The sequence below is a fragment of the Dictyobacter arantiisoli genome, assembly GCF_008326305.1.
Lineage (GTDB): Bacteria > Chloroflexota > Ktedonobacteria > Ktedonobacterales > Ktedonobacteraceae > Dictyobacter > Dictyobacter arantiisoli.
Window position 1 is genome coordinate 1 of record NZ_BIXY01000019.1, and the last position, 57,671, is coordinate 57,671.

Annotated in this window: 43 protein-coding genes, 2 tRNA genes, 1 pseudogene and 1 other annotated feature; of the genes and pseudogenes, 27 read left to right on the forward strand and 19 right to left on the reverse strand. The window is 48.7% G+C overall.

Annotated elements, in window-relative coordinates; genetic code table 11:
• Positions 1–633: 633 nt before the first annotated feature.
• Positions 634–3,093, forward strand: coding sequence for an AAA family ATPase (locus tag F1593_RS08460; protein ID WP_149401123.1), 2,460 nt, complete (start codon positions 634–636; stop codon positions 3,091–3,093).
• 270 nt (positions 3,094–3,363) lie between these two features.
• On the opposite strand, the gene F1593_RS08465 is transcribed toward F1593_RS08460, so the two are convergent.
• Complete coding sequence (locus F1593_RS08465; protein WP_149401124.1) at positions 3,364–4,203, reverse strand: helix-turn-helix transcriptional regulator; 840 nt, start codon at positions 4,201–4,203, stop codon at positions 3,364–3,366.
• A gap of 115 nt (positions 4,204–4,318) precedes the next feature.
• On the opposite strand from F1593_RS08465, the gene F1593_RS08470 reads away from it, so the two are divergent.
• Positions 4,319–5,389 (forward strand): zinc-binding dehydrogenase, encoded by a 1,071-nt coding sequence (locus tag F1593_RS08470; RefSeq protein ID WP_149401125.1) that lies wholly within the window; start codon positions 4,319–4,321, stop codon positions 5,387–5,389.
• A 142-nt stretch (positions 5,390–5,531) separates the two neighbouring features.
• Here the strand turns inward: F1593_RS08470 and murA are convergent, their stop codons facing one another.
• From murA to F1593_RS08490, 4 genes are all read right to left on the reverse strand, one after another.
• A complete protein-coding gene (gene murA, locus F1593_RS08475; RefSeq protein ID WP_149401126.1) occupies positions 5,532–6,872 on the reverse strand; it encodes a UDP-N-acetylglucosamine 1-carboxyvinyltransferase in 1,341 nt (446 codons plus the stop codon).
• Positions 6,873–6,891: 19 nt separating this feature from the next.
• Positions 6,892–8,421 carry a phytoene desaturase family protein gene (locus F1593_RS08480; RefSeq protein WP_149401127.1) on the reverse strand — a complete coding sequence of 510 codons (1,530 nt, stop codon included), beginning with the start codon at positions 8,419–8,421 and terminating at the stop codon, positions 6,892–6,894.
• A 259-nt stretch (positions 8,422–8,680) separates the two neighbouring features.
• On the reverse strand, positions 8,681–10,057 hold the full coding sequence (locus F1593_RS08485) for an FHA domain-containing protein (protein WP_149401128.1): 1,377 nt from the start codon (positions 10,055–10,057) through the stop codon (positions 8,681–8,683).
• Between the two features lie 243 nt (positions 10,058–10,300).
• A complete protein-coding gene (locus F1593_RS08490) occupies positions 10,301–11,113 on the reverse strand; it encodes a hypothetical protein (protein ID WP_149401129.1) in 813 nt (270 codons plus the stop codon).
• Between the two features lie 576 nt (positions 11,114–11,689).
• Between F1593_RS08490 and dnaA the strand changes: the two genes are divergently transcribed.
• The 5 genes from dnaA to F1593_RS08515 all read left to right on the forward strand — a co-directional run bounded on the left by dnaA (position 11,690) and on the right by F1593_RS08515 (position 16,520).
• Positions 11,690–13,387, forward strand: coding sequence for a chromosomal replication initiator protein DnaA (gene dnaA, locus F1593_RS08495; RefSeq protein WP_172631967.1), 1,698 nt, complete (start codon positions 11,690–11,692; stop codon positions 13,385–13,387).
• Positions 13,388–13,797: 410 nt separating this feature from the next.
• Entirely contained in the window at positions 13,798–14,385 is a 588-nt protein-coding gene (locus F1593_RS08500) for a hypothetical protein (RefSeq protein ID WP_149401131.1), read from the forward strand.
• Positions 14,386–14,573: 188 nt separating this feature from the next.
• Positions 14,574–14,858 carry an ATP-dependent Clp protease adaptor ClpS gene (locus F1593_RS08505; protein ID WP_149401132.1) on the forward strand — a complete coding sequence of 95 codons (285 nt, stop codon included), beginning with the start codon at positions 14,574–14,576 and terminating at the stop codon, positions 14,856–14,858.
• Between the two features lie 338 nt (positions 14,859–15,196).
• Entirely contained in the window at positions 15,197–15,703 is a 507-nt protein-coding gene (locus F1593_RS08510) for a universal stress protein (RefSeq protein WP_149401133.1), read from the forward strand.
• 220 nt (positions 15,704–15,923) lie between these two features.
• A complete protein-coding gene (locus tag F1593_RS08515; protein ID WP_149401134.1) occupies positions 15,924–16,520 on the forward strand; it encodes a GAF domain-containing protein in 597 nt (198 codons plus the stop codon).
• A gap of 100 nt (positions 16,521–16,620) precedes the next feature.
• On the opposite strand, the gene F1593_RS08520 is transcribed toward F1593_RS08515, so the two are convergent.
• Entirely contained in the window at positions 16,621–17,805 is a 1,185-nt protein-coding gene (locus F1593_RS08520) for a DUF711 family protein (protein ID WP_149401135.1), read from the reverse strand.
• Positions 17,806–18,036: 231 nt separating this feature from the next.
• Here F1593_RS08520 and F1593_RS08525 point away from each other — a divergent pair, with 231 nt between their 5' ends.
• Entirely contained in the window at positions 18,037–21,303 is a 3,267-nt protein-coding gene (locus tag F1593_RS08525) for an AAA domain-containing protein (protein WP_149401136.1), read from the forward strand.
• On the opposite strand, the gene F1593_RS29720 is transcribed toward F1593_RS08525, so the two are convergent.
• Complete coding sequence (locus tag F1593_RS29720; protein WP_308482779.1) at positions 21,300–22,217, reverse strand: LuxR C-terminal-related transcriptional regulator; 918 nt, start codon at positions 22,215–22,217, stop codon at positions 21,300–21,302. The two genes, F1593_RS08525 and F1593_RS29720, sit on opposite strands and share 4 nt — an antisense overlap.
• A gap of 304 nt (positions 22,218–22,521) precedes the next feature.
• Between F1593_RS29720 and F1593_RS08535 the strand changes: the two genes are divergently transcribed.
• The 6 genes and pseudogenes from F1593_RS08535 to F1593_RS08555 all read left to right on the forward strand — a co-directional run bounded on the left by F1593_RS08535 (position 22,522) and on the right by F1593_RS08555 (position 27,637).
• On the forward strand, positions 22,522–22,833 hold the full coding sequence (locus tag F1593_RS08535) for an iron-sulfur cluster assembly protein (RefSeq protein WP_149401137.1): 312 nt from the start codon (positions 22,522–22,524) through the stop codon (positions 22,831–22,833).
• Positions 22,834–23,086: 253 nt separating this feature from the next.
• Complete coding sequence (locus F1593_RS08540; RefSeq protein ID WP_149401138.1) at positions 23,087–24,220, forward strand: hypothetical protein; 1,134 nt, start codon at positions 23,087–23,089, stop codon at positions 24,218–24,220.
• Positions 24,221–24,384: 164 nt separating this feature from the next.
• Complete coding sequence (locus tag F1593_RS08545) at positions 24,385–25,512, forward strand: zinc ribbon domain-containing protein (RefSeq protein WP_149401139.1); 1,128 nt, start codon at positions 24,385–24,387, stop codon at positions 25,510–25,512.
• A gap of 155 nt (positions 25,513–25,667) precedes the next feature.
• Positions 25,668–26,711 (forward strand): hypothetical protein, encoded by a 1,044-nt coding sequence (locus tag F1593_RS08550; protein ID WP_149401140.1) that lies wholly within the window; start codon positions 25,668–25,670, stop codon positions 26,709–26,711.
• 201 nt (positions 26,712–26,912) lie between these two features.
• Positions 26,913–27,107, forward strand: a pseudogene (locus F1593_RS30115) (transposase); the annotation flags it as partial.
• Between the two features lie 218 nt (positions 27,108–27,325).
• Positions 27,326–27,637, forward strand: a complete 312-nt coding sequence (locus tag F1593_RS08555) for a hypothetical protein (RefSeq protein WP_149401141.1) — start codon at positions 27,326–27,328, stop codon at positions 27,635–27,637.
• Positions 27,638–27,834: 197 nt separating this feature from the next.
• Here F1593_RS08555 and F1593_RS08560 read toward each other — a convergent pair whose 3' ends face one another.
• Positions 27,835–29,148 carry an ArnT family glycosyltransferase gene (locus F1593_RS08560; protein ID WP_149401142.1) on the reverse strand — a complete coding sequence of 438 codons (1,314 nt, stop codon included), beginning with the start codon at positions 29,146–29,148 and terminating at the stop codon, positions 27,835–27,837.
• Positions 29,149–29,282: 134 nt separating this feature from the next.
• Positions 29,283–29,505, forward strand: a binding site (T-box leader).
• Between the two features lie 91 nt (positions 29,506–29,596).
• Here F1593_RS08560 and serS point away from each other — a divergent pair.
• Entirely contained in the window at positions 29,597–30,877 is a 1,281-nt protein-coding gene (gene serS / locus F1593_RS08565; RefSeq protein ID WP_149401143.1) for a serine--tRNA ligase, read from the forward strand.
• Positions 30,878–31,152: 275 nt separating this feature from the next.
• Here the strand turns inward: serS and F1593_RS08570 are convergent, their stop codons facing one another.
• A complete protein-coding gene (locus F1593_RS08570) occupies positions 31,153–31,650 on the reverse strand; it encodes a metallophosphoesterase family protein (RefSeq protein WP_149401144.1) in 498 nt (165 codons plus the stop codon).
• A gap of 175 nt (positions 31,651–31,825) precedes the next feature.
• Here F1593_RS08570 and F1593_RS08575 point away from each other — a divergent pair, with 175 nt between their 5' ends.
• Positions 31,826–32,536 (forward strand): metallophosphoesterase family protein, encoded by a 711-nt coding sequence (locus F1593_RS08575; RefSeq protein ID WP_149401145.1) that lies wholly within the window; start codon positions 31,826–31,828, stop codon positions 32,534–32,536.
• 227 nt (positions 32,537–32,763) lie between these two features.
• Here F1593_RS08575 and F1593_RS08580 read toward each other — a convergent pair whose 3' ends face one another.
• Positions 32,764–32,946: a hypothetical protein gene (locus tag F1593_RS08580; protein WP_149401146.1), complete on the reverse strand. Its 183-nt coding sequence runs from the start codon at positions 32,944–32,946 to the stop codon at positions 32,764–32,766.
• A 708-nt stretch (positions 32,947–33,654) separates the two neighbouring features.
• Between F1593_RS08580 and lpdA the strand changes: the two genes are divergently transcribed.
• The gene (gene lpdA, locus F1593_RS08585) at positions 33,655–35,082 is read left to right on the forward strand and encodes a dihydrolipoyl dehydrogenase (RefSeq protein WP_149401147.1); all 1,428 of its coding nucleotides are present in this window, start codon (positions 33,655–33,657) and stop codon (positions 35,080–35,082) included.
• Between the two features lie 583 nt (positions 35,083–35,665).
• Here the strand turns inward: lpdA and F1593_RS08590 are convergent.
• The gene (locus F1593_RS08590) at positions 35,666–36,127 is read right to left on the reverse strand and encodes a hypothetical protein (protein WP_149401148.1); all 462 of its coding nucleotides are present in this window, start codon (positions 36,125–36,127) and stop codon (positions 35,666–35,668) included.
• A 259-nt stretch (positions 36,128–36,386) separates the two neighbouring features.
• Here F1593_RS08590 and F1593_RS08595 point away from each other — a divergent pair.
• From F1593_RS08595 to F1593_RS08610, 4 genes are all read left to right on the forward strand, one after another.
• Positions 36,387–36,459: transfer RNA gene (locus tag F1593_RS08595), tRNA-Ala, on the forward strand.
• A 292-nt stretch (positions 36,460–36,751) separates the two neighbouring features.
• Positions 36,752–36,827: transfer RNA gene (locus tag F1593_RS08600), tRNA-Ala, on the forward strand.
• 114 nt (positions 36,828–36,941) lie between these two features.
• On the forward strand, positions 36,942–39,416 hold the full coding sequence (leuS, locus tag F1593_RS08605) for a leucine--tRNA ligase (protein WP_149401149.1): 2,475 nt from the start codon (positions 36,942–36,944) through the stop codon (positions 39,414–39,416).
• A gap of 620 nt (positions 39,417–40,036) precedes the next feature.
• Complete coding sequence (locus tag F1593_RS08610) at positions 40,037–40,249, forward strand: hypothetical protein (RefSeq protein ID WP_149401150.1); 213 nt, start codon at positions 40,037–40,039, stop codon at positions 40,247–40,249.
• 84 nt (positions 40,250–40,333) lie between these two features.
• On the opposite strand, the gene F1593_RS08615 is transcribed toward F1593_RS08610, so the two are convergent.
• The gene (locus F1593_RS08615) at positions 40,334–41,299 is read right to left on the reverse strand and encodes a phytoene/squalene synthase family protein (RefSeq protein WP_172631968.1); all 966 of its coding nucleotides are present in this window, start codon (positions 41,297–41,299) and stop codon (positions 40,334–40,336) included.
• Between the two features lie 391 nt (positions 41,300–41,690).
• Between F1593_RS08615 and F1593_RS08620 the strand changes: the two genes are divergently transcribed.
• Positions 41,691–42,878 carry an ArsA family ATPase gene (locus tag F1593_RS08620; protein ID WP_149401152.1) on the forward strand — a complete coding sequence of 396 codons (1,188 nt, stop codon included), beginning with the start codon at positions 41,691–41,693 and terminating at the stop codon, positions 42,876–42,878.
• A 106-nt stretch (positions 42,879–42,984) separates the two neighbouring features.
• On the opposite strand, the gene F1593_RS08625 is transcribed toward F1593_RS08620, so the two are convergent.
• Positions 42,985–43,998: a FliH/SctL family protein gene (locus F1593_RS08625; RefSeq protein WP_149401153.1), complete on the reverse strand. Its 1,014-nt coding sequence runs from the start codon at positions 43,996–43,998 to the stop codon at positions 42,985–42,987.
• A gap of 255 nt (positions 43,999–44,253) precedes the next feature.
• Between F1593_RS08625 and recG the strand changes: the two genes are divergently transcribed.
• The 3 genes from recG (at position 44,254) to F1593_RS08640 (ending at position 49,341) form a co-directional block, all read left to right on the forward strand.
• A complete protein-coding gene (gene recG, locus F1593_RS08630; RefSeq protein WP_149401154.1) occupies positions 44,254–46,962 on the forward strand; it encodes an ATP-dependent DNA helicase RecG in 2,709 nt (902 codons plus the stop codon).
• A 146-nt stretch (positions 46,963–47,108) separates the two neighbouring features.
• Positions 47,109–48,317 carry an acetate/propionate family kinase gene (locus F1593_RS08635; RefSeq protein ID WP_149401155.1) on the forward strand — a complete coding sequence of 403 codons (1,209 nt, stop codon included), beginning with the start codon at positions 47,109–47,111 and terminating at the stop codon, positions 48,315–48,317.
• Positions 48,318–48,507: 190 nt separating this feature from the next.
• Positions 48,508–49,341, forward strand: a complete 834-nt coding sequence (locus F1593_RS08640) for a hypothetical protein (RefSeq protein WP_149401156.1) — start codon at positions 48,508–48,510, stop codon at positions 49,339–49,341.
• A gap of 177 nt (positions 49,342–49,518) precedes the next feature.
• Here the strand turns inward: F1593_RS08640 and F1593_RS08645 are convergent, their stop codons facing one another.
• The 4 genes from F1593_RS08645 to F1593_RS08660 all read right to left on the reverse strand — a co-directional run bounded on the left by F1593_RS08645 (position 49,519) and on the right by F1593_RS08660 (position 53,339).
• Entirely contained in the window at positions 49,519–50,196 is a 678-nt protein-coding gene (locus F1593_RS08645; protein ID WP_149401157.1) for an HAD family hydrolase, read from the reverse strand.
• Positions 50,197–50,473: 277 nt separating this feature from the next.
• On the reverse strand, positions 50,474–51,097 hold the full coding sequence (locus tag F1593_RS08650; protein ID WP_235932525.1) for an RNA polymerase sigma factor: 624 nt from the start codon (positions 51,095–51,097) through the stop codon (positions 50,474–50,476).
• 283 nt (positions 51,098–51,380) lie between these two features.
• Positions 51,381–52,316, reverse strand: coding sequence for a Rieske 2Fe-2S domain-containing protein (locus F1593_RS08655; protein ID WP_149401158.1), 936 nt, complete (start codon positions 52,314–52,316; stop codon positions 51,381–51,383).
• Between the two features lie 45 nt (positions 52,317–52,361).
• A complete protein-coding gene (locus F1593_RS08660) occupies positions 52,362–53,339 on the reverse strand; it encodes a class I SAM-dependent methyltransferase (RefSeq protein WP_149401159.1) in 978 nt (325 codons plus the stop codon).
• A gap of 385 nt (positions 53,340–53,724) precedes the next feature.
• On the opposite strand from F1593_RS08660, the gene F1593_RS08665 reads away from it, so the two are divergent.
• Both F1593_RS08665 and F1593_RS08670 read left to right on the forward strand, forming a co-directional pair.
• A complete protein-coding gene (locus F1593_RS08665) occupies positions 53,725–54,735 on the forward strand; it encodes a diacylglycerol/lipid kinase family protein (RefSeq protein ID WP_149401160.1) in 1,011 nt (336 codons plus the stop codon).
• Positions 54,728–55,669 (forward strand): phosphatase PAP2 family protein, encoded by a 942-nt coding sequence (locus F1593_RS08670; RefSeq protein ID WP_172631969.1) that lies wholly within the window; start codon positions 54,728–54,730, stop codon positions 55,667–55,669. The genes F1593_RS08665 and F1593_RS08670 overlap by 8 nt, the downstream gene beginning before the upstream one ends.
• A gap of 302 nt (positions 55,670–55,971) precedes the next feature.
• Here F1593_RS08670 and F1593_RS08675 read toward each other — a convergent pair whose 3' ends face one another.
• Both F1593_RS08675 and F1593_RS08680 read right to left on the reverse strand, forming a co-directional pair.
• Positions 55,972–56,256, reverse strand: a complete 285-nt coding sequence (locus F1593_RS08675) for a DUF427 domain-containing protein (protein ID WP_149401162.1) — start codon at positions 56,254–56,256, stop codon at positions 55,972–55,974.
• Positions 56,257–56,441: 185 nt separating this feature from the next.
• Positions 56,442–57,635, reverse strand: a complete 1,194-nt coding sequence (locus tag F1593_RS08680; RefSeq protein ID WP_172631970.1) for a serine/threonine protein kinase — start codon at positions 57,633–57,635, stop codon at positions 56,442–56,444.
• Positions 57,636–57,671: the final 36 nt, after the last annotated feature.

Here is a 57,671-nt window from a genome sequence, read left to right on the forward strand (position 1 = left end):
AATTGGTCACTGACTTCCCACGGTTTGGTTCGGGCCATCTTGGTTTCTCCTTTGCTTGGGGGATTCGTGTTCCTTTCCTTGTTCTTGATTCTATCATCTCCTTCCACGTTTTCGGATAAGTTCATAGGGGTCCTGAACCCCAAAATCTGTCAGTAGCGCAACTGCAGGATGTGTGGCAGCATCCAAATTAACCACAGTACTATAGTCCTCTCGTAAACGTCAAAAAAACTGTTTATAGCATATACTCAAACATACAGAATGATCTAACAGAGCCGAGGATGCGTCAATAGTCACGTATCCCGCCCGATAATTAGGACATTACAAAAGATGTATGCTATACTAGCCCCGAATACAGACACGGCGCTGGACGCGGCACAGCAAGACCAGGGCAGCAAGGTACACAGAACTAATATCACCACAGAGACATTAGGACGTCAACTTCTTCCACCAGAATGTCTGGTGAATAACCAATGTACTTTCTCCTCGCACGTGTGTTTCCGACTGTGCCTGTAGGGAAGGGGTATACGCACAGGAGGCTTTGATGGACAAAGGCGTAAGGTCAAACAAGCACGTAATCACATTTACCCCTGTAAACTCGGTTATCAAGCGAGACACAACTGGAGTCATACAGGTATGAATATAAGTACAGGTGGACCACATATTCTTCTCTTTGAACGCGATCAGCAGTTTGCTACGCTGCTAGCCAGTGAATTGCAGTTAGCTGGCTACACAAACCATACAGCCCGTACCGCTGTTGAGGTGTTTGATGCAATCGCACGTAATCCTATCCGACTGGTCCTGGTAAATCTCGCGCAGGCAGCCGCCGCACGCCGCGAGTTTTGGGTTGCCTTAGATGCACAGCGCCGAGACCGAAAAGTTCAGGCGTTGACATTTCTGTGCAGTAATCTCGCTGGCTATGGTCCCCGCGATGTCGAAGACCATTCCCCAAACACCAATGTCGATATGGAAATTGATGGCATGCTCGGCTTGATGAGTCTGGTGGATGCGGTGCGTGCCCGCGTGCCCAATGGCGCAATTGAGGCTGCCGCCCATACCTTGCCACGTTTGCCACGCTTTAACTCATCATCGTCCTCTTCTCTGTCATCACAGCCTTTTTTTACTAGCAGTACCAACCATACCTCCGGCAATAACACACACAATACCGGAAATACCAATGGATTGGTCTTCAATGCCTCCCCTGCCCGAGAGGATAGTTCGTCAACGCATACACCCGGCCCCGACATGTTGCCCCATACCCCATCGAGCGATACCTTTGCATCACAACAGGCTGCCATGCCATCCATGAACAATCAAAATCCTATGCCTTCACCGGCCACTGGATTACCTGGCTCCAATCAACCTTCATACAGCGAGAAGATCCGTGCTGTCCTCTATCCAAATCAACGTACATGGAGCGCACAGGATTCAGGCAATCAGCTTCAGACGTCAGATTTTAAAGAGAGAACCGAAGCAACACTGGCACAGCCAACACAACAACCCGAACAAACCTTCACGGCGAATAATGACTCCACTGTCTTACAACGTCTTGCCAGCGGACAATTAAGTTATGATGGTCCCAACGAATCGGGTCTGGCCCAACTATCACGCATGGCTCAGGGCTTCCACTCAACCATAAACAACGAATACATAAACACACCTGCACAACAGCCTGCCACCCAATGGACCACGCTCGGCTCAACTGCCTATACCAATCAACAAGCCGCCTATACACCTCAATCCACAAACTATACCAATCAACAAACTGCGTCTACCTCTCAATCCACAAACTATACCAATCAACAAACTGCGTCTACCTCTCAACAAACAAACTCTATCAATCAACAATCGACTTATACGAACCAACAAGCAACGTATACTCCCCAGTCATCGGCTTATACAACCCAATCCGTAGAAAGCAAAGAGCAACTTGCAGGACAAGCGCATCCGCGCCAGTCAGCCTACACACCAGATACGCCCTCCTATACAACCAATACAGCATCCCAGGCGCGTGCAAATACAGGCAATAGCAATATCTATTCGCCGCTGGAAGCGGCCCGTGAACAACACACAAGCAGTGAAGAGCCAGCTCTGAGTCAGACTCATCAGATTCCTACCTACACGCCCTATCATGCCTCATTGCCTCATCTCACACCTGCGGATGAGAAAATCGCGGCCCAACCATTACGCGCATCTCCTATCCAGGATATCCTGCTGGAACGCACGATCAGTGGACCGGCCATTGGTGAGACAGCACCCAAACGTCCAGATGTCCTTTCACGCGCAAATTATGGACAGGTGACCGGCGCATTGTCATCTTCAACTACACAGCAGCAAGGGGCAACGTCACATCTGGCATCTATCGCAACTCCCATGCCGCCCGTGTCACGCAATACCAATAAGAGTGCTACAGTCACACCACCTGCCACTCCAGAGCCAGCCTCTGAAGAAGCTAAGCAAGCAGAGCCGCAACAAGAAACCCATACCCAGAATAAAAGCGCAGATCTGGCAGCAGAACTGGGCAGGATCGCAAGGGCCCGGGAGAAAGTTACCCACCTTCCAAAGATGCCAGAGACGATGACACAGGGCGAAGAACAGACAGCAGGAGTTGGACAGTCTTCAGATGATCTCGCAGAAAGTATGAACACCAACAATGCCGTCCTGCTTGATATTGTCCAAAGCTTGCCACCCATGCCAGCGCTTAATCAACAGCAGCAACAATCATCAGTACAAGCACAGGTCTTAAATGGTCGAGCCACGCGCTCACTCAATAAAGTCTTATTGGATGGACATCTTGTTCCGCAAGATCGTTTAGATGTGGCCCAGAATATTCAGCGCATGTTGCGTGGAGTAGATTTAAATTATCAGCTTGGGGAAATATTATTAATGTTTAAATTGCTGACGCCTGATCAACTTTTAGCGGCAAGTCTCGTCAGCTATGGTCTGATTACGACCACACAGATCAGTTCTCTGGGTCGCATTCGCCAGGAATTATATTCGATTGGTCTGGAATATGATCTGGAGAATTTATTGATCCTCTTCAGAATACTCACGCCCGAACAGTTGCGCGAAGCCCGCTCAAGCCTGCAAAGCTAACAAAGTGTCAGCCTCCCAGTATCATTGGGATCTTGCTGCTCACTGGCTGGCAAGCGCTTGCGTGCCAGCTCCCTTTTTAGTATGTCATGAGTCATCTCGAAATTTTGAAGCAAAAGTTCGATAACATGGGAATGCAGAGGGCGAAGCCTTCTGCCGGAGTGTGGGATGTCCCCACCTCCATCTTTTCCCCTTTTTGCATGCCGCCTGAGACGGCGCGAGGAAAAAGAAATCAGCCTTCCCAGGGAAAATTTCAATGCTACACGTGATTCCTCATATAGCACATGAGGACAGAGAAAGTTGTTCGAGCTTTCTGGCTGTCTCCTCGCATGCGGGCAGATAGACCACCATTTTCAGTCCTGGTGAGCCGTCGATCTGAAAGGTGCTGTGTTCGAAAACGAGCGAGCCTACTTGAGGATGATTGAGTTCCTTCCGCCCGTCCTGTCGCCCTTGCACTTCACACTTCGACCACCAGCACGCAAATTCTGGACTGCGCTGTTGAAGTTCTGTAATTAATGCATGAAACTGTGCTTCATTGCGATACTGGCTGTGACTGGTACGAAACTGCGCCACCATGCGCTGTGCTACTCCTTCCCAATCCACGAAGCGACGACGACACTCCTCGTTGGTAAAGGTGAAATGCACGATATTGCGCTCTTCTACCGGAATGGTTGCGAAGTTTACAAACACCTGACACGCCGCCTCATTCCAGGCAAGTACGTCCCATCTTCGGCCTGTGATGTACGCGGGACTGGTTCCCATCTGCTCAAGGAGTCGAGAGAGAAAAGGACTTACCTGCTCTTGCTGCGGGACTGGATACGCAGGAGACGTTTGCCCCGCGAGAAGAAAGAGATAGGCTTTTTCAGCAGGAGTCAGCCTGAAGGTATGTGCGAGACTCTCAAGCACCTGGGTGGAGACGTGGATGTCTCGCCCCTGTTCCAGCCACGTATACCAGGTCAGGCCAACGCCTGCAAGCTGAGCAACTTCCTCTCGTCGCAATCCCGCCGTTTTGCGACGCGCTACATGCGGTAATCCCACTTCTTCCGGTAACAGATGACTTCTCCGAGTTCGCAAGAAGTTTGCCAGTTCCGAGCGCAACTCGTTCTGCGTCATGCAACGGTCCTTTCCCTGGTAGTACTACTACTAGTAGCAACACACTCTGGTATAGCTTTCAATTGTATTGCATCATACTATCATACTGAGATACAACTGTGAAAGGAAACTTTGTATGAAAGCCGCAATTCTGAAAGCATTTGGTCAGCCTCTTCTTCTTGAAGATATTCCTGAACCTGTTCCCAGCGCGGGTGAAGTCCTCATTCGTGTGCTGGCAGCCCCTGTTGGTTGGTATGCACAAGAAGTCTTTAGTGGAGAAAGACCCTATCCCCTGGTCCTTCCTCTTGCTCCCGGCTATGGAGCAATTGGAGTCGTGGAAAGGACTGGACCTGATACCACTCGGCTCCAACCCGGTCAGCTTGTTTTTTGTGATCCGATGGTTCGACCACGCGACGACAGCACGACACCAGCCAATAGTATGCTGCAAGGATGGATAGCCCGAGGAGAGGGGCCACAGAAACTCCAAACCTACTTTCGCAATGGTCCATTTGCTGAAAAGATGCTCATTCCCCTTGAGAATGCTGTTCCACTCGACCATATGGATGACATAGACCCTGTGAAACTGAGCTGGTTGGCTGCCTTGCTCGTTCCTTACGGTGGACTGTTAGCAGCAAACGTCCAGCCGGGACAGACGGTGATGGTGAATGGAGCCACTGGCTACTTTGGCGGCGCAGCAGTGGCGGTTGCTCTGGCGATGGGCGTGGAACGAGTCGTTGCGCCTGGAAGAAATAAGCACCGTCTTGAGGTCCTGGTGAACCACTTTGGGAAACGTGTCAGGCCCGTTCTGCTCTCTGACAATGATGCAAGCAATAGCCAACGCATTGCACAGGCTGCCGAGGGTCCAATTGACTGTATGCTCGATATATTGGGGCAAACACAAGATCCTGGGCCAACTCGTCGCGGCATTCTGGCGGTACGCCCAAACGGAACCGCCGTTTTGATGGGAGGCGTCAATGCTGACATAGAGATACCGTACGGGTATGTCATGCATAATAACATCGTGATACGCGGTCAGTATATGTATCCACAACACGCTCCCTCATTGCTCGCAGGATTAATTCGCGCTGGTCTACTCCGTCTCGATGTACTCTCAACCCGTGTCTTCCCCCTCGAAGAGGTGAATTCAGCAATCCGGTATGCACACGACCACGGGAGTGCTTTTCAACTGACGGTGCTGACGCCATAGCGTGATGGTCTCCTTGTTTCGTCATTGAAGTTAATATAACAGAACAAAATTGATAAAGCGCATAAAAGGATTACCTACCACATTTATGGTAATTGATCCTTTTATGCGCAAAAGATGCGCTTACACAGCTCACGATGATTGTTTACTCGGCTACGATTTTTTCGATACGTGCCCCTAGCTGGCGCAACTTTTCGTCCAGATGCTCATAGCCACGTTCGATATGCTCAATTCCATAGACTTCAGAAGTACCTTCCGCACAGAGCGCCGCCAGGATATACGAACATCCCGCGCGGATATCGGGGATATCCAGGCGTGTTCCCACCAGCGGGGTTGGTCCACTGACGACACAGCTATGCATAAATTGCTTCTCACGGAAACGACAGGGCACCTCACCCAGACATTTAGGATAGAGGCCAATCTGCGCGCCCATCTTCACCAGTGCGCTGGTATATCCAAAGCGATCCTCATAAATCGTTTCGTGGATCACAGACATACCTTCCGATTGCGTCAATAAGATTGTGAAGGGCTGTTGCCAATCCGTCATAAAGCCAGGATGGACATCGGTTTCCAACGAGATGGCGGGTGGATTTTTGCTATCACCAATAAAGCGAATACCTTCGTCGTCGATCTCAAAGCGCAAACCCATCTTCAAGAGGGTATTTAAAAAGGCCAGCAAGGGTTCTTGCTGCGCATGCCGGAGATAGACATTCCCTCTGGTTAAATAGGCAGCCGTGGCGAGCGAGACAGCCTCGTTACGGTCGCTGAGCAACGTGTGACTGGCCCCATGCAAAGTCTTCACGCCCTCGATGACCAGACGGCGGCCGACCTTAAAATCAACGATAGCCCCCATCTTCTGTAATAACTTGACCAGATCCATAATTTCTGGCTCGGTAGCAGCGTTTTCGATGATTGTCACCCCTCTGGCGAGAGTGGCCGTGATCAACAGATTTTCGGTTGCCATGACGCTGGGAAAAGGTAACGAAATCGTTGCCCCATGCAAACCTTCTGGAGCCGAACAATGATAATAGCCAGCATGCTCGACGATTTTGGCGCCCATTTGTTGTAAACCCTGGAGATGAAAATTAATTGGGCGTGGTCCAATGCGATCACCGCCCGGCAGCGGCATCACTGCTTCACCACAGCGGTGCAACAAGGGTCCCACCGTCATAACACACAGACGATTGAGTCCTCCCACTGTACTCGAAATGTGGAAATCATCAATCTTCTGCGTCTGGATAGACAAAGTATGATCTTCACGATTGAGTTGTACGAATGCCCCTATGCCTTCGCACATTTTCATGGTCAGTTCCAGATCCCCAAGGATTGGAACATTGCGCAATGTACAGGGATCAGAGGTTAGCATCGATGCGATAACCATCTTCGTCACCGCATTTTTCGCTCCGCTTAACGTTACTTCCCCATGCAAGGGTTGGCCTCCTGTTATTCGATAATGGGAAGCTACGCGCACTTCATTGTTAATCATTATAAATATATAAACCTTCCTAAGATTTTCCAACGTTTCTAGAATTACCCGGTGCTCTCCACAACCAGCGCAACGCGTTGAGTCGAGAAGGCGGTGCCATGACATTGCGGCGGATACGCGGATCGTTCTTACGCACGGCCTCCTGCTCCTGATCCATATTCTCTAAAAGATCCAGGAAGTTATTGACACTTTGCGCCACGCCCTCAACCATCAGATAACCAGATGGCTTGACCGCATCACCGACCATATATAAGCCCCGCACATCCAATTGCGGATCTACATCTTCGCCTTGCGAGATGCGATTGACCGGCCATTCACCACGATACGTGCCCATGGTGAGAATCTGACAATGTTTGTCAAAGGTCTCCCCAAATAAGTAGCGCAGATCACTCAAGGCCAGCGCCCGCTCTTCCTCGACATTATTGCTCTGAATCACCTGATGGCTAATTAAGAGATGTTTGCCAGCGGGAGCCAGAGTGGGATCACTATTGGTTGGCTGTACCATCCCGGCAATCCGTTGTGTATCCAGGCAATACATGATGCCTTTATGTGGAATCAACGAGACATCGCTTAAAATATGTACTTTCAGGCCAACAGCCTCCTGTACATGTGCCGAAGCGGCCTCATCGCTTGATGAAGCGGTATCCTTTGGCTTGAGCACATCCGCCTGCTTCACACGACAATTATGCAGTAAACCATCCGTAGCACGAGGACCAATATCACTGACGATCAGAGGAGCCTGAATCAGCTCTTCCTCGCCGGTATCTTTCTGTTTCACGCGTACAGCATTGACCACACCGTCCTCTTGCAGGATCTGCAAGACTTCACAGGAGAGGCGAATCTCACCATTATAGGAATGGACAATCTGCTCTAACTGACGCGTAATCTCACCACATCCTCCCTTCACAATCGCAGGTGCGCCATAACGAAGCATGTTTTTCGTCGTGTTCACCACTTCGGCGGTACTCACCTGATGCAACTCAAGGCTGAGGGCGAAGCGCGCGATGCTGGCGAAAAATGCCACCAGCTGGGGACATTGCTCGACAGGAATATGGCGCTCCAACCAGAGATCAAAGGGAAGGCGGCGCTCTTCTTCTGGCAAAGGTTGGAAGAACATCAGCCAGCCAAGCCGCAGGAACCACCAGGACTGGCGGGGAGAGAAGAATTTCAAGACACCCAGCAGGCCACGTGCACGATAGGTCTTACCATGCGCATGAAATGAACCAAACACATCAGCATCAAACAAGCGATGTGGCACATGCAGGCGCTGCAACATATGGGATAAAACCCCACTGCTCCCAAAGGGAACCATATGCACTGCGCCAGTACTCACCTGGACGCCATGAAAATTCTTGGCGGTAAAACGTCCACCACTATGTGGCAAACGTTCCAGTACAACAACACGTTTGCCGCGCTGCAAGAGATGCGCGGCACTCAGCAGGCCACCCAGGCCCGCACCAATTACGATAGCATCAACATGCTTCGTAGAATGAGGTGCAGAGGCATCACGTGTGACACTTTCTACACCAGGAGATGCTTGTTCGTACATGAGATTTCCGGTAAGCTAGCAAGATCGTTGACGCACAGACAACATGCGAAGAGTCAGGCGCTCCCTGACCAAAATCCTCCCATTTTTTCTGGCATTCTGGCATGCTACGCAGGATGAAAGGGGGGAAAATGGCAGTGCGTTTGTCTCATGGCAAGTGTCGTGCACCCGTACGACCAGAAGAATAAAAAAAGGGCGACCTGCATAATTGGATCGCCCTGCAGGTAACAGAAACGTACGCACCCATGCGCTGACTGACTGATTACTTTTCTTCGCCAATCAAGCCGCGCAGCAGGCTATTACATTCAGCCATAGTATTCAAAACGTTTTGATGGATCTGGAATACTTTATTCAATTCGCGAGCCTTACGCGCCAATTTTGTCACATACTCGATATCGCGCGGATTATTCATAACATCTTCCATGAGCTGTAACAACTCGGCCCAGGCCAGAGCCTCACGGCTACGCGCCACATCAGCAATTGTGTTATCCATGCGATCAGAAACACGGCGCACACCATCGCGTAACTGGTTGGCAGTATTGACCACCTCGCTATCATGATTACGTTGTGCCTCTTGCGTGGCATTAAATTGCTTCTGCAATGACATAATCTGCCCATCCAGGGACGAGAGAGATGCCATTAAAGCGCTCAGGTCAGGCAGCGCCGGCGGAGTAATGGATGCGAAACGACCGAAAGTAACCTCACCATCCTGTGTCTCGGCAGGAGCTTCCACATAGGAAGCTGGCTTCGGCTCAACATCATTCGATGCAGAGGATACAGAAGCAGGAGCAGGCACCGACTCGTAATCCGTAATCGATGCGGGCACATCAGGGGTCGGGGTTACAGGAGGTTCAACAAATTCAGGTTCGACAGCAGGCACAGCAGTACCGACTGGCTGGCTCTCTTCAGACTGTTCCTCTTCAATCGCGCGGGTATTGTAATCATCGATGTGGGCAGCAGGCGCTGCAAGCGCATCTTGAGGATGGTTTTCCTCAGGCCTTCCATAGGCGGAATCCGAAGGAACTGCAATGGTAGGAAGATCCTCAATCTCGGGCGCCCTGTTGCCATGAGCGCGGAAGACCAGTTCATGTTCACCAATGCCGACATGATCCCCATCCTGCAACAGATAGGGTGTCGCCTCTTCCAATTGCTGTGCATTCACAAACGTCCCATTCGCACTCCGGTCATCCTGTAAGAAATATTGCCCATTTTCATACAAAACAGTAGCGTGGCGACGAGAAGTCAATTTATCTTTTGAAAGTAAGATATCGCTGGTAGGTGCGCGACCGATGACAATCTCCGCTTTATCTAAAGGAAAATCCTGCAACTCTTCTCCACTATCAGAGCGCAACACGAAATGACCGGGCTCTGCAATTTTTTCCAGGGTAGCCACCGCCGGCTCACGTGTAGCAGGTGGTTCTACGGACGGAGCAGAAGGATCACTGGCCCAGTTAGCATGATTATTGGAAGGAGCAGGAGCAGCATCAGGACTCCACCCCTCTGGTTCGGCAACCGTGGCGTCACCAATAGCCTGCGAATCTGAAGGCGAGGGAGTTGTAGAAAGCAGGCGATTGCCACAATTCAAACAAAAATTATCACCTTGCCGAGTCTCAGCCCCACAGTAGGGACACTTATCCATGATAAAGGTTCCTCCCTTTTGTATGCGTGCATGAATACGTTACGCACGCGCGTAAAACTTCCGTCCATTATATCAGAAGTGTAAGTTGAGCGTCGAGTATGCTGGCAACCAGACAATGTGCCATTGTCTGGTCCCATCTGAACAGTTCTCAAGACTCACACATTCTAGATGAGTCATCTTCTCCATTAGTACGACGAATAGAGCCAGAAAATTTCACGGCTCACATCATAAGGGAGCAGGGCACTATTTGGTAGGTTCCCAGGCAACATCCGGCTGAAGCGCCTGAAAGAATTGTTGTAAGGAAGCTGTCGTACCGCGTGACGAGAACACAATGTTCGTTTTATCACGCACTCCACTACATAATTGTAGGGACTTCTGGGTAGCGCTGGTCGTTGCCCCGACCGTCGCCGTTGCCGTCACTGTTGGTGTAGCGGTCCCCGCCGTCGCCGTACTTGCCGTTCCAGTAGAAGTGGACGGGGATGAATCCTGCGTCACGTTACATTGGAAACTGCCATAGCCTGCATGCATGGGAGCCTCAGAAAAACTAAGGGAATCCTGATTGGGCAAGACATAGGTGGCAGTGAAGTTACTGCTGAAAATAGGATCTCGCAGAGAACTGGCAACACTTAAAAGGCATGTGCCAGCAGGCAATGTTTTCGGTAAATACACAGTAAAGCCCAGATTGGCTTTCACCACATTCCAATCAGTGATTGTCCTGGGCTTGCCATCAGCGGGCCCTAATTGCGTGGATTTACCAGCATTTGCCACCTGAGCAGAGGCTTGATCCCGAAATAACGTATCGGGTTTGCCGCCACACCAGGACAACTGGGCAAGATCTGTCGGTGCCGGGGTAGCGGTTGGCACAGGACTAGAGGCACCAGAGCCGCCAGTATCCGGTGCAGCGGAACCACTCGAACAGGCAACCAGCATGATGCTTAAGAAGCAGACCAGACACAGACCATAGACCAGGGATGAAACAAAAGAAGGTTTTTTTTCATACACATGAGTCAGGCGTTTCACCGAACACAACTGACCAAACCTATACCAGAAGGACATCAGAAGCTCCTTACATAACAATCTGCATTTTCAATTGTTTATACTTTCAACTCAATCCCACCCTATCATCTCCGATCCATTTATGCCATGAAAACAGGTATACATGAAAAAGCAAGATAAATACACGTACCTCTCGGTACCCAAATAGCTATATCAGCTTCAGTATACTTTACACAACGTATGAAATCTATGAGATAGTTATCATTCTGGTACCAAAAGAAATTATACACACCATTGCCATACTGCTTTACCTGCGTTCTCTTCTCCGTTTCCTTCTTAATAACAGAAGCAACGAGAAATAGGGACAGCAAGATACATTTGCACCTGCACGCACGGCTTCAGGGCCATAGAGAGCATTCTGCCATCAGGTATAATGAACTGGATGGTACGAAAGGAGGGCTTTACAGCGTTTTGATTTAATGCTACCATTACATTCTGCCGTCACGAGAGAACTATCAGGCACTTATTTTTGTCTAAAAATGCCTATATCTACAACTGATAACGTGCGGAGAGCGTATTTAAGAGCAAATTAAGACACTAGCTCCAATAAAACCAATCCCCAAAGGGGTGCTGCGTGTGAATGCAAAACAAATTTGGCAAACTGCAATTGAACGACTCAGAACAAGAGTGAATACTGCCGTGTTTACCTCCTGGTTTCAGGGAACATCGGCACTCTCCTTTCAAGATGGCGTCTTTATAATTCTCGTTCCAACTACCTTCGTGAAAGCACAATTAGAGACGCGCTTTCAAGAGCTCATCCGTTCGACACTGATAGATATTACTGGTAGCCCCGTTGAGATTAAGATCGAAGTTACAAAAGAACAGCCATCACGAGCCAATGATCAGAACAATGGACGACAGCCTAAACGTACATATCGCCTTTCTAAAGGAAGATTAACTACTCCTTTACGTGGGAAGCGCATTGAGAATAATGCGGCAGCCAGTACAAACAATGGACAGACAGAGGGATCAGCTCAACCGCAAGAGAATATCTATACCCGGAAGAAGGAAGACTATACCCTCACACCACGTCCAGCCACTCCCCCTTCTTATAAGAAGGAACAACAGCCAGCCGAACAACATCCTTCCTATCTGACCTATGTGCAGGAGGAGCCGCAGGATCATGAAGCGCCCGCGCCACATGAAGCTCCAATCCATCACCCGGATGTGTCACGTCATGAGCCGATACGCCGCGAGCCACCTACCAGGATGCAAGAGTATAATCCCACTCGCCCTGGCGTAGAGGGACTGCTCAATCCGCGCTATACCTTTAGCTCGTTCATCGTGGGAAAATCCAACAAACTGGCCCACGCGACCTCATTGGCGGTGGCAGAAAATCCCGGGCGCATCTACAATCCCCTTTTCCTCTATGGCGGGGTAGGATTGGGCAAAACCCATTTGCTCCATGCGATTGGACATGCTGGTGAAACCGATGGCCTGAATGTGCTCTATACGACCTCGGAAAAATTCACCAATGAGATTATTAACGCGATTCGTTTCCAGAAAACCGAAGAGTTTCGCTCGAAATATCGCCAGATAGATATTTTACTGGTCGATGATATTCAGTTTATCGCTGGCAAAGAATCTACGGAAGAAGAATTTTTCCATACCTTCAATGCCTTGCATAACTCTAATAAACAGATTGTAGTAACCAGCGACCGTCCGCCCAAGGCGATCAGTAGTTTACAGGACCGCCTACGCTCACGCTTTGAATGGGGACTACAGGCCGATGTGCAGCCTCCTGAATATGAGCATCGTCTGGCTATTTTGCGCTCTAAATGCGACTCACTGCGCTTCACGGTACCTTTAAGCGTCATCGAATATATTGCTCGCCCGGTGTGTAGTAGCGTCCGTGAACTCGAAGGCGCACTTAACCGTGTGATTGCCTATGCAACCTTACACGATGCTCCTCTGACAGTTGGTTTAGCCGCCAAGGCTTTGGAACACATCTATGATAATAAGCCACCCACACGCACGGCTGATCTCAGCGTCTCCGAGGTTTTTGATGGAGTATGCCAGTATTATAATGTGAATCCAGAGCTCTTGCGAGGCAAGCAGCGCGATCGGGATATCGTCTGGCCGCGCCAGGTGGCGATGTATCTGATGCGCGAAGAAACATCGGCCTCCCTGCTACAGATCGGTACCACGCTGGGTGGGCGCGATCATACCACGATTATGCATGGCTGGGAAAAAGTACATGCCGAGATCGGCAATAATGATCAGGTTCGACAGGAAATAGCGGCAGTGCTTGAGTCGCTCCAACATCCTTCTTAAACGTCGGCGAGAGAGTGTATAATAAAACCAAAAACGAGTATCCATCATCCTTACAGTGAACGGCCCAGAAAGCCCCCGTCCATTTATGGCGGGGATGAATGGGCCTCTCTTGTTGACGGACTCCAAACTATTCGTTATACTCCAATACATACAATGAAGCCATTGCAAGAGATTCATCTGCGGATGATGAGGCGTACACCCTCTTCACAGACGGTTTGGCTTCCTGTACCACAAGAAAAAATGTGGTTGGTACTGAGGGGCACTCAGGAACCTGTACACCTCGGTGTATGTAACGCTTCTGGACAGGAGGACCGCTACATACTGTCAGTAATGGCATTGTGCAAGTCGCTTGGACGAAAGAAGAATCCCCCGGATGTATCCGGGCGGAGTGTCAATAGGAGCTACTTCGTATGCAGCAACAACAACAACAGCATGCCAGCTATGATCTGTTGGCGGTCTTCCCTGACGAAACGAAGGCAGAGGAAGCTTCCAGCAAGCTCAAAAAAGCTGGCTTCAATGAGCAAGAGATCCATCAATTACCCGCAGGGAGCGTTGGAAGTGGTCAATTCCGTGAACATGGTCCTAATCAGGCTCGCGGAGACTTCTTCATGCAAACCCAACGCTCAGGTCCCAAAACAACCATCGTGATTCTATTCGCAGTAATCTGCTGCCTGATTGTCACAGCACTTACCTTCACAACAACCTTTGCGCTACCACACCTGCCAGAACCAACGACGCTGCTCGTAGGAGCGGCATTGGGACTGGTGCTGGGAATTATCATTGGCTTGCTGCAACGCGGCCGTGTACGAGGCTCTATTGGCCAGGAGACCTCAAAAGCACCGCCAGCAAGTAGCAACGCAAAGGCACTACAAGGGAAACTCAATGTCATTGCCTTGCGCTTCCAGGATCCAGAGAATATCAGTCGTAAATCGCGCGCACGGGCGATTCTGCTCAATAGTCAGGGTCGCATCGACCGCAGTGTCAGCCGACAAGAATAACGACTCTTTAATAAAAGGCATCCCGTTTCAAATCGAAATAGGATGCCTTTTATTATTATGGTAATATTCTTTGCCAGAACACTGGTAAATTACGTGGCTCTTGGTTACAATAGATTGAGAAGTTCAAGGGATAATCATACTATTTGTTTATGGAGAAGCTACCCATGTCCAGGGATCAATGGACTTTCATGCGTTCTGAAATAAAACCTGAAGAAGTGGTGCGCAATCGTACCAGGCTTCTTCCACCCTATAAGGTCATTGTCCACGATGACGATTACAATGAAATGAACTATGTGATCTTCGCTCTTGTGCATGCAGTGAATATATTGACAACACAGGAAGCCGAACGCATTATGTTAACCGCGCACCTGACAGGTCGGGCTGTTGTTATCGTCAGTCCTAAAGAAGTGGCCGAATATTATCAAGAACGCTTATTAAGTTATAATCTTACAGCAACCATCGAGCCAGACTAAAAGAGAAGCGGCCAGGACGGGTCGCTTCTCTTTTTCATTTTGGGCACAAAGATTGTAAAGAGAGATGCCGGGCATCTCTCTTCGTAGGTGTGGCAATTTGATTACCAGATTGGAAAGCGTTTACAACCATCTATCAACAGAGCAACCTGACAATGTGGTTAATGTACTCTCAGTAGAAACATCTTTATGTATACTTGCGCTATTGACGTCAATGATACAAGAAGATAGAATGCGTAATCGCCCGGATGTCAGTATAAGTAGGCGCGCGTTAAATTTGACTGACACTGAAGGTGCCAGATGATGCTGTTTTATCACGCTCCATCAGGAGGGGAGAAATCATGGTTCACTTATGGGGTTCCAAAACCAGAGAAGAGACTGAGATAAGCAAATCAGCTCTAGGAGAATGTGAGGCGGGTGACATCGCCGTTGTAATCAGTGGCGATAAGCTCGACACGAACCTGGTCTATCTTGGTTGCCAGATGGCAAAAGGAGCCAAACGTAAGGTCCATCTTGTTCATGTCATTGAAGTACCACGTGCTTTGCCGCTCAAAGCAGTCCTGACCCAGGAATCGGAACAGGCCGACCAAATGCTGAATACAGCGATGGGAATTGCTGAGCGCGTTGGTTGCGCCGCAGTTGCCGAGATTGTACAGGCACGCGATGCCGGTCCGGCCATTGTCGATGAAGCACGCGATCATAATTGTGCGCTACTGCTAATCGGTCTGATACGCAACCCTAATAAGAGTCAGAGTGAACTCAATAAAACGGTCTCTTATGTGCTGGCAAATTCTCCATGCCGCGTCTGGCTGGTACAAGATCCAGTGCCTGCAGCGGCTGTGCATTAGTATTCATTAATGTAAAGCCAGGAGAGATTGGTTTGCACTACCGGGAGTTGTTCCTCGTCTTACGCAAGACTACCATAGGGAAAAGTTAGCCGAAGTGAAAGAAATTCGGGCTTTTCCCTGGGCGAACTGATACGTATCATTCTACCAATACGTATTACTAAGTGTGACATACATTGTTAAACTTAGCAAATAACCATTGTGTATTGGGGAGGAGAGTAGGATGACAAACGACTCTACAGGACAGAGCCAGGCGGCACCCCCGGAAAAAGATTATTATAAAGCTCTTCATCAAGCTGCGTTGACCCTGTCATCCAGCCTTGAACTCGATGAGGTTTTACAAAGTGTAGTAATCAGTATTACTCAGGCGATGCAAGTCAAAGCTTGTGGCTTGCGTTTGCTTGATCCAGAAACAGGTCAGATGCGTTTAAGCGCGGTTTATGGACTGAGTAACGAGTATTTAGCCAAGGGGCCGGTCAATGTGGTCAATAGCCCATTTGATAGTGAGGCTCTGCTTGGCTCACCTGTCTACATCGCCGATGTACGCGTCGATCCACGTTTTCAATATAAAGATGCCGCCCGTCAAGAAGGGCTTGTATCTGTCCTCTGTGTACCACTTGAGGTCCATGGTAATGCCATTGGCGTAATGCGCGTGTATACCAATTCCCTGACAAACTTTCATGAAGATGATATTCAGTTTCTTTCAGTTCTGGCCAGCCTGGCGGCATTAGCCATTGAAAATGCACGCCTTTACGAGAGTATTCGTAATTCCTATCATGGTGTGATGAATGCCTTCTGGGGCACACAGGTTTCTCCGTAGTGCTCTGACTATCTTGCCGTGAAAGATTACCCGTTACGCGGGCAGGTGTGGGGGAATCATGAAACGGTATCTTCTGCTCCCCCATGCCTTTCAGAAGTTATCACCCGGTAATACGTGTATTCGTGAGATAGGGAGAAGTGAATTGTGTGCGTTCTCCTGCACTCCGGCCCGGTACAGGAAACAGGCGGGCAGAGAGTGGCTTTTGATAACGTGTTGCCAGGGTCGCAACATCCAGTAATAGGTGGGCGATATGCTCAGGAGTGCAATCCCCTGGCAAGGGAATCGTATCCAGACCAGTACCACAAACAGCCGAGTAGAGCAACAATTGATGCGCGTTGACGCGTCCCTCTTCCCAGCGCTTTCCCAGCACAGTATCTTCAAGCACAGGTAGCATCAAACCGTTATAGCCACAGGTTGGCAACGAAGTACCTTTCAGGGCTTTCGTCAGTGCCGCCGTGACAGCCAGCGTGCCAGGAGAACCCAGCAAGCCATACCCGCATAATTCCAATGCTTGCACAATACTGACACCCCCCATGGGGGCTGGTGAGAGATCAATCCCTCCAAAGAGAAGACCCAGTTCCTGTGCGCAACGCTGTCCCAGCGCAACCAGAGGATCTCCTTGCATCTGTAAAACAGCACCGACCTGCGCCGTCACCTGTGCCAGATCCAGTGGATGCTGACCATCACCACCTAGCGCAAGAAGTGCCTCACTGACCAGAGGAGCGCCCTGTAAACCGATACTCAGACTGGACTGACCGGCATGATAGGCCGCAGGAAAGAATGGGCTTCCTGGCGCTACACAGGCCAGCATAGCAAAACGGAAATTGCCAAACCCTTCAGGCGTTTCATGTGCCAGGCGCTGGATGATCTGTGCGATAGGCAAAGCCGCTTCATAGCGCAATCCATAGACAGTATCAGCCAGCGTCACCGTCATGCTGATATCTCTGGTAGCAACCAATATATCCGCCAGCAGGTCTAATGATGGCAGGGAAAAATCGGGATGCGCGGCAAAGGCAGTCCCCAGGGAACAATTCTCCAGGCCCAGATTGCTTAAATTGCGTTGCACATCCTGCACATACGCCAGAATATGCGCCGGTGACCAATCCGTCAGATCATCAAACAGGGGCCGCGTAGAAATACGCAGCGTCTGGACTTCATAGCCAGCGGCGTGATAGCGTGCGGCAGCCTGCTGTAAGTTAGCTTTCGCGCGCTCGAATGCCTGCCCCGCAATTGGATGTGGTTCAGACATGCCAAGTGTAATAGTGCGTATGGTTGGCAATGACATACTATGCTTCCTTCTTTTCTAAATGGGCTACCAATGCCAGCATTATAGCATCCTGAAACAGAGCACAAAGCCATCCTGTATTGAACGACTTCTCCCCTGGCAGATCCGCCTGTCAGGCCTCTCGCTATGTCTGTGCATTACAATGATAAGGCCATACTTCATCCTTGACGAAAACGTATCTCTACCGTACACTTGCACTCAACAAAATAAAATGTGGGAGTGTACAGGCGTATGCAAGGAAACGAAACAGAGTTCAACCAGGCATCAGAGATGCAAGGAAACGAATGCTTTCTTTGTACACTCGATCCCAAACACACCTGTCATACGCCCAATCTCTCAGGCTATCTGGTTGCCATCCACGAAGGCCAACACAATGGTGAGCGGCTGGCACTGCTCGTCCTGAACACAGGAACAGCCTACGTTGAAATAGAGGTTGAGGATTATTTCTATCGTGGCTTAATCAAAGAATTTAAAGAGCGCGGTGCCTCACCGGCCAGTTATCATTTGAAGCTTCAGATCTACCACTTACCCTCAGCGCCCGAAGCCATCGCCTATAAAACTCAGACCCGCCAACGTTATCGTGGAAATGCTTATACGTTAACAGTTCTGGAACCGGATATACTTCTGAACATCACAGACCTCAATCAGGCAGATTATTGCACTCGCCAATATCTGCTCAAGCGGCTCGTGGCCTCCGGTGCCACCGAAGCTACCATTCGCGGTAATCTGGTCCATTATTGCTTTAAAGAACTGCTCAAGGAGCATGATCGCGGTACCTTTCTCGATGAGAACCAGGAAACACCCTTACAGGTGATGGAGCGCCATCTTACCCAGGCCATTGCAAATAACCAGATTGAGATAGGATTAGCCGATGTTCCTGCTGAAACGATGCGTGCTGAAGTCATCCCTCATCTGGAGCGTCTGGCCCGCTGGTATGAGAGAGAGAGCAATACTCTCTGGACACTGCCCGGGATGCAAAGCGAGGAGCAGTCGGATGAGAACCAGGTGCGGGCTGAGACATTTTTACTGGCACCTGAAATCGGACTCCGTGGACGACTGGATCTATTCTGGCAACAGACAGGACAACAACGACTGCTGGAACTAAAAACAGGTGGCGCAACCGGCGAACTCCCCAAACGCGACCATCGCTGGCAGGTATTTGGCTATCATGCCTTGCTGGCGGTCAGACGACAATCAAAAATGAAACGAGCCTTCGCCACCCTGCTCTATAGTGGTACTCCTGATCAGGCGCAGTCCTTTGGGATTAAAGCCACTATTCGGGACATCCAGCGCGTCAATGAAACGCGCAATATCCTTATGCTCAACCGAATAACAGGCATACCATCAGCCCCTCCCGGACCCTCGCGCTGTACACCCTGCTCAATGCTGAAACAGTGCCGAACCCTCTCCTCTTTGCTGCAATGGCAAGCCCCCGTAACCGATGAACAACCCAAAACTATCGTAGCACCTCAAACAATAGATGCAACAGATAACAGGCCCGAACGAAGTCCACTGCCAACACCGCGCCCTTTCCAACAGGAGAAGCAGCCGGAAGATAGTCCATTTTTCGCGCACTACTATCGACTATTGCAGATTGAGGAACGCGCTAATGAGCAGCAGATGGCCCAATTATGGCAGACATCGGTCAAGGAACGCCTCGAACGCGGGAGCGCGATCCAGGGGCTTGAACCAATCGCACAACCCATCATTCAAAACGATGGCTGGTCGCTAACCTTTCACTGTCAGAATACATCAGAATTGCGGGAAGGTGACGAAATCCTGCTCAGTGATGGTGATCCCATCACGGGCGAGGTTGTCAGCGGTACAATCACCGGCATCAGTTCGGGACAGTTAATCATCTGGAGTCGGGAACTGATTGCGCAACCACAACTGGTGGATCGTTATGATAATGATCTGGTCCACGTCCGCACCCTGCAAAATCTCCTGCGCTGGCATTATGTATCCTCTCATTTACAGGATCTGGTGGCAGGCAAGATTCGTCCACGCTTCAAAGGTGAAATGATTGCGCCACGGCCAGATTTTAATGCTGAACAGAATCTCGCTGTTACACGCGCTTTGCAAATGCAGGACTATCTGTTGATCCAGGGACCTCCGGGCACCGGCAAAACCAGTGTTATCGCAGAAATCGTCACACGCCTGGTCGAACAGGGACAAACTGTTATGCTCGCCGCCTTCACTAATCAAGCCGTCGACAATATGCTCAAACGCCTCGTCAGTGAAGGCTTTGAACAATTTCTGCGCCTGGGTAGCGAACGGAGCGTCCATACAACCATTAAGCCCTGGCTCCTTAAAGAACAACTGGACAAGAAACTTCAGCAACCGAAGGATGCAGGAACACTTCCGCAACATCTATCATTGGTGGATGAAAAAAGCTATCAGGATTATCTTTTTGAGCTCCTCTATACCACGCCAGTCGTTGCCTCCACTACAGCTACCTGGTCGTCGGACAAATATGCTCCGCATACGGCACAGGATGGCACAGAGACGGCAAATAATAGTGGCTTTCTCTTTGATGTGGCAATCATCGACGAGGCGGGACAGCTCACGGTCCCGGCGATTCTGGGGGCGTTGCGCTTTGCCAGACGCTTTATACTGGTCGGAGATGAAAAACAGCTTCCCCCCCTGGTTCTGAGTAAAGAGGCCGCAGAAGCTGGCCTGGCTGCATCGCTCTTCAGCTTTCTCAAACAGAAAGATGAAGAACATATACCGGCCTATCCACTGGAGATCAGTGCCTGCGTGCCTTTGCGCACCCAATATCGCATGAATAAATGGATCTCCCACTTTTCATCAACCGTCTTTTATGACGGGAAATTACAGGCACATCCAGCTATCGCAAACCGCCAGCTCGAATTTCCTCATGGGGAACAGCAACGCAACAGGAACATTATCCTGAAGCAGATCATTGATCCTAAATTCCCTGTAACTTTTATGGATGTGCGCGATGAACAAGCCAGTGCGGAAGCCAAGCAGAGTAACGCCGAAGCAGAGATAGTGCGAGAAATCGTACAAGCCTTGCTGACATGTGGTATCCATGAACGTGAAATCGGCATCATTGCGCCCTATCGCGCCCAGGTAGCGAATATCCGCCGCCATCTCTTTACCAGCGATGCAACTATAGGATGGCAGGCTCTACCATCCACAACTCCTCTTAACGTTGATACGGTGGATCGTTTTCAAGGTGGTGAACGCATGATCATCATTCTGTCCTTCGCGACGACAAGTGAGCCAGCACCGGGAAGCCAACGGCGGGATTTTTTAAGCAATTCCAACCGTTTGAATGTTGCGTTGACCCGCGCCCAACGGAAACTCATCCTGGTAGGAAATGTGCCAGCATTGGAAAACCTGCCCATCTTCCAACGACTGATCACTTACTGCCGCAGTATGCGTACCTTACATTCGGCACAAGGAGAGATACACGTCGCCAGAGGGATACGCGTATCTCCTTCTCCTGTATCCTCAACCATCACAACCGATTAAAGCGCGTGCAGATCGACCAGACCTTTTTTCACGGCATAGTGGATCAATAGCGGACGATTAAAAACACCCAGTTTATTATAGATCTTGCTAATATGATTACGAACCGTCTTTTCACTGATACGCAGACGGTGAGCAATCTCCTTTGTGGCACAACCCTGTCCCGTCAAAGTGAGTATTTCACGCTCGCGCATCGTCAAACCATCCTCCTTACTGGTGGAGCGTGTCTCTGCACTATCCACAGGCGTCATGACAGAGAGAGGGAGCGGTAAGATTACTTGTATGAGCGTGCCCTGATCCGGCGTACGCTCCAAAATGAGGCGTCCTCCCAGCAGAGCTATGCGTTCATAAAGATCATTGAGACCTTGATACCAGTTAAAGATCATATCGAAAACCATTGCGGTACGCGACATGGACACTGGTACCACGCCTGTGCCGGTATCCTGAACACCGAGCAATAGATGTCCATCCACTGTGGAAAGTGAAACGGTCACCTCTGCTTCAGCAAAACGTTTACACACATTGATAATAGCGGCACGGATAATACAGTAGAGGTTATAGTTATATTCTACAGGCAATTGGTTGGTAGATTTATCATAGTGAAGGTTGACAGTATAGCCCGCACCTTTTAACCATGTGAACATTTTTGAGGCTGCCGCTATAAAATCGAACTCTACTTGAGGCTGCTCATCCATACTCCCAAGGATGTGTCGTAGCTGTGCCAGGCTTGTCTGCGCCTGCACATACCAGGTATGTACCTCATTTTCCTGTTCTAGCGCTGTCATGGGAACCGTTAAATGGCTCTCCAGATCATTCACCAGAGACACTAATGGTTGCACAACTCCGTTCTGCAACGCCTGGGCGACGCGCTGACGTTCAGCCTCCTGTGCTTCGTAAATATCAATCATATCAATCATATGCAGTGTCCATTCTCCTTCTTCCGCATGACCGCCATTACTGCTATGAATAGCTTCAATAGAAATACTCTCTAACCATCCTACAAAAATACATCTCATCCTTATTTATTATAATCATATAGTGCCATACAACAAGTTTAAAGCCGCTCTTACATGACAAATGTCTTAGTAAAAGGACATACATTGCCCTTTAATAGAAAAACGTCAATCCTTTGACAAGAGTTGAATGATAAGATATATTACGGGAAAGAGTAACCCTACTAAAATACTCGGATTAGTGGGGACACAAAGGAGCAGCACAAAAATGGCAGAAATAAATGAAGCAGAGCTCATGGATGCACTTCGTGAGTGTTATGATCCAGAAATACCCGTTAATATTGTTGATCTGGGCCTGATCTATAATCTGGACATCAATAATGAGACAGGAAATGTCGACGTCAATATGACTCTGACCGCGCTGGGATGCCCGATGGCAGGCGAAGTTATGTCAGAGGTAGAAATGCGTGTGCGGCAGGTTGAAAATGTCAATAGTTGTAAGGTAGAGCTCACCTTTGATCCCCCCTGGTCTCCAGAGCGCATGACCGAGGATGCCAAATGGGAACTCGGCATGATGTAAACCCGTTTTAGGGTGAAAGCGAGGTGCAGGGGCGGCAGTCCCTGACGGAGCGCGATGGCAGGCATGCCGGGGCATGACAGTCCTCGCACCTTCCCTCTTCCACCACCACCCGCAAGGACGGAGAGTCACAAAAAGGCGCATATTTGCAATGCTTGCAAAGTATGCGTTTTTTTTATGCTTTGCCTTTTCCTGGCAACTCACCTTTAGTACTACACAATTATGCGGCTTTCGGTACAATATCGATAGGAGGTTGATGATGGAATTTGAGGGAGATTTGGACTCATTGAAAGAGACGACATTATGGCTCAGTCAGTATGATGCAAGCAGAGGGATAAAACGAAGCATACAACTATCAGAGGATGAGCAAGTGGAGATTACCGTCCCGCCAGGTGCCTATGACGGGCAAAAGATGTATCTGGATGAGGCTGATGGCTATCCGCACGCCCTGCTTATCACGATACACATCACGGATAAGGATGAGGCTGTTCGCAACCAGACGGCCCCGACAGTTACCAGTACAACGGCTCGCACGATGCCCCACAATCGGCATCCTCTCCTGCCTCACCGCCAGCATCAACGAAAACTGCGCCTGACCGCAAAAATGGCGATCATACTAAGCGTGCTCACGCTAATGGTTATTGGAAGTGGCATGCTTGGCTATATGACGCTGTATCGTCCCTATATGAAACAGGTACAGGCCACGGCCACCGTTGATGCAATTGCTGCTCAAACGGCTCAGGTGAAAGCTACGCGCATCGCCCATCAGATAGCGACAGCCACCGCTCAGGCACGAGCTACGCTTACAGCTCTGACTCAACATCAAAACAATTATGACGATATTGTCAATACGCGTGCGGATATTAACGACGATTTGCATGCCCCCGATACGTTCAATTGGGATACCGGTTCTGGCTGCTCCTTTACTAATCAGACGTATACCGCTACCGTTACCCAGCATGGCTTCTTCCTGCCCTGTCTGGCAAAAAATATTACGTTACACAATTTTATGTATCAGACAGATATGAATATTGTCAAAGGTGACGCTGGAGGATTGATCATGCGCGCCAGAGATGCGTCCTCACAATCCTATATCTTCGTCGTGGGACAGGATGGAAGCTACAGTGTCTATTACTACGCCGGTGATGACAGAAAAGCCGCACAGACCCTCACCGATGGGTATAGCGATACCATTAACACTGGCAATAATACAACGAATACGTTGGGAGTAATTGCCAGTGGCACGTCGCTTGATTTCTATATCAACAAAAAATATATCACGAGTATCGTCAATACCAGACTGACGACTGGCAAGATTGGTGTCCTGGCCAATAGTTACAAGCATCCAACTGAAATTAGATACAGACACGCCAAAGTTTGGAAGTTATAACAGGCAATATACGGCGCGACAAATAGTGCCCCGGAATACGTTCAAACGGCAGAATTCCGAAACATCACGATACAACTCTACGCCAGATACACTCCCTTATGTGTATAAGAGGAGCGTATACGTTCATGTTCAGCCATCTGAGAGAGATATAATAGGAGCTTGTGATGCAAAATTGTGCGAATTGTGGAAAACAGCTTTCACCTGGTATGACTGCCTGCCCGCGATGCAAACAGCGTATCCCAACGTCCGAGATCCAAATCACCTATCAATCCTCTTATCCAGATATGGTGGCACAAGCACACAAGCACGAGGACCCGCAAGTACAACAGCAATCAGCACATTCCCGGCTACGACCGGGCATCACAACGCTCACTCACTCAGATTTTCCTGCTAGCAGCACGCCATCCTCAGATCCATCAGCGATCCCATCCATGACGATATTCTCCAAACTCATCATCGGCGTAACTTTCAGCATGGCATTCCTCCTCATCATCAGCGGCCTTGGTCTGCTTTATTATGCGGAAATCGTGCATCCCACGCAACTCCGTCTCCAGGCAGAAGCCACGCTAGAGGCAGTGCAGGACGTAGACGCTGAAAATATGCGTAGTGCGCGACTTCAGGCAACCGCCACCGCCAGGGGGCAGATCAATGAGATCCATGCAGAGGCCACTGCTCAGGCTCAATCCAATGCCCAGATCCAGGCGACAGCAACTGCATTGCAAACGCTATACAAGCAGAGCACCAGCAAAAAACCATTCATGCAGAATCCACTCTTTTTTGAATCCAAAGCTGGCTGGGACATCTATCCCACGAAAGATGGGGGTGGCTGCGCCTTCACCAACAATGCTTTCCATAGCACCGTCTTTCAGAAAGGATATTTCGCTCCCTGTATCGCGCATAAGACCCATGTCCATAATTTCGCGCTGGAGATACAAATGACCATTCTTAAAGGGGATGAGGGCGGCATTATCTTTCGATCCAATACCAGAGATAGCAATTTTTATAGCTTTCGTATTCGCGCCGATGGCACCTATGCTCTCATGCTTACACATGCCAATGACACCACTTCCCTCGTCTCTGACAGGAGCAACCTGATCAAAACAGGCAGAAGGAAAATGAATATTTTGACCGTTATAGTTCAGGGTAGCAACATCTACCTGTACATTAACAGGCACTATGTAGGGAGTGCCAGCGATAGCTCCTACCGTGCAGGTGCGATTGGCGTGATGGCAGTGGATCGCAAGCATGATACCGACGTGGCCTTCAACAATCTGCGCCTCTGGCGGCTTTAATCCATGCTATCTCTATCCAAAACAAACTTTTGAGTTCGCCACTTGCCCATTTGTCTACTTTACCTGCACACTCAATGATAGTATGCTATTCTATGGAATAAACATAAATAAAACCTTCTATATAAAAATATATTTACAGGGAGCAGACAAGCGAAATGTCTAAACAAGAGACGGCCCTTAAGCAGGCAGAAAAGCATCCGGCAGATGATCCCAAACAGGAAACGACACCTCAAGCAACAACCGCTGCGACAAGCAGACCTGCATGGCCCCCTCCTCCACGTCCACGCAAAAAGAGCCATCCCATCCTTAAAATCATCAGCAGCGTAAGCATCCTTATCCTATGCTTTACATTGCTCTTCGGAAGTATTGGCTTGCTGCTTCTGCATACCACAACCCACTATAAAGGCGCGCTACGCCATATCGCCACCGTTGAAGTCAAAGAGACGCGCAGCGTGGCAGGCACCGCGCAGGCGCAGGCACAGGCCACGTCTCAATATATCAATACCGCCCAGGCCAATATTGAGGCTACAGCAACTGCTCAAGGTATCGCAACCAGTCTGGCGACCCAAACCATTAATGATGGCACCGCAACAGCAGCGGCCAGCACCGATCTTTTTCAAACTCTCACCACAGGTACCCCGACGATCAGCGATCCCTTGACCGATAAAAATGGAAAGAACAAATGGGATATTGGTGGACCAGATAGCCACACAGGTTGCGCATTTGATAATACAGTTTATCATGCCACAGAGGCACAGCAGACCTATCTGCAACCGTGTATCGCGCAGGGCACCGATATCAACAACTTCATCTATCAGGCCGAGGTAACTATCCTCAAAGGGGATCTGGGACAGGCGGGACTCCTCTTTCGCAGCGATACCAGCGGTACAGCCTATTATTTTTTCCACGTCGATAGCTCCGGTGACTATGCCCTTGACCTCTACAATACCGGGAATCAGATCAGTACGCTATTACAGGGCACAAGCAGTGTCATTCAACAGGGCTTCAACCAGATGAATCAATTGCAGATCATCGCCACATCGAGCAGCATCACGATCCTGGCTAATAACACCTATCTGGGCACCATCGCAGACAACACGCTCACACAAGGCAAAATTGGAGTTGGCGTTATTGATAACAGCACCCCGATAGACGCCACCTTCGCCAACGTACGCGTCTGGAACTATACCGGGAACTGATTCATGGGCATTGGAATTATTTCGGGCAAAAATGTAGGTGCGGCACGAACGAATGTGAATCCCGCTTTCCTTATCCTCGTATAATCCCCTCGTTCGTCAACGTATCTGCGCCACCGGAATGGAAATCCCCCGAATTTGGAGGTCAGAGAAGAGAAATCTATTCTCCTTCAAACGAGAGGGGTCAATGAGAAAAGGCAATCAATGTATACGAAAGAATTGAAGTAACAAGCAGTCCAATTCTTTGAAACCAGTGGGAAAACCAAAGCGCACATTGCCAGAGACCTGGGCATTTCTGGCAGCGATTTCAGTAAATAGCGCAAACAATGTGGTGAAGAAGAGGAAGAAGCCTTTCCTGGCAAGGGTCATCAGTAACCGATTGAAAAGGAAATGAAACGATGAAAGCGTAAAAGGGATGTCTTAAAAAAGCACCGAGCATCTTCGCGGGTAGTGCTCCACTAAAAGATATTGTTGGCGAATTGGCCTGCTGTATCCAGTGACCTTTCACACAGAGCTTATCGAGAGAATGTCCTATGATTTTTTGCTAAAAATATTATGGGACATTCTCACTAGTAGGTAACATTCGTCCTAAATTGCTTTTAATAGAGAGGATACAAATGATGGAAAAAGCAAACATTCATATTGAGCGTCGACCCGGCACTGTCGATCTTCTGCGTAGTTATAAAGTGTATATTGATGGTCAGCGTGTGGGAAAACTCCGAGAAAGTGAGCAATTTGTAGTACCGGTTCAACCGGGCGATCATGAGATTATTTTGAAAGTTGATTGGGCCTCTAGCCATCCTGTTACCGTTCATGTTGAAGCTAGTGAGGAAATATCAATTTACTGCCAGAGTATATCAAATATAATTACAGGCCTCTATACGATAGTATTTAATAGCAAGAATTACATTCAAGTGTTTTTGCATTAAGGGATATACAAATCTTAGAGCCACCGAATTTGGAGGTCAGAGAAGAGAATCTGTTCTCTTTCAAACGGGGGGTTCAATGGAAAAAGAAATGAAACGATGAAATGGAGCAGCGTTGGGGCGAGATGTCGGTACGGTGAACGGGAAAGCGGGACTCACGTTCGTTCGTGCCGCACCTACGTTTTCCACTATATTTTACCTTATTTGATGGTATTGGTCCAGGTGGATCGCCTGCAGGCAAGATACTGCCAGAGAAATGAGAATCCGAAGATAGCCCATATAATCAGCACTGGCTCGATAGGAGCGCGGAAGCGCGGCGCGCCATAGAAGATCAGATCTTGTCCGACCGTCAACAGGAGCAAGCAATAAAAGACTATGAATTCTCGCCAGCGCTTGAGAGTTACCCATAAGCCTATGACAGCCAGAATATCGACAGGGATGGGAAAGATATTCATCATAAGTAGCACAATCTGGCTTGAGGTCTGGCTGGAGAAACGATCTGTCGGCAAATCAGCCTCATGGACGGCGGGCAACCATGTATTGGCGAAATGGGCCATCAGCAATCCCGGCAAGGACGCAAGATGCTTTGAGATCCACGCCAGAGCATCTTGCTTGAAGGCATCTTCGCGGCTTATCTCACAACTAGCAGTACAGGTATACAGCGGAAAGCTCCGCGCAGCAACAGGTGCCGCACGCAAAGGAGTAATCCACGTCTCCTGATCCCAGGGCTTGGACAGAATCTGGTCATTATAAGAACCCAGGAGAACGGTACCATCGCCAGTCGCCACTGGTAAGAAGCGTTGAGACACCAGAGCATTGCGCACCGTCCAGGGTGTCAGCAGGATGCCCACCACCAGCAGTACCAGCATGGCCATACGCCCCACGATGCGCCAGGCAAAGCGCTTCTGCCAACCCAATACAACCAGCCAGACTATAAATAAGGCCAACACCAATAAGCCATTCGGGCGTGTTAACGCCAGCAAGGCCACGGCGATCCCACTTGCCAGGGCAAAGCGCTGCAAACGCTCTTGGTACAAACAACAAAGCAAATAGCCAAAAGCCGTTAAGAGAAAAGTATAGAGTGTCTCGGAATAGAGCCAGCCAGTGTACACATAGAGACCGGGATAGAAGGCGGCCACGATACCAGCGACAAGCGCCAGACGTCGATTGAGCAGGCGTGCGACCAGTAAATAAATCAGCACACAGGTGCCAGCATCCACCAGACATAAAAAGATGCGCGCCAGAAAATCACTGGGACCAAACAGCCCGGTGATAGTCGCAATCACAAAGGGCCAGAGTGGAGCACGTCCAACCGTTGAAATAGCGAGATGCAGACAAAAGCAATGCTCCGTCAACAAATGCAAACCAATATCCCGATACTGCTGAGAATCGTGAAGGGGTGTATACTGCCGGGCCACCGTCACATTAAAGAGGATACGTACGATGATGGCTAATCCAAAAACGATAAGCGCACCATCAGGAAATGCTGCACGTATTTTATGACTAAAAATCATTTATCCCATTCCAAACAAATACACAGTGCTATTTTAAGCGGAAACGTCTCAGACCAAACTATAGTATCACATCTGTAGATGTAAATTTGACAATCAGTCAGCACACTGCTACACTGGATTGAGTATACTATAAACAGTCGGCTATGAATGGGATAAGTACCTCTTGTGAGTGTTTAGAGAGCTGCGGTCCGGTGCAACGCAGTGCGAGCAGGAGAGAAATCCACCCAGGAGCCTACGCGTTGAGCGTCAACGGTTGCCCCCGCTATCAGGCAGATATGAGTTTCAAGGCAGCCAGACTGTTTTGAAAGAAGTAAGGTGGTACCACGATTCCACGCGTTTAGCGTCGTCGTCCTTGTAGAAACGAAGGACACGGCGTTTTTTTATTGCCTATCGCGTGGTCCATATGCGAAATGGAGGCACGCATTCAGAAGGAGGAGAGGAATATAGCATGCTTGATCTAACATTTATCCGCAATCATCCCGATGTTGTCAAAGAAGCGGCCCACGTTAAAAACAATTCGATTGATATTGATGCCTTGCTTGCTCTGGATCAAAAAGTCGTGGCACTACAACATGAGGTTGAAGAGGCACGCGCCAAACAAAATCAGCTCTCAAAAGGTATCCAGCAGGCCGCCAGAGAAAAAAATACCGAGCTACGCAATGATTTGATTGCCGAAGGGAAGAAGCTAGCAGAGTTTATTAAGGCCAATGAACCAGAACTCAATCAATTAACAGAAGAGCGCTACAATCTGCTCTTGCTCGTTCCCAATATTCCAGATCCCAGTGCGCCCGTAGGCAAGGATGAGAGCGAAAACGTGCCCTTCAAATACTGGGGCGAAAAAACCGAGTTCGGCTTCACTGCCCTCGACCACTATGATTTGATGCTCAAACATAATCTGGTCGATATCGAGCGGGCGGTAAAAGTCGCTGGCTCACGGAGCTATGTCCTACGTGGCGAGGCGGCACGCCTGGAACTGGCTTTGATCAGTTTTGCGATGGATAAGATGGCCCGTAAAGGCTTTACACCACTCATCGTGCCTTCGATGGCCCGCGATTTCAGTTTCATCGGTAGCGGCCAGTTTCCCAAAGGTCGCGATCAGGTATATGAAGTAAAAGATCAGGATCTGTTCCTGGTGGGTACTGCTGAAGTTTCGATTACTGGCATGTATAAGGATGAGATTCTGAAAGGGGATGAACTGCCACTGAAATTTGTGGGCTATAGTCCCTGTTATCGCCAGGAAGCAGGTACTTACGGCAAGGATACACGCGGTGTCTTCCGGGTGCATCAATTTAATAAAGTTGAGCAGTATATTATCTGTAAGGCGGATCATGAGGAATCGGTCTACTGGTTTGAGCAATTGCTGCAAAATGCTGAAGAGCTGATCCAGGATCTGGAATTGCCGTATCGCGTGATCAATGTCTGTACCGGCGATATGGGCGATGGCAAGGTCGGTATGTATGATATTGAGTGCTGGGTGCCCAGTGAGGGTCGCTATCGTGAGACCCATTCGTGCTCATATCTGCATGAATGGCAGGCTCGCCGTGCCAATCTACGCTATCGTGATGAAAATGGCAAGGTGAAATTTGTGCATACTCTCAATAATACCGCCATCGCTTCGCCACGTATCTTGATACCGCTGTTAGAGACACATCAGCAGGAAGACGGCAGCATCAGGATTCCCGAGGCGCTCCGTCCCTTCATGGGCGGTCAGGAATATATCGGTCGCTAAGAAGCTCTCAGTGATCTTCACCTATGAGTTTTCGTGTCTTTGACGCTTTGAGAGTGTCAGCCTCCCATCCCCATCGGGATCTTGCTGCTCCCTGGCTGGCAGGCGCTTGCGCGCCTGCACCACACAATAAAAAGATGTTTGAGCACCGCAGGTGCGAAAACTCATGCAAAGAGACTGTGGAGAGCATGAGAGTCCGACATACCCTCAAAAAAGATAGTTATGTTGTGTATAAAATGTTTTGCGAACATTTTATACACAACATAACAAAAGAGAGGCTACCTCGGCAATGGGATAGTTTCACCATGAACGCTCCCATCCTGATCATCTATGGTAAGCATGCCAAGGCTACAGGTCGGTTGATGACGACGGTCCGTGGCACTCCCGGGATTAAAGAGCAATTGCCCGGCATGCTCCTCATTATAGGGATTATGGCTGTGCCCAAATACGACCACCCGCGCCAGTGGAAACTCACGCCGCGCCGTCTGCGGATATGCCTGCGCGCTCCCCAGAATATGGACAATACCAATACGACAACCACCCACGGTAATCTCTTTCTTAATTGGTAACTGCATCACCACCTCCGGTAGCTCCACATTCCCCTGTACAGCCACTACAGGAGCCAGCGTTTCTAATTCAGAGAGCACTGAAAGTTGCGATAAATCTCCAGCATGAATAATCAATTCCACATCCGCAAAATGTGTCCAGAGCGCCTCGGGCAGTTGTTTGAATTGAGGCAGGTGGGTATCAGAAATCACCCCTATCCGATGTAGCATCTTTGTATCCTCCGCTATTTTGAGATATATTACTGATGGCTCATACAAATGGCCAATCAGCATATCATTCATGGTTCCTACAATGAAGAAACCATGAAGATATCACAAACAATCATAACAATACAAAGAGAGAGTAGAGACAGGTACTGTCTGTCTCAAATCAGGACATCATTATATGCGTATTGCGATCATATCGGATATTCATGGCAATCAGATTGCATTGGAAGCGGTTCTTGAGGATCTATCAAAGCAACCGAATATTGATCAAATTGTCATCGCGGGAGACATTTGCTTGAATGGACCCTGCCCAAATGAAGTCATCCAAACAATCAAGGATTTACATTGTCCTATCATTCAAGGCAATGTGGATAGTGACGTTGTCAACCAGACCTCAAAAAAAGGACCAAAAAAGCAAAGTGTGATCGCCTGGACCCGCGAACAAATCGGTCCTCAAGGTATCGATTATCTCGCTTCACTCCCTTTTAGCCATCTTGTTGCCAATCCCAATGGTACCGATCTTCTCGTCGTGCATGCGAATCCACGCAATCAAGATGAGGCTATCTTTCAGACGACTCCTGACAGTAAACTTGAATACCTTTGTCAGGACTTACCACCCTCGATTGGGGCGCTGGCCTTTGGTCATTATCATGTGGCATATATGCGCCGCTGGCAACACTTGTTACTGGTTGATACTGGAAGTTGCGGACTGCCCAGAGACGAGGATGTACGCGCCTCCTATGCTATCCTGAGCTGGCATGATAATGTCTGGCAGGCAGAGCATCGTCGCGTGAAATATGATCTAAAAGCGGTGATCAAGCAACTCAGGCATTGTGGCATTCCCACGGCTGAGAAACGGATCAAAATATTAACCGAAGCGAAATACTAGTACTGGTCAGTCAGTCACTGACCCGGTTGCCATCCCCCCATGGCAACATGTTCTCTTCAAAACCAATCCCCATGGATAAGTCTGCATTTCACCATCGCAGTCCTGTTTCCATCCAGCCAGACATTGCCTCAACACCCTGCCATATGTCACCACTCTGTGCCATAAAAAACGCAGGCTCCCGAAGAAGTCTGCGCGGTATAGAGAACACACTGATAAACGTAAATGCACTAACATAATTGGAAATAATGCTCATCGGCCAACGCTATATCGCTTAAGCAACTGGTCAATGCCGTTATATCCGAACCAGCATCCTTGCCAGGGATATCTTCACCCAAATAGCTGGCGGCCTCGCCAGCATCCACTAATTCAAGCTCCTCAACAATCGCGCGAAGTTCTCCTGTTGTCGTCATTGTGTACTCCCAGTTATGAATTTTGTGTATAAATCCTATTCACTGCCACCTATACACAGGCACCCGCCACCAGGTATTTGTGCCTGCTTCTCGGAATAGATAGTTCGTGTACAGAGCAAGATAAAAGAAAGAATATTTGCCTCTGCATCTATTGATACGTTTTATTTACACTACCGTCATGCGAGTAGGCCAAAAAGGTGATAGAGCCCCTCTCTTCTCAATTACCAGCAAAGCACATCTCAGCAAAACAGGTTGCTCCGCATATGGTCGTGAGTACCGGGATAGATGGAAACGTGGTATACTGTCGAAGAGCCAAACGATGTATCAAAGGGGTGACGGGATAGGCAGTTTAAGCAATCATTTGCGTCTCCAAGAAGGATATAAACTGAGCGGGAAGCACTATTGGCTTATGTATTGCGTGAAATATCCACCCTTACCAGATAACCACTCTGGAGACAACGCTACAAGTGGGAATAGCGACATGCAAGCCGCCGTTGCCAGGCGTTGCCCCCTGGCTATAAAACGATTATTTTTACCAACAACAAATCATTTGTCGTATCCATCCATCACAACAAAAAAGAGAGACTGTGCCCGGCATATTGACCCATCTATGCACTCAAGCAAGCGTTAATATACAATCATTTCTACGCAGAAAGCAGTATGCGTGGGTGTAAGATGCATGGTAGATACGATTTGTAGGAGAAATTCATGACGAGTACTCATTATGATGTCGCCGTGATCGGTGCTGGTCCTGGTGGCTATGTAGCAGCGATTCGCGCCGCCCAACAAGGTGCCAAAGTGGCAATTGTAGAGAAACAGTATATGGGTGGTACCTGCCTGAATGTGGGCTGCATTCCCTCTAAAGCAATGTTACATGTGGCAGAAACACTACACCAACTGGCTTCTATCGAAGATCTAGGAATTACCCTCCCGCAACCTCCTGTCTTTAATATGAAGAAAGCCGTCAGCTTTAAAGATAAAGTTGTGAAGCGTATGACTGGTGGCGTCAGTTCGCTGATGAAAGCGAATAATATCGACGTTTTTGATGGCCTGGGTACCGTAGATATTTCAAAGACCGTCACGGTCACTAAAAATGGCGAGCAACAACAATTTAGCGCCGATAAGGTCATCCTCGCTACCGGCTCGGTACCGCTGATTCCGCCCATGCCCGGTGTGGATGGCGATAAGATCATGAATAGCGATACCTGCTGGAATCTATCCAAGACGCCAGAAAGCCTGATCTGTGTTGGCGGTGGCGTGATCGGCATTGAGCTGGCCTGTATGTTCAATGCATTGGGTACGCAAGTCACAGTCATTGAAATGCTGCCAAACATTTTAGCCCCCGTTGATGAAGAGGTCCGTAAATTGCTGGTACGTATTCTGAGCAAACGCGGCATCAATATCGTCACAGGCACAAAGGTGGAAAGCATCGCGGATGAGAATGGTCAGAAAAAAGTTGTGACCAGCACAGATAAGGGTCAGCAAGAATTCTATGGCGAGTATGTTTTGATGGCAGTGAGCCGCCGCGCCAATATCGCCGGTCTGGATAAACTGATTGAACAGGGACTCGATACCGACCGTGGACGTGTACGCGTCAACGATAAATTAGAGACCAATCTGCCAGGCATTTATGCCATTGGGGATTTGATCCACGGCGCTGGTCTGGCACATGTCGCTTCTACGGAGGGTGAGATTGCCGCAGATAATGCTATCGGCCATAGCGCGACGATGAATTATGAGGTGGTGCCAAATCCCATCTATACGTTCCCTGAAATAGCTTTTGTTGGTCTGACCGAGGCGGCTGCCCGCGAGAAATATTCCGATATCCGCGTTGAACGCTTCCCCTGGGCCGCAATTGGCAAGGCAGTTGCTATCGACGAAACCGAAGGCTTTACCAAGGTCATCATTGGCAAATACGGCGAATTCCTGGGCGCACATATCATCGGTCCAGATGCAACCAACCTGATCAGCGAATATTCCCTGGCGATGCGTGGCGAACTGACCGTTGAAGAGGTCAGTGAAACCATCCATCCCCATCCAACCCTCAGTGAAGGCCTGCGTGAAGCCGTCCTGGCGGTTGAGGGACGTCCTCTGCATATCGGGCCCAAACAGAAACAGGTGGCACGAGCACGCTAAGTTACCTGCCTGATAGAACATGATACGTCTAACAAAGTGTTTGTTTCCAATACCATCTGGTTTTTGTGGCTCACCTGCTGGCAGGCGCGCGCGCGCCTGCGCCCTTTTTAGTGTATGTTGCTGTAAATGCGCTTAGCGCATTTACAGCAACATACACTAAAAATTGGTTTGAGCACCAGCGGTGCGAAAAATCATGCACAGAGATCGTGGTGAGCATGGGAATCAAACACTTTATAAGGGTACAATATTATAATAAAGCGGACTGGTATCTTTTTTTTATGATACCAGTCCGCTTTATTATCGAGCATTCAGCGAAGGTAGATCTATAAAGTTGAGCTAATCAACGAGATTACTGTATGCTAATTACCATCCATGTCTGCCACAGGAAGAGCAACGCGCTCGGTTACCGGCACTTATGCCACCAATCTCTTTCACAATCTGCCCTTTGTGGTACAACGTGCCACGCCAGAGGATAGCAGCTGATTTCGCCCCGTGTCAATGGCAGCGAAACAATCGATCAATTCAAAGCTGAAATGTCGCCATTTATCGCTTAAAGTGTATCTATCCGACTGCCTTCACGATCTTAGCTTTCTAACAGTCCCTGGCGTCTCTTCTCGACCAGTTTTGCCCAGGCCATCATTTCTAACATAGACAGAGGTAAGGCAAATGTATAGGATTTATCGTGATCAGGCTTGCTGCTGAGCTCAAATTCCAAACGGCGCACATCCATCGTATTCATTCTGGTACCAGATAAGAACTGTTCAGCCGTGACGGAACTGGAAATAGTGCCTTCATTCTGACGTGCCAGCATATCTTCCATCTCGGCCTCGGAAGAAGCAAAAAAGACGCGAATTAATTCTTTGGGGATATAACTATAAGCGCGCAATAATGTCAATAAAGCATGTGGAGAGGTCAACAGAGTTGAGCGCCATTTCCACACCATATCTTCTGCCACAGCCTGACAATGACTGTGAACCAGTTCTGTCAATTCTCTATTTTCAGTGGACGTTTGCTCTACATAAAAAGCAACACGATAATACATCATAGAATCTCTACCTCTCAACATATAACCCCTCCGCCAGATACAGGGCAATCAAAAAATTCTCAATGGCGGTTGTGTTCACTAACACTATACGCAATATGGTTCCCTTTTTCGAGAGTTTATGTAACCTTTTGGGCCCTTATTTTAGAGCTTGTTAGCTATTTGTGAGAAAGTGAACAAGATGAAATTTGCCCGATCCCAGAAAATTGATCGTGAAAGGGGTTTACAATCAATGCACAGTGTGCTATTATCAATCTCGCACGGGGACGTGGCTCAGTTGGTAGAGCGCGACAATCGCACTGTCGAGGTCAGGGGTTCGATTCCCCTCGTCTCCACTTGATCGCACCAGCATAGAAAGTGTGTTTCTATGCCATGCGCATCTTGCCTATCGCATACACATATGTTATACTTTAAGTAACATTCAGAAGCGACGAGCAGGAGTAGTAGGTCGCCCTTGCAACAGAGAGCAGCCGGTTGGTGCGAGACTGCATAAGATAGACTGAACTCGCCTGTGAGCAATAAGCATGAAAAAAGAATGTCCTTCATTCTGAAATAATGCTTTTCGGGACGCCCGTTATCGCGTAAACTAAGAGTAGATCTTGGTTTGGTAGCATACCAGAACAATTTGGGCTTGTAGCGCAGCTGGTAGAGCGCCTCCATGGCATGGAGGAGGTCAGGAGTTCGAGTCTCCTCAGGTCCACCAATGCCACCATTGATCGAAAATCAGGGTGGTACCACGGAAAAACCTTTCGTCCCTTGCGGATGAAAGGTTTTTTATTGTTGAGAACATATTACAAGTCACAATGGGGGAGGCCCAATGATTACACGCACCAAATATGATCCCAAAGAAGTTGAGCCAAAATGGCAATCACAATGGGATGCAGATCAGATCTATCATGCATCCGATAATTCATCCAAACCCAATTTTTATAATCTGGTCATGTTCCCTTATCCTTCCGGGGATCTCCATATGGGCCACTGGTATAACTATTCTCCTTTCGACGCTTATGGCCGTTTCAAACGTATGCAGGGCTATAATGTGATGCAACCCATTGGCTTTGATGCCTTTGGCCTGCCTGCGGAAAATGCCGCCATCAAACGCGGTATCCAGGCTCGTACCTGGACTCTGTCTAACATTGACAATATGCGCAAGCAATTACGGGCAATGGGCGCTCAATGGGATTGGCAGCGCGAAGTTGTGACCTGCCAGCCAGAGTACTACAAATGGACACAGTGGCTGTTCTTACAATTCTATAAACAGGGGCTGGCCTATCGGACCAAGGCTCCTGCGAACTGGTGCTCCAGTTGTAATACCACCCTGGCAAACGAGCAAGTGCTGGCAGATAACACCTGTGAACGTTGCGGCAGCGTGGTGATCCGCAAAGAGATTGATCAATGGCTACTGAAAATTTCTTCCTATGCTGAGCGCCTGCTGGACTTCGCGGAGGTTGAAGATTGGCCCGAAAAGACCATCACGATGCAACGCAACTGGATCGGTCGGAGCGAAGGTGCTGAGATTCGCTTTAAAGCCGAGATAGCTGGTCAGCAAGAGGAGATTCCGGTCTTTACAACACGTCCTGATACGATCTATGGCGCGACATTCTTTGTGCTGGCCCCTGAACATCCCTGGGTGGAGAAGATTACCACGCCAGAGCAACAGGCTGAAGTTGAGGCCTATGTTGGACAAGCCCGTCGCATGACTGAGATCGAACGGATGAGTTCAGAGAAAGAGAAATCAGGCGTCTTCACGGGAGGCTATGTCACCAATCCTGTCAGCGGCGAAAAAACACCTGTCTGGATTGCCGATTATGTTCTGATGAGCTATGGCGCAGGTGCGATTATGGGTGTACCGGCACATGATCAGCGCGACTTTGAGTTCGCCCGTAAATTCAGCATTACGATCCGCGAAGTGATTCGCGCTAGCGATGAGGAACCGAGCGATCCCACCACCTGGACTGAGGCCAGAGAGGCCCTGGGGGAACTGGTCAATTCTGGTCCTTTCAATGGGACACCTGCTGCAGAAGCAAAGGCACGTGTGATTGACTATATCGAAGAAAAAGGGATCGGCACCCGGAAGATCAATTATCGCCTGCGCGACTGGCTGATCAGTCGGCAGCGCTATTGGGGCGCACCCATTCCAATCGTCTATTGTCCAGAGCATGGCACGGTCCCCGTACCAGAGGATCAACTACCGGTCTGGCTGCCAGAGAACGTGCAATTCAAGGCTACAGGCGAATCTCCACTGCGTTATGAACCAGATTTCGTGAACACGACCTGTCCCGTTTGTGGTGGTCCAGCAACCCGTGAGGCCGATACCATGGATACGTTTATCGACTCGTCCTGGTATTATCTGCGCTATGCAGATCCTCACAATAGCGAGGTGCCCTGGAGTCCTGAAAAGATGCAGCAATGGCTGCCTGTCAATCAATATGTCGGTGGCATCGAGCACGCGATCCTGCATCTGCTGTATGCACGCTTCTTCATCAAGGCCTTACACGACATGGGACATATCACCTTTGACGAACCATTCAAGCGCCTGTTCCATCAGGGTATGGTATTGGGTGCCGATGGTCAGAAGATGTCGAAGTCACGCGGTAATGTCGAGGCTCCTGACAAATATGTCGAGAAATATGGAACCGACACAGTACGCTGCTATATGATGTTCATCGGTCCATTTGATGCGGGTGGTTCCTTCCGTGCCGAAAACCTGGAGGGCATCTGGCGCTTCCTGAATCGCGTCTGGAGTCTGATAGGTGAGAGCTGGATTGATCATCCCAATACGGTTGAGACAAAGGATAGTCAGGCTATTGAACGTCTGCGCCATAAAACAATCAAACGTGTTACGGAAGATCTGAAGCATTTCCACTTCAATACCGCACTGGCTGGACTGATGGAATTCAATAATGCCCTGATCAAGCAACAGCACAATCCAGTGGCCCAGAGCGCTACGTATCAAAAAGCGCTACAGACCCTGCTGCAACTGCTGGCTCCATTCGCGCCACATATCACAGAAGAACTGTGGCAGCAGAGCAATCATAAAAACAGTATTCATACCTCCGAGTGGCCCGTCTATGAAGAGGAACTGACCAAAGATGAAGCGTTTACACTGGTTATTCAATTGAATGGTAAGGTCAGAGAGCGCATTGAAGTCGCCGCTGATATCAGTGAAGAAGAAGTGCGTACACTGGCTCTGAACAATCCACGTGTGCAATCATTTATTGGGACAGCAAAAATACTCAAAGTCATTTATGTACCAGGCAAACTGGTCAACATCGTGGTCCGCCCTGCTTAAACAGATAGTCAAAAAAGCACACGGATACCTCTTTTGATATTCGTGTGCTTTTTATTTTTGCTTCCATATAAAGTGTTTGAGGGGAAGAGAGAATCTCCAAACTATCCTTTTATTTCTCTTCGGGGTGCCCCCATTTCACTACATCAAACGTCTATAGAAGGTAAGATGGAAAGTACTCAAAATTGCCCCTGCATTCTAAAAATATAGACCCAGATAAACGTGTTAATAAGGGAAGAAACTTTTTTCCGGGAAGGGTGTGGAACCTTTCTTGAACGTCAAACGTATATAGGGCAGATAGTTCATCTACACTGGCTCAGCAATACAGAGGCAGAATAGATGAGAAGAGACCTACAAATGTGAGCTATTTCACACTGAAACTGTCGCATAGTAGATAGCTACTGCGTCCTCTTTCCGCTTATACTTAGCAAAGTGGGAATAAAGTGGTAGGGAAACTGCGCATCGGATGGTACAAAACAGAAACAGATATTTGAAAAAGGACTACTTCCCACGTTTACTGTATCAGGGTTCATTTCTCTGGACAGGAGACGGGTACATTTATAAAAAGCGGGAACCATGCAGCGGTGAAATGCCTGTTAAAGGCATTGGTGGAAGGAACAATTATGAATACACAGCCTCTAGAAATGGTAAAAAACCCAGGCACTACTGAATCTGAAACAGATATGCTGACTCTGACTGGCTTCAATCAGGATGAGATTATTTCGCTTCTCTGGCTTCGACAGTGGTATCAACATGGGGGCAGTGACCGGGTAGAAGTGCTACGGCATTTTGAATTTCTGAAACTGCTTGTAGTAAACGGTAAAGTCGATCTTTAATTTTGTGGGACGCCATATTTATACACAATCCTCTTATTTAGAACCCTGAGGCCCGCTACTTGTTAGAAGTAGCGGGCTTCTTTTTTAGGCCTGGTAATGGGAAGGGGCAACTTTCTGGCGAAGCACATCGTGTGAGCCTTTATTGTAGAGATCAAGCTGCTGCATAAACCAGTGTGTTGAAGCGGTTACAAGCTTTGTCTGCAGAGGAACGCTAGCACGCATAGTAAAAACATCAAAATTATTCGCACGAATACGCAGCAAGATATGTCGATAGAGCGTCCCACTGAGGCGTACAGCCAACTGACAATCAGCATTGAGCATCTCTATACCAGGCACGGCCGCATCATAATACTCCTCGGCACGCTGCATCTGAAACTGGATGAGATTCTGAAAAGAAGCGTTAATCACACCTGCCATTAAATCACTTTCGCGATAGTCGAAGCGCTCCAACTCATCCAGAGGGAGATAAATGCGTCCATTGCGCGCATCCTCGCCAACATCACGCAAAATGTTTGTCAACTGGAGTGCAATCCCCAGCTCGACGGCATAGTTCAGGGCACGCTCATCAGTATAGCCAAAGATCGAGGTAGATAAAAGACCTACCGTGCCTGCGACGCGATAACAATAGAGTCGTAGATCATCGAAGGTGCGATAGCGCGTCTGCGCCAGATCCATCTCGACCCCCTCCAGTAATTCAAGCACAGGCTTGAGTGGAACAGTATAATGCTGGAGCACATGTTCCCAGGCGCGTAAAATAGGATCATCGTTAGCAATCCCTTGCTCATACAAATGTATCAGAGCCATGCGCCATTCATCAATGACCCTGACAGGAGAATGTGATCCTTGCAGATGCCCGATGCGGGGAACATTCCCCTCTGTCGCTTCATCAACAACATCATCAACCTTCCGACAGAATGCATAAATGGCCCAGATCGCCTGTCTCTTCGCAGGCGGCATAAAAACAGAGCCCCAATAAAAGGTCTTAGATGCTCGTTGCGTCACCTGACGACAGTGTTCATAGGCATCGCTCACCTGCTGTGCCTGACGCATCACATATCTCCTATTCATTGTTAGCAACCAGTACTTTCCTGCACCTGACGGTGCTAAAGCTCCAGGTTACTCATAGTGTACTGGATCATTGTGCTTAAAATCCTGAAAAGTGCATCTAAAAAGTAAAACGCAGCAATTGCGCACGCGATTGACCCATGGAACAACCTTTTTTAATCTCAACATGAATGCTTACCTGTGCATTCAACATATTCGATAAAATAGATGCAAGTTTATGATAGAAATGGGTAACATGTGGCTAAACCACAACAAGAATGACGCATCAAACCTAAGCACTACGATTTGCGTACATATACTAGAACAATAAATGATCTGCAGACCGTTCAGGCGGTCATTGAAGTATAAAAAATCAACTAATCAGATAAGGATTTCAATGCGTATCATTCTTTACCTTGGCAAAGGTGGTGTAGGCAAAACCACCGTTTCTGCCGCAACCGCTGTCCGCTCTGCATTGCAGGGGAAACGGACACTTGTTGTAAGTACAGATCTAGCCCATAGCCTGGCAGATTGCTTACAAGTAAATCTAACGTCAGAACCCAAAGAGCTAGCCTCTAATCTCTGGGCCCAGGAAGTCAATGTACTGGATGAAATGCGACAGGGCTGGGGAAAACTGCAAGAATCAATGACCAAAACGCTCAAAAAACAGGGCATTAACGCCGTTCTGGCGGATGAGCTAGCCATGATTCCCGGCATGGATGAGATTGTAAGCCTGATCAACATTTATCGCAATGCACGCGATGGAAACTTTGATGTGGTAGTGATTGATGCAGCGCCAACCGGTGAAACGGTGCGCCTCCTCAGCATGCCAGATACATTTCAGTGGTATGTAGGACGCCTGATGGGCTTGCAGGGGGCAGGTTTTAATCTGGCACGTCCCTTAATCAAAGCCATGCTACCTGTCTCAACTACGGAGATTATGGATGCGGTAAATGCATTGAGTGAGCGGGTCAAGACGCTACGAGAGGTTCTCAGCGATCCAACTGTCAGTTCATATCGTCCAGTCGTCAATCCAGAACGCATGGTCATCAAAGAGGCCCTGCGTGCAGAGACCTATCTGGCATTATTCGGCTATCCTATCGATGCAGTTGTCTGCAACCGTGTAATCCAACCGGGAGACTATCAGGACGCATTTATGCAGGATCTCTATCGTACGCAAGAGAAGCTACGGCAGAGCATCCACACTACATTCGCGCCCTTGCCAGTCTGGGAAGCCCCTTATCGGTCACGAGAGATTCTGGGTATCGAAGCGCTGGGAAAACTTGCCGACACCATTTTCGGCGACACCGATCCCACACAAGTTTTCCACAAGGGGCAAGTACAAGAAATTGTACGCGAAGGAGACAGCTATATCCTGCGCCTCCCGCTCCCTCATGTAGAAATGAATAAAGTCGTCATGAGCAAAAAAGGTGATGAGATGGTGGTGGAAATTGGCAATTTCAAACGCGAAATCTCGCTTCCCAATGTGCTCATCAATCAAGAAGCAACCGTCGCACGTTTCGTAAATAAAGCCCTGGAAATCCATTTCAGCGCCCCATCCAAGCGCAACAACAAATCAGCCTGAGCACATTACGAAGAAATGAGGGCAGATTTGAAACCGGGCCATAACTTTGCCCTGCCACCTACCCTCATCTTTTTACTATAAAAGCTCTTTAAAACTATATGAAAGTCTACTGAGCACCTGAAATGCTTTCAGGAATATGCAGTAAAATGTCCTTCACCTCAGCCTCGTCACTAGCATCAAGAACAGCATCAAAAACATCTTGCAAGACAGTACTATGCATAACAGAAACCGTGTGCTCCTGAGCAAGCTCAACCAATGAGGGATAGCGCCGATGAATCTGGCGAATGAGAGAGTCACGTAACGCTTCCCGCTTTCCCTGCTCAATGCCTCGCTCAATGCCCTGCTCAATGCCTCGCTCGATGCCTCGCTCGATGCCCTGCTCGATGCCCTGCTCGATGCCCTGCTCGATGCCCTGCTTAATCCCTTGCTTCATTCCCTTTTCGATGCCTTTTGTCATACCTTTTTGTACCATTTCCTGGTAAGCCCAGGATTCTTCAAGAATGTCGTGCATGAGGTTAAACCTTTCTGCTAGCCAGAACTTGTCTGTGCTTTCTTTAAAGACTAAGGCAGCGATAGCATAAGCAATTGGAAGCAAATCTTGCTTGCCTGTACTATACAAGTCTGTAATCAGTTCCTCAACCACATCTCGTCGCGCGCTATTGTGGGTGAGTGGCAAGAGTGGAAGCATGCCTTCCAGGCCAGCTTGCTGCAACATTGATGGTGGAAGTTCCCATAATCGAATATTTTGAAAATGGAAGCTGTGTATCAATTCGCCATTCGGCAATCTCTGCAGATATGGCGACTCGATAATATTACCACCTTTGACGAGATACAACACAATTGAATAGACAGGAATGCCAGTAGCGCATCCTGTCAGTACATTATATTCCCAGACACGGCGTCCCATATTTGCATCGCGCCGACGCTGAAATTCAACGTGCAGAATGATTTTCTCACCCTGCAGATCCACATTATATAAGAGATCGGCATTGACCGTACGTGCCTGTAATTCTTTGTCACGCTCGCTAATAAAAATTGCTCCTTGCAAGAGCAAAGAGACAAAGGCCTGCGGCTCAGCTTTTACCAGCAGCTTCATAACATCATCCCAATATTTAGGCATTTCTCATCCCTTCCCACATGCTCCAGATGATTATGCTGTACTCTACCATCTCGTAGCAGAAAAGTACAGTGACAATTTATTCATTTTAGGGTAACAAATTGGACAAGATGAGATATTTGGCAAGACAGACATTTAGCAATTTTGTTATCCAGAACAGCTCAAGTATTATCTCTAGCACTTGACACCTGTTCCAATTACCCTCTATTATGAACTCTGACAATTGAACGTTACAGTATCGAGTAAAAAAACGTATTTATGTCAAATCGTCAGACAATAACACTTACAACTTATGTAGAACGCGCCCGCAAAGTTCTTCAATATGAACAACGGACCAATCATCAGGATCAAGCCATCAAACCAGGTGGCGTAGAAGCGTTTATCACCCGCTGGTATGCCGATACAAGCGCACTTTGCCAGACGACCGGGCAAGATAGCAGAGTCCTGCATCGTTTTACAGAACATCTCAGCAACTATCATCAACAAGATCCCATTCAGCGTGCCTCCAGCCTGCGTGCTGCACTGGCGATTCTGAATGAGGTTGATGGTGCTGTGCCTACCACCTCTCAAACAGGAGCAACGGTAGAAACAAGTCCAACGTCAATACCGCAGCAATCCTTAACAGCAGGTGATCTAACCACCGGGGATCATCATAAAGAACAGAAGGATCGTAAGACCGCTAAAACTGAGATGGATGGTGCAGCGACAAAGCATCGCAAATCTGCAAAGGTTGCAGCGCCTACAGTCCATGAGATAGCAGAACCAATTCAGTTGGAGGCTGGTATGTCGCAGGGACATGTTGCCCTGACACTTCTAAGTGCCGACATCACAGCCATCCCCGGCGTTGGTCCAACCGCAGCAACGCGCTTGCAGAGCCTGGGTGTACGCACCGTTCGCGATCTTTTGCTGTATTTTCCACGTGAACACCGCGATTATAGCCAGTTAGAAAAAATCGCTCATGTCCCGTTTAATGAGCTTACAACGACGATGGGACTGATCTGGGATGTGAAGACAACCCGGACCGGCAATGGAAAAACACGCACTATCGCGACGATCTCAGATGAAACGGGAAAGCTGTATGTCTCCTGGTTTAATCAGCCGTATCTGCAAAAGCAACTCCAGAATGCGCAGGGGAGTTATCTGGTCGTCACGGGCATCAAACAGCGCTTTGGCAATAAGGTTGAGTTTGCGGTCCGCACTCATGAGTTGCCGGAGCAGGGGGATCTACTTAATACAGGACGCCTGGTGCCAACCTATCCTTTAACAGAGGGATTAAGCGCCAAGTCGATGCGCCGCTTCACTAAATATGCGGTTGATCGTTACGCAAAAATGTTGCCCGAGCATTTGCCACTCTCCATTCTTCAGGCGGGCAATTTGATGATGTATTCTAAAGCAATTGCGCAGATTCATTATCCAGATGATGAAGATCTGCGTACTCGCGCCCATCATCGTCTCGCGTTTGACGAACTGTTTATGCTGCAACTGGGCATGCAAGAGAGACGATCACGCTGGCAACAAGAGGCCAAAGACGGCAATGCCTTTACGCGCTACGATCATCGTATCTTTATTGAGCCAGATGCTCAGACGAAAAAAACACTCACTCCCCAACCGCAGAATAGAGCGGGGACAACCGGTGCAACTCTGTGGTCTGTAATTGCGACCGATAAGCCGTTTGAAGAGACTCTTCCTTTCTCATTTACTGCCGCACAGCGACGCGTAATACATGAGATTTTCGCAGATATGGCAAAGAGCCGTCCTATGAGCCGTTTGCTCCAGGGCGATGTAGGTGCGGGTAAAACCGCTGTCGCCGCCGCTGCTCTGCTGCTAGCAGCCCTGAATGGCTATCAAGGCGTGATTATGGCGCCAACTGAACTACTGGCCGAGCAACATGCCCGCAGCATCCGCGCCATGCTAGAACCATTTGGCATACAAACGGTCTTATTAACGGGTAGCCAGCGCCAACGTGAGCGCAATCATGCTCGCCAGGCATTGGAGTCTGGACAGGCGACAGTAGCTATCGGCACCCATGCCTTAATTCAGGACGATATTGCCTTCCAGAGCCTGGGACTGGTGATTGTCGATGAGCAGCACCGCTTTGGCGTAGAACAACGCGATGCGCTCCGGCAAAAAGGTCGTCATCCCCATATGCTGGTGATGACGGCAACGCCTATTCCACGAACGCTGGCACTTACACTCTATGGAGATCTGGATGTCTCCGTCATTGATCAGCTTCCACCCGGGCGTCAAAAGATTATTACCCGCTGGCGTACCGGCATACGACGCAATGAATCCTATACCACTATCGCCCAACAGGTCGCAGAAGGGCATCAGGCGTTCATTATCTGCCCGTTGATCGAGGAGTCCGAATCCCTAACCGCCAAGGCTGCAACAAGTGAATATGAACGCTTACAACGCGAAGTTTTTCCTCAGTTACGGCTCGGCTTACTTCATGGTGCTATGAAAGCAGCGGAAAAAGATACGATCATGCATCGCTTCCGGGATCGCGAATTGGATATTCTGGTCGCCACATCAGTGATTGAAGTTGGTATCGATATACCCAATGCAACTGTGATGGCAATTGAAGATGCGGATCGGTTTGGCTTATCACAACTTCATCAGTTCCGTGGACGTGTTGGCCGTGGCAAGCATCAATCCTACTGTTATGTCCTGAGTGCTGACGCCAGTATTCAAGCCCAGGAGCGCCTGGGAGTCTTTCAGGATACCGATGATGGCTTTAAGCTTTCCGAAGAAGATCTCCGTCTCCGCGGTCCCGGTGACTTCATTGGCGTACGGCAAAGTGGTATGCCTGAATTACGGATTGCCGATTTTAGCGACACGGTTTTAATCGAACAAGCACGTACAGCCGCCGAACAACTCTGGCAGAGCGATCCCTATCTACGCAAACCAGAACATGCCGCGCTCCGCGAACGCATGCATTTGTTCTGGCAACAATTTATGGCTCATTAAAATGTCTGGCTCATGCTTGAATGAGCCAGACATTCTTTTCTTCATCCTTCCCTTTTCTCTTGTAACAGTCGATCCCACCACAACGTGCTATAGATGACCTATCTCTGTTTATTATAAAACTCACATATAAAAGGAGTCTGCTGACAATGAAAGTCCTGATCTTTAATGCCGGGTCAAGTAGCCATAAAAGTAGCCTGTACGAGGTTGAAAGCCCCTTAAGTTCGACACCACCCGATCCCCTCTGGGAAGCACAGGCGGATTGGACTCAGACGCAGGGCCAGACCTCTCTGAAGATTAAAGCCAATGGACAGACTATAAACAAACAACTTGCGACCGATGAGCGCGCAAAAATCATTCAGACCATGCTCGAAACGCTCTGGTCTGGCCCCACAAAAGTTATCAATGATCTCTCAGATATTGCCGTGGTCGGACATCGTGTGGTGCATGGTGGCACGAAGTTTGAGGAGAGTGTACGCGTCGATCAACATGTAAAAGATGAGATTCGTAAGCTGGCTCAATTCGCCCCACTCCATAATCCAGCCAATCTCGAAGGTATTGAGGCAATTGAACGTATAAAAAAGGATATCCCCCAGGTCGTTTCCTTTGATACATCATTTCATAATACAATGCCCGCTGCCGTCAAAGCTTATCCCGGTCCTTATGAGTGGTATGAACAGGGTATTCGACGCTATGGCTTCCATGGAATCAGCCACCAATACTGTGCGCGGAGAAGCACACAACTGCTCAACAAAACTCCAAATGAGATACGACTGGTCAATTGCCATCTTGGCAATGGCTGCTCGATCACCGCGATTCAAAATGGGAAGAGCATCAATACCACGATGGGCTTTACTCCTCTTGACGGCCTGATGATGGGTAGCCGCTCAGGCTCCATTGATCCAAGCATCCTGTTCTATCTGGAACGCGAGAAAGGCTATCAAGCGGACAAGCTTGACCACATTCTCAACAAAGAAGCTGGTTTCAAAGGCATATCAGGTGTCTCTAGCGACGTACGAGCCATCCATGAAGCCATCGCAAAAGGGAATGAGCGCGCACGGCTGGCTTTGGATATGTTTGTAGATCGCCTGTGTCACTTTATCGGAGGGATGATTGCCACGTTGGGCGGCATCGATGTTTTGACCTTTACAGGTGGTATTGGTGAGAATGATGCGATTATTCGTGCACGAGCCTGTGAGAAGCTAGGCTTTGTCAATCTCAAACTCGATCCCCAAAAGAATGATGCTTCGCCCGCTGACACAGAGATTTCGACTCCTGATTCCGCTGTGCGTGTCCTGATTGTCCATACCCAGGAGGACTGGGAAATCGCACGCGCATGCTGGCAACTGATGCAATAATAGCCCATGAATTGGAAGCGCAAAATGTGAGAAATACAAGAGTCGCTTCTGACAGGAATACAACAGGCAAAAGTCACATCCCCTTGTCTAAATGAAACCACATGCGTTGTTGAAGCGTGTTTATAGTAAGCAGTACAACAATACATTAAAAATTTCTTTATAGACAATTCGGCAAGCGAAAGGAGGGCGTATGGCTCATTTGCTCGACCGCCTGACATCAACTGATCAATCTGCAAAATATCAGCAGGCTCAGAAAAAAACGCAGCAGGCGCAGGATACCGCGCAGGCAACCTATGAAAATGTAAAAGATGCTGCCCAATCGGCCTTAGAGGCCACCAAAGACGCCGCTAAAACAACGCTATCAACCACCAAAGATGTAGCACAGTCAACATTAGATAATGTACAACACGGTGTTAAAAGTGGCCTGACAAAGTCACAGGCCGCCCTGGCAACCGGTGCCGGTGCAGCAGCCTTTCTGTTAGAACAGAATCAGAAGAAAAACCAGAAAAATCTGAAACGGGCTCAGAAAAATCTGCAAGGCTTCCAATCCAATCTGCAAGATAATGCGAATACAGGCCTGGCAAGTGCCAGGAGTGCCGTAGCTGTTTTACAAGACGCCTTGCAAGACAATGCCAGTCGGGCTCAGAATACTTATGCGAAGAATAGCAAACAGGCAAAGAAGAGCTTGAAAAAGGCTCAGAAAAACCTTGCGAAGCTTCAAAGCGTAGCTCAGGACAGTGTAGAATCTGGTCTGTCTGCAACACAGGATGCCTTTAATAAAACGTCGAAGCAAGCCAGCAAAAATTTACAAAAAGCTGCTAAAAACGCCAAAGGCTTGACTGACTCGGTGCAGGATCAATACGAGCACTATCAGCAAAAACGCAAACGGGCCAAAACGTTGTTCCGCTTTGGTCTTGTTGCCGGAGTTGTCGCGGCACTGCTCTTCACACCAGTCGCTGGTTCAGAAGTGCGCAGTCGCATCACTGCACAATGGAACCAGTATCGCTCATACTTCGGACTTTAATATAAATATGGCATGAGGATCATAATAACAGAAAAGAGGTAGCAATGAATTGCTACCTCTTTTCTGTTATTATGCGCAAAAATTCTTGGCCCTTCGCTCTTCCGGGTGATGGTGGAAGAGGGAAGTTGCGAGGACACCTTGTGCTCCGTCAGGAGCAATCGCCCCTGCATCCCGCTTTCACCTGCCGAGAGGGGATGATGAGTAGTGCGCCAGGAGATCTGCAGGATCATCGTAGATGGCGACAGAGCCCTGTAAATCTGTATCCTTCCAACCGCCACAGCGGAGCGCAATCGTAGCAATTCCGGCTTTGGTGGCGGATTGAATATCATAGGCGGTATCGCCAATCATAACCAGTTGAGAAGCATCCATTTGAATGCGTTTTATCGCTGCCAACATGATATCCGCATCAGGCTTTGATTGTGGGGCATCTTTAGAGGTCGTCTGGGCCAAAAAAAACTTTTTTGTATCCGAACCAATAAGCACCAACAGTTTTTCCAGTTCCTCTGGTTCGGCGGAAGTGGCAATGATCATTTTCTGGCCCTGATCATGGATATGCTGTAGCAATTCATAGGTATGGGGAAAAGCCTTTACGGTCGAGTAGTACCGCTCTTTAAAGATCTCTTTGCGCCGCTCACTGATCTTCTGGCCTTCCTCGCTGTCTTTCTCAATATGTAGGACCTCAGGCAAGACTTTATCACCTCCCATGCCGATCAAGGGTCGGACGGTCTCAAAAGCGACCTGATGACCTTGTTCCTGCATAGCATCGATCCAGGCATGGGTATGGGCATCATTGCTATCCACCAGTGTCCCATCCACATCTAATATCATACCTTTGACAGGATGATGATTTGACATAAAAATTTTCCTCTTTCCAATTTACTACTTTTTACCGCAACAAAAGCGGCAGGATTTCACTGACATGTGTCTAACACGTATCAGCCAGCCATCTCTATTCAAACGTCTCTGATGCGGTAGTATGCAGAGCTACGAATAGATGAGGTGAGATGATAAAAAGAAGGTCCAGCATCCCTGCCAGAACCTGTATGGAGTGGAGATTTTATGCCACAGGCTCTCCTGCCTCTGAAGATGCCAATAGGCTAACCATTTGCTTTTTATAAAAAGTCATGCCACGCTAGACATAGGTGGCATGAGTCTGGGCGCTAAGAATTTTCCTTAACAATACCTTGGCTCGGTGAAAATACGTTTTCGCAGTAGCCTCAGGCATGCACAATATACGACCAATCTCAGAGAAGCTTAACTGTGAGGCATAACGAAGCACGACAACTGAGCGAAATTTTGGAGGCAGTGATTCAATTGCCTGCCGTAAATGTATTTGCAAATCGCGGCGCTCCATCAATTCCTCGGGTAGGGGGCCAGGATCAGGGATATCGTTGAGAACTGAAAATTCACCCTCTCCATTTTCTACTTCTAGTTGAGAAAAGTGGATCGCATAGCGATGTCGACGGCGTAACTCATCAACACAACAATTGCGAGCAACCTGGAATAACCACGACTTGAAAGGCTCGCCAGTCCCTAGCTTCGGTAGCGACAGATAAAAACGTAAGAAGACCTGCTGGAGCACATCACAGGCCAGGTCATAGTCACCCAGGAAGCGACAAATAAAATTAAAGAGAGGCGTATGATAGCGCCGAACGAGCAGCTCAAAAGCACTTTGATCGCCGTCCAGAATCATCCGGGCTAATACAGCGTCAGTCAATTCTGGAGAAGGTGTTTTCATAAATTCTTGAGTTTGCACGGGTAACCTCTTCGTTTCTGAATAGAATTATGATCTGTCACACTATTCCTTTTATAGTTACTAGCATATACTCTTCAAACGATAATTACAATGGAAATATCAACAAATAAAACCCGACAATTCTATTAAAATTTATAATTTGTGACAATGTTACCAGGCAGATAGTACTATCCTTTTTATAGAAAACCGTTCCTGTATTTATCGTCTTTCCAGCCAAATAAAAGTGGACTATGCAGACATAGCCCACTGAATAACAAAAAAGTGTGTAATCCTGGATAGTAATTTACGCGTGTTCTAAACGGCGCAACTCTATTTTGCCTGCGCGTCTCCGGACCGCAAATGTAGGCTGCGCATATACGGCTGGACTGTTTACGACACTACCATCACACATACGGAAGCCAGAATTATGCCAGGGACAGTGCACTACACCATCCTCATACGTTCCTTCATCCAAAGGACCGCCCAGATGTGAGCAGGTTGCCGCAATCGCATGGATCGTATCACCCTCTTTTAGCAGTACCGCGGGAATACCAGCCACATCCACCCGTTTCAATTTTCCCACTTCCAGCTCTCGCTCATCCAGCACAGCTACAAAATCATCTGAGCCACCTTCAGGAATAACGCGATTCACACCAATGCCATTTGAATAGGCCAACTCTCCACCAAGATAGGCTGAATAGATCGTCAGACCATAAGCGGTACTCGCCAGGGTAATCGCTGTGCGCCGTTGACCAGTGATGCGTAGCACAGCTGAGGAGAGATTTAAGACGGTAATGCCACCATTGAGCAGTGCATGAAGCATGCCTGTGCGCTGCTCCTGACCATCTGTATCAACCCAGTTGGAGAGGCCAGTGGTGGCAGAGCCAACGGCCCCGGCCAGACCTAACCACAGGATGATGTCTGAGCTACGAGCCACACCATCATCCTGATCAGCCAGCCAGGCAAGATCGAGTACCAGCGAAGCGGTCCAGGCGCCGATAGGGATGGTCACCAGCACGGGATGCAGAGGATGACCCAACCAGACGCCTGCCAGAAAATCTTTGAGACGATAGCTTTCTGATCCAGGCTCCCCAAACACTTTGTTACTCCAATTCTGTAAAGGAGTGGTGAGCTTATCCAACCAGGGCATCCTGGTCACTAACAAAGAACTATAATGACGTAGCAAAGGGAAGCGGGGGGGAGTATCCATCCAACTGGTGGTTGGAGCTGTTGGATTCATAGATGTGTCCTTTCATACAGAAGCCTGTCATCCAGTTTTCGAGAATCATTCTTTCTTTAATGCTTCTAGCATTAGCCAGAAATAATCACAGGGTGGATTCATGCCAATTACGGAAAAAGGAACTTCTGCTTTGTGGGTTTGCTCCAGGTAGCGCGTCACTGCAGGATTATGGGCATAGAAGAGATGAGCGCACTCAAAAGCGCTGTTCAAGGAACGAAAATGTACACACATTTCATCCTCGACTGGCAGAGAAACATACTGAAAACCATGAGCAGTAAACCATCCGTGATCCTCTGTACGCGGCCAGATAACAATAATTGTTCCATCTGGTCGGGTGACACGTTTGAATTCAACCAGTCCTGGCTCACCACCCTGCTCATCCATGGCTGTAAAAGCAGAACATGAGATAGCGGTATCTACACTATGGTCAGCCAGGGGAAGACGATCAAAACGTCCTGTTGCCGCCACGATCTGTTGGGCAATCCCATGCTGCTGAATCTTCTTCTGCAATAAGTGCAATAATCCCGGTGAAGGTTCAACCGCCTGAACCAGCGCGGCTCCATAGCGTATACATTCAAAAGAAGCTCTCCCGCTGCCCGCGCCAGCATCCAGTACGACTTTGCCGCGTAGCTGTGGCTCAAGCGATTGAAAGATCCCCTGATGCAAATGTTCTCCCTCGGTCAATTCTTCATAGAACTCGGGAGTTTTCCAATAGATCAGTTCCCAGAACAGTTTGTTGAGTACATGCTGACGGGCAACTTTGATCTGGCTCGACGAGAGCGGGCGCTGTACCTCTTGTTGGAAGAGACGCTGTTGCTCAGGTGGCAGGCTTTGCTGGACACGTCTCACCAGAGAAGGCGCAACGCCATGTAAACTCTGAGCAAGCAGTTTGCTTGTCTGTTCGACCTGACCAATGGAAAACATGCTATGCATTGTCTCGCGATCAAACACCTGCAAGTCTTCAATCTGAAATGGATTTTCAAACACGACATCAGATTGAGCAGATATATCACTATTAACCATCGGCAACCCTTCTCCTCGCTTGCATATACCTCTTACCTACGTCAACCTCCATATGTACCTCAACCGGGAGAGTAAAGGTATATGAAGGAAACAAAATGTCGCTGTCGGAACTATTGATAATGCTTATCTCTATTTCGTACGCCTTTTCTGAACAAAAAGTTTCTAGCACGACGACCGTCCCTTTTTCATGGATAGAAGGCATGTCAGTGACACTAACTCGTCAGTTAGTGCGTGTTATACAATGAAGACTTGTGGCAGAAGTTCTATGGTACAAATACTGTCAGAGAAGATTATAACTTATTCCTATTTCATATTCATATTCATCTATCACCACATGTTACGATACGCATAGTTCGCTAACTATGCATGAAGGAGTCGCTTCCTTATGCAAACTGTACTCATTCTCAATCCGACTTCTGGTGAATCGGCTCTGGCAACGCACCATGAGGCACCAGAAACCAATGAAGAACGTATTCTCGCCGCATTGAGGGCTCATCAGATTGAGCCAACGGTTCTCTATACTACGGTCGAAGATCCAGGGAAGGAGATGGCCCATCAGGCAGCTCTGGATGGTGCTGAAATGGTTATCGCGGCAGGCGGTGATGGTACCCTTCATGCGGTAGCCAATGGCTTACTAAATACAAAATGCGCACTGGGAATTATTCCAATAGGGACCATGAACAATATCGCATGTAGCCTTGCTATTCCAGATGATATTGAAAAAGCATGTGAGATTATCGTGAGGGGCACAACCAGCCGTATTGATGTTGGTTCAATCAATGGACATATCTTTTTAGAGGTGGCAGGTATTGGATTAGAGGCCGCACTGTTTCCGGCTGCCGAGGAATTTAAGAGCAAAGGTATGCATTCAACCCTACACGGTATTGTGCAAGGATTACGCACGCTGATAACCTTTCAGCCGACCAATTTTACGATTACATTTGATGGCAAAAAACGCCGCCGTGTCCGTGCTATCCAGATTAGTGTCTGCAACTCTCCTTATTATGGCGCACACTTTCGTTTTGCCCCCAATGCGGTCATGGATGATGGCTTATTAGATGTGCTCATCTATCGCAAATTCAGCAAGTTTGATTATATGTTGCATGCCCTCTCGATCAGTCAGGGGAGACGTGATCTGGCTCCCAGAATCAGTCGACGCAAAATAAAAACCATCCAGATTGAGGCAGAACCGCCCGTCGAGATTCATGCGGATGGTGAACAAAAGGGCACTACACCGGCAACCATCAGTATACAACCGGGAGTCCTGCAAGTACGTGTACCACAAAACACGGCCAAGGGCCCGAATATGTCTTCACCCACGCACAAGAAGAGAGCCATCTTCCAGGGTGCAGTCGAGAATGAACAGAATCAAGAGAAAGGTCCAGCGTATGTTTAAACGATCACGTAAGTCTATACCGACCAACCTGGTTACCAATAAAAAAGCAATCGATCTCAGCCAGGTTGACCCGGGTGTGAAGAATACTAGCAGTCCCGTAGGTTTGCCCATCCCGCCGGTCAAGTTACCTGAAATAAATCCAGTCATGACTGAAGCGCAACGCGTTGCTGCCACCACCTCGGTTTCCGGACGGCGAGCCGTTTCACGTGGAACCATGTTTATGGCATTGTACCTGTGGATGCTCTCGGGAGCCGTGATCTTATCCCTCATCGCACGCCGGACACAGTTTTTCCCGGGTGATATGTCCATCACAGCGCGGCTTCAGAAAAATCGTCAGCCCTGGCTACGCCGCTTCTTTTTTGGCGTCTCAGAGATTGGTTTTGTCCAATATGCCATTCCTCAAACACTTGGCGTGGCGGGCATCTTCTGGGCTCTGCGTTTCCGCCTTGAGGCGCTCTTTATTCTTTTAACTTCATCAGCCACATTACTCAATGTGATTGTGAAACGGGTTATCAAACGCCCACGTCCCACCAACAATCTGGTTACCGTCGTAAAAGTAATTAACGAGCCCAGCTTTCCCAGCGGTCATGTCATGTACTATACCAATTTTTATGGGTTACTCATCTATCTCCTGGCGACAAACTGGCGTTCTGGCCGTATTCGTAATTTTCTGATTGGCATCTGTGCCACCCTGATCGCCTGTATTGGACCCTCACGCGTCTATCTGGGCGCGCACTGGCCCAGCGATGTTGCGGCAGGTTACATCTATGGAGGACTCTGGTTTAGCGGTGTTATGGCCCTCTATCTGCGCGTCAAAGCCTGGCTCCATCCTGCTAAAGCAGCGAAAGGCGTATTATCCAATGCCATTAAGCCCCTTCAACAACCCGGGGATGAGGAGGAAAAAGATGCAGCCGATACAGATGCACAGCAGTAAATACACCTCACATGAGTTATCCCAAACTTTTGAAACAAACGTTCGCTACAATGGGAGTGCAGAGGGCGAAGCCTTCTGCCGGGGTGTGGGGTGTCCCCACATACTTCTTTTCCTCTTTTTGCACGCCGCCTGCGGCGGCGCGAGGAAAAAGAAAAAGGACAGGGGACACCCCTGTAACCCCGGCAAGGGGCTAGCCGCCCCTTGCAACCCCGCTTGTAGAGCGGATTGAAGTCGATCGAACATTTGTTCGAAAAATTCGGGATAACTCATGAACTCTCTACATAGGACAGGCTAGAGCAGGGTCAGGCATCCACGGTTACACCATGCCAGAAAGCCACATAATCCTTGATCTCTTTGGCGGCATCTTTCGGCTCTGGGTAATACCAGGCAGCATCTTTATTGACTTTGCCATCTACTTCAATGCTGTAATAGCTGGCTAACCCCTTCCAGGGACAGGTGCTATGGGTCTCACTTGGCTTGAAGTATTCACGTTGCACAGCATCTGGCGGAAAGTACTGATTGTTCTCAATAACGATACAATGATCACTTTCAGCCAGTGTGACACCATTCCAGGTCGCTTTTGGCATAAGAAAAAATCTCCTTATTGCATACGATCTACCATATTGCAGAATAGAAACTTATCTTCAATCTTGTTACGAATGAAGATATTAATAGTGTACGACAAAATAATGGGTTCTGCCGCAAAGACGCAGAGCTACGCAAAAATGGGTATCGCCTTCACAATCCCAGGCGGCCCTGAAGATATTGAGGCTCAGGGCCGGGCCAGAATACGCCGGGAAAGGTTGTTTACGCCCGACCAGATACGGCGCAAGGGAGAGCGTGAATGAGGAAAATAGGGCGGTGTGTGGACTGCAGAAGGCGGATGTGGGATCGCTGGTGGCAAATTTGAAGGAACCTGCGGGTTAGAGATAGATAGCTGTACACTGGCTGGTCGTAACACCAGGGGACGCTTGGAGGTTTGAGCCATATAATGCACGCGTCCCATAGCGATACGTTGCAACTCGCGCTGAATATTGCCCATATTGACCGGTCGCTTTTTAGGGTCCATCTCTACCATACAATGAATCAGGATACTTAACTGTGGATATTCTGGCAGGTCAAGCTCTTGATAGCGGAAGGGATGTTGTGAAGGATCAATACCAGTCAATAAATGGTGGAGTAACGCACCCAGGCTATATACATCGGACTGAGGCGTGGTCTGCATGCGACCATACTGCTCAGGGGCCGCATAGCCCGGTGAACCAAGAATGAAGGTGTCTTTACGTTGTCCAGGCTTAAAATGACGGGCAATGCCAAAATCAATCAGATAAATCTGTCCTTCGGGCGTACGCATAATATTGGATGGCTTGAGATCACGGAAAATAATCGAGGGCTTGCGGGTATGGAGAAAACTAAGGACGGCAGCCAGTTGAATCCCAATTTGCAGGACCTTTTCGATGGGAAGAGATCCGCCACGTTGCCTGGTATAGCTCTCCAGCGTTTCTCCATCTATATAGCTCATGACAAGATACCAGTTGCCCTGCTCCGAAAAATAATCATAAATACTTGGCAGATTGGGATGGGTCAGGGTCGCCAGCAAGGTTGCCTCCCGCTTAAAACCCTCAATCGCGTCCAGCAACTCCTGTGCATTCAGTCCTTGCTGGATCATTTCTTTGACTGCGACACGGCGCTCCATAAATTCAGTGTCAACTGCTGCATAAACCTCACCATAACCACCCTGACCTACTCGCCGTACAATTTTATAACGCTGCTTGAGCAGTTGATCGATTTGCACCCGCTGTGTGAGTACCGCCCCTTGCGGCTCTGCCACGGCTACGGCGGGAGAAGATGACGCTCCCAGCGACACCAGCCCACTGATAGCATGTCCACAAAAGCGACAGAAGTTTGCATATCCCGGATTAGCGCATCCACACTGATTACAGAACAGGTCCTGGTCCCTCCCCATGACAAGCTCCTTACGATTCTTTCCATACAATTTTTG

Bases quoted from the DNA above. Each gene is read 5' to 3' on its own strand.
- F1593_RS08665 (WP_149401160.1), top strand. From the start codon at position 53,725: ATGCAAACTGTACTCATTCTCAATCCGACTTCTGGTGAATCGGCTCTG.
- F1593_RS08615 (WP_172631968.1), bottom strand. From the start codon at position 41,299: ATGCGTCAGGCACAGCAGGTGAGCGATGCCTATGAACACTGTCGTCAG.
- F1593_RS08645 (WP_149401157.1), bottom strand. From the start codon at position 50,196: ATGTCAAATCATCATCCTGTCAAAGGTATGATATTAGATGTGGATGGG.
- F1593_RS08560 (WP_149401142.1), bottom strand. From the start codon at position 29,148: ATGATTTTTAGTCATAAAATACGTGCAGCATTTCCTGATGGTGCGCTT.
- F1593_RS08510 (WP_149401133.1), top strand. From the start codon at position 15,197: ATGGTTCACTTATGGGGTTCCAAAACCAGAGAAGAGACTGAGATAAGC.
- F1593_RS08505 (WP_149401132.1), top strand. From the start codon at position 14,574: ATGCGTTCTGAAATAAAACCTGAAGAAGTGGTGCGCAATCGTACCAGG.
- F1593_RS08620 (WP_149401152.1), top strand. From the start codon at position 41,691: ATGCGTATCATTCTTTACCTTGGCAAAGGTGGTGTAGGCAAAACCACC.
- F1593_RS08520 (WP_149401135.1), bottom strand. From the start codon at position 17,805: ATGTCATTGCCAACCATACGCACTATTACACTTGGCATGTCTGAACCA.
- lpdA (WP_149401147.1), top strand. From the start codon at position 33,655: ATGACGAGTACTCATTATGATGTCGCCGTGATCGGTGCTGGTCCTGGT.
- F1593_RS08485 (WP_149401128.1), bottom strand. From the start codon at position 10,057: ATGGATAAGTGTCCCTACTGTGGGGCTGAGACTCGGCAAGGTGATAAT.
- serS (WP_149401143.1), top strand. From the start codon at position 29,597: ATGCTTGATCTAACATTTATCCGCAATCATCCCGATGTTGTCAAAGAA.
- F1593_RS08640 (WP_149401156.1), top strand. From the start codon at position 48,508: ATGGCTCATTTGCTCGACCGCCTGACATCAACTGATCAATCTGCAAAA.
- F1593_RS08570 (WP_149401144.1), bottom strand. From the start codon at position 31,650: ATGCTACATCGGATAGGGGTGATTTCTGATACCCACCTGCCTCAATTC.
- F1593_RS08545 (WP_149401139.1), top strand. From the start codon at position 24,385: ATGCAAAATTGTGCGAATTGTGGAAAACAGCTTTCACCTGGTATGACT.
- F1593_RS08655 (WP_149401158.1), bottom strand. From the start codon at position 52,316: ATGAATCCAACAGCTCCAACCACCAGTTGGATGGATACTCCCCCCCGC.
- F1593_RS08675 (WP_149401162.1), bottom strand. From the start codon at position 56,256: ATGCCAAAAGCGACCTGGAATGGTGTCACACTGGCTGAAAGTGATCAT.
- F1593_RS08590 (WP_149401148.1), bottom strand. From the start codon at position 36,127: ATGATGTATTATCGTGTTGCTTTTTATGTAGAGCAAACGTCCACTGAA.
- F1593_RS08625 (WP_149401153.1), bottom strand. From the start codon at position 43,998: ATGCCTAAATATTGGGATGATGTTATGAAGCTGCTGGTAAAAGCTGAG.
- F1593_RS08555 (WP_149401141.1), top strand. From the start codon at position 27,326: ATGATGGAAAAAGCAAACATTCATATTGAGCGTCGACCCGGCACTGTC.
- F1593_RS08535 (WP_149401137.1), top strand. From the start codon at position 22,522: ATGGCAGAAATAAATGAAGCAGAGCTCATGGATGCACTTCGTGAGTGT.
- F1593_RS08575 (WP_149401145.1), top strand. From the start codon at position 31,826: ATGCGTATTGCGATCATATCGGATATTCATGGCAATCAGATTGCATTG.
- F1593_RS08460 (WP_149401123.1), top strand. From the start codon at position 634: ATGAATATAAGTACAGGTGGACCACATATTCTTCTCTTTGAACGCGAT.
- F1593_RS08525 (WP_149401136.1), top strand. From the start codon at position 18,037: ATGCAAGGAAACGAAACAGAGTTCAACCAGGCATCAGAGATGCAAGGA.
- F1593_RS08480 (WP_149401127.1), bottom strand. From the start codon at position 8,421: ATGTACGAACAAGCATCTCCTGGTGTAGAAAGTGTCACACGTGATGCC.
- leuS (WP_149401149.1), top strand. From the start codon at position 36,942: ATGATTACACGCACCAAATATGATCCCAAAGAAGTTGAGCCAAAATGG.
- F1593_RS29720 (WP_308482779.1), bottom strand. From the start codon at position 22,217: ATGATTGATATGATTGATATTTACGAAGCACAGGAGGCTGAACGTCAG.
- F1593_RS08465 (WP_149401124.1), bottom strand. From the start codon at position 4,203: ATGACGCAGAACGAGTTGCGCTCGGAACTGGCAAACTTCTTGCGAACT.
- F1593_RS08635 (WP_149401155.1), top strand. From the start codon at position 47,109: ATGAAAGTCCTGATCTTTAATGCCGGGTCAAGTAGCCATAAAAGTAGC.
- F1593_RS08550 (WP_149401140.1), top strand. From the start codon at position 25,668: ATGTCTAAACAAGAGACGGCCCTTAAGCAGGCAGAAAAGCATCCGGCA.
- murA (WP_149401126.1), bottom strand. From the start codon at position 6,872: ATGATTAACAATGAAGTGCGCGTAGCTTCCCATTATCGAATAACAGGA.
- F1593_RS08610 (WP_149401150.1), top strand. From the start codon at position 40,037: ATGAATACACAGCCTCTAGAAATGGTAAAAAACCCAGGCACTACTGAA.
- F1593_RS08490 (WP_149401129.1), bottom strand. From the start codon at position 11,113: ATGTCCTTCTGGTATAGGTTTGGTCAGTTGTGTTCGGTGAAACGCCTG.
- F1593_RS08580 (WP_149401146.1), bottom strand. From the start codon at position 32,946: ATGACGACAACAGGAGAACTTCGCGCGATTGTTGAGGAGCTTGAATTA.
- F1593_RS08660 (WP_149401159.1), bottom strand. From the start codon at position 53,339: ATGGTTAATAGTGATATATCTGCTCAATCTGATGTCGTGTTTGAAAAT.
- F1593_RS08540 (WP_149401138.1), top strand. From the start codon at position 23,087: ATGATGGAATTTGAGGGAGATTTGGACTCATTGAAAGAGACGACATTA.
- recG (WP_149401154.1), top strand. From the start codon at position 44,254: ATGTCAAATCGTCAGACAATAACACTTACAACTTATGTAGAACGCGCC.
- F1593_RS08670 (WP_172631969.1), top strand. From the start codon at position 54,728: ATGTTTAAACGATCACGTAAGTCTATACCGACCAACCTGGTTACCAAT.
- F1593_RS08500 (WP_149401131.1), top strand. From the start codon at position 13,798: ATGCAGCAACAACAACAACAGCATGCCAGCTATGATCTGTTGGCGGTC.
- F1593_RS08470 (WP_149401125.1), top strand. From the start codon at position 4,319: ATGAAAGCCGCAATTCTGAAAGCATTTGGTCAGCCTCTTCTTCTTGAA.
- F1593_RS08680 (WP_172631970.1), bottom strand. From the start codon at position 57,635: ATGGGGAGGGACCAGGACCTGTTCTGTAATCAGTGTGGATGCGCTAAT.
- F1593_RS08515 (WP_149401134.1), top strand. From the start codon at position 15,924: ATGACAAACGACTCTACAGGACAGAGCCAGGCGGCACCCCCGGAAAAA.